59 protein-coding genes and 1 tRNA gene (1 of these 60 only partly in view) are annotated in these 55,503 nt (G+C 67.0%); 29 read left to right on the top strand and 31 right to left on the bottom strand.

All coding sequences use genetic code 11. The annotated features are described in order from the left end of the window. Window positions 1–40, bottom strand: partial view of a 30S ribosomal protein S6 gene (gene rpsF / locus BLS85_RS08035; protein WP_092784957.1) — the 5' portion only. It extends 416 nt beyond the left edge of the window; 40 of the gene's 456 nt are visible here — the first part of the coding sequence; the start codon lies at window positions 38–40; its stop codon lies off the left edge, out of view. A 375-nt stretch (window positions 41–415) separates the two neighbouring features. Here rpsF and fabD point away from each other — a divergent pair, with 375 nt between their 5' ends. The 7 genes from fabD to BLS85_RS08000 all read left to right on the top strand — a co-directional run bounded on the left by fabD (window position 416) and on the right by BLS85_RS08000 (window position 6,956). After that, window positions 416–1,393, top strand: a complete 978-nt coding sequence (fabD, locus tag BLS85_RS08030; RefSeq protein WP_092784954.1) for an ACP S-malonyltransferase — start codon at window positions 416–418, stop codon at window positions 1,391–1,393. A 23-nt stretch (window positions 1,394–1,416) separates the two neighbouring features. Further along, window positions 1,417–2,157 carry a 3-oxoacyl-[acyl-carrier-protein] reductase gene (gene fabG / locus BLS85_RS08025; RefSeq protein WP_092784951.1) on the top strand — a complete coding sequence of 247 codons (741 nt, stop codon included), beginning with the start codon at window positions 1,417–1,419 and terminating at the stop codon, window positions 2,155–2,157. A 277-nt stretch (window positions 2,158–2,434) separates the two neighbouring features. Further along, window positions 2,435–2,671 (top strand): acyl carrier protein, encoded by a 237-nt coding sequence (locus tag BLS85_RS08020; protein WP_092784948.1) that lies wholly within the window; start codon window positions 2,435–2,437, stop codon window positions 2,669–2,671. 137 nt (window positions 2,672–2,808) lie between these two features. Next, complete coding sequence (gene fabF / locus BLS85_RS08015; protein ID WP_092784945.1) at window positions 2,809–4,068, top strand: beta-ketoacyl-ACP synthase II; 1,260 nt, start codon at window positions 2,809–2,811, stop codon at window positions 4,066–4,068. A gap of 8 nt (window positions 4,069–4,076) precedes the next feature. After that, window positions 4,077–5,150 carry an endolytic transglycosylase MltG gene (gene mltG, locus BLS85_RS08010; protein ID WP_092784943.1) on the top strand — a complete coding sequence of 358 codons (1,074 nt, stop codon included), beginning with the start codon at window positions 4,077–4,079 and terminating at the stop codon, window positions 5,148–5,150. Window positions 5,151–5,224: 74 nt separating this feature from the next. Continuing rightward, window positions 5,225–6,370 carry a glycosyltransferase family 4 protein gene (locus tag BLS85_RS08005; RefSeq protein ID WP_092784940.1) on the top strand — a complete coding sequence of 382 codons (1,146 nt, stop codon included), beginning with the start codon at window positions 5,225–5,227 and terminating at the stop codon, window positions 6,368–6,370. Between the two features lie 229 nt (window positions 6,371–6,599). After that, a complete protein-coding gene (locus BLS85_RS08000; protein ID WP_245699141.1) occupies window positions 6,600–6,956 on the top strand; it encodes a TraR/DksA family transcriptional regulator in 357 nt (118 codons plus the stop codon). A 23-nt stretch (window positions 6,957–6,979) separates the two neighbouring features. Here BLS85_RS08000 and BLS85_RS07995 read toward each other — a convergent pair whose 3' ends face one another. The 5 genes from BLS85_RS07995 to BLS85_RS07975 are packed head-to-tail and all read right to left on the bottom strand — an operon-like array spanning window position 6,980 to window position 11,334. Further along, on the bottom strand, window positions 6,980–8,365 hold the full coding sequence (locus BLS85_RS07995) for a TRAP transporter large permease (protein ID WP_092785410.1): 1,386 nt from the start codon (window positions 8,363–8,365) through the stop codon (window positions 6,980–6,982). Next, complete coding sequence (locus BLS85_RS07990) at window positions 8,358–8,963, bottom strand: TRAP transporter small permease subunit (RefSeq protein WP_218128346.1); 606 nt, start codon at window positions 8,961–8,963, stop codon at window positions 8,358–8,360. Before BLS85_RS07990 ends, BLS85_RS07995 begins: the two co-directional genes overlap by 8 nt. Window positions 8,964–9,019: 56 nt before the next feature. Beyond that, on the bottom strand, window positions 9,020–9,802 hold the full coding sequence (locus tag BLS85_RS07985) for a potassium channel family protein (protein ID WP_092784934.1): 783 nt from the start codon (window positions 9,800–9,802) through the stop codon (window positions 9,020–9,022). Continuing rightward, window positions 9,799–10,590: an ion transporter gene (locus BLS85_RS07980; protein WP_092784931.1), complete on the bottom strand. Its 792-nt coding sequence runs from the start codon at window positions 10,588–10,590 to the stop codon at window positions 9,799–9,801. The genes BLS85_RS07985 and BLS85_RS07980 overlap by 4 nt, the downstream gene beginning before the upstream one ends. Window positions 10,591–10,638: 48 nt before the next feature. Then, complete coding sequence (locus BLS85_RS07975) at window positions 10,639–11,334, bottom strand: ATP-binding protein (RefSeq protein WP_176793507.1); 696 nt, start codon at window positions 11,332–11,334, stop codon at window positions 10,639–10,641. Between the two features lie 347 nt (window positions 11,335–11,681). On the opposite strand from BLS85_RS07975, the gene BLS85_RS07970 reads away from it, so the two are divergent. From BLS85_RS07970 to nhaA, 5 genes are all read left to right on the top strand, one after another. Next, entirely contained in the window at window positions 11,682–12,899 is a 1,218-nt protein-coding gene (locus tag BLS85_RS07970) for a putative manganese transporter (protein ID WP_176793505.1), read from the top strand. A 193-nt stretch (window positions 12,900–13,092) separates the two neighbouring features. Next, complete coding sequence (locus BLS85_RS07965; RefSeq protein ID WP_092784922.1) at window positions 13,093–13,518, top strand: tellurite resistance TerB family protein; 426 nt, start codon at window positions 13,093–13,095, stop codon at window positions 13,516–13,518. 5 nt (window positions 13,519–13,523) lie between these two features. Then, the gene (locus BLS85_RS07960; RefSeq protein WP_281242512.1) at window positions 13,524–14,459 is read left to right on the top strand and encodes an NAD(P)-dependent oxidoreductase; all 936 of its coding nucleotides are present in this window, start codon (window positions 13,524–13,526) and stop codon (window positions 14,457–14,459) included. Window positions 14,460–14,891: 432 nt separating this feature from the next. Next, complete coding sequence (locus BLS85_RS07955; protein WP_092784919.1) at window positions 14,892–17,393, top strand: sensor domain-containing protein; 2,502 nt, start codon at window positions 14,892–14,894, stop codon at window positions 17,391–17,393. Window positions 17,394–17,784: 391 nt separating this feature from the next. Beyond that, window positions 17,785–19,047 carry a Na+/H+ antiporter NhaA gene (gene nhaA / locus BLS85_RS07950; RefSeq protein WP_092785404.1) on the top strand — a complete coding sequence of 421 codons (1,263 nt, stop codon included), beginning with the start codon at window positions 17,785–17,787 and terminating at the stop codon, window positions 19,045–19,047. Window positions 19,048–19,235: 188 nt separating this feature from the next. Here the strand turns inward: nhaA and BLS85_RS07945 are convergent, their stop codons facing one another. Next, window positions 19,236–20,840 (bottom strand): ATP-binding protein, encoded by a 1,605-nt coding sequence (locus tag BLS85_RS07945; protein ID WP_176793503.1) that lies wholly within the window; start codon window positions 20,838–20,840, stop codon window positions 19,236–19,238. Window positions 20,841–20,960: 120 nt separating this feature from the next. Here BLS85_RS07945 and BLS85_RS07940 point away from each other — a divergent pair, with 120 nt between their 5' ends. Further along, window positions 20,961–21,572: a hypothetical protein gene (locus BLS85_RS07940; RefSeq protein WP_176793501.1), complete on the top strand. Its 612-nt coding sequence runs from the start codon at window positions 20,961–20,963 to the stop codon at window positions 21,570–21,572. Between the two features lie 20 nt (window positions 21,573–21,592). On the opposite strand, the gene gcvA is transcribed toward BLS85_RS07940, so the two are convergent. Next, window positions 21,593–22,579 (bottom strand): transcriptional regulator GcvA, encoded by a 987-nt coding sequence (gcvA, locus tag BLS85_RS07935; protein WP_092784911.1) that lies wholly within the window; start codon window positions 22,577–22,579, stop codon window positions 21,593–21,595. Window positions 22,580–22,743: 164 nt separating this feature from the next. Between gcvA and grxC the strand changes: the two genes are divergently transcribed. After that, on the top strand, window positions 22,744–23,010 hold the full coding sequence (gene grxC, locus BLS85_RS07930) for a glutaredoxin 3 (RefSeq protein ID WP_092784908.1): 267 nt from the start codon (window positions 22,744–22,746) through the stop codon (window positions 23,008–23,010). After that, window positions 23,007–23,846, top strand: a complete 840-nt coding sequence (locus BLS85_RS07925; RefSeq protein WP_092784905.1) for a carbon-nitrogen hydrolase family protein — start codon at window positions 23,007–23,009, stop codon at window positions 23,844–23,846. Before grxC ends, BLS85_RS07925 begins: the two co-directional genes overlap by 4 nt. Window positions 23,847–23,917: 71 nt before the next feature. On the opposite strand, the gene BLS85_RS07920 is transcribed toward BLS85_RS07925, so the two are convergent. The 5 genes from BLS85_RS07920 to BLS85_RS07900 form a co-directional block, all read right to left on the bottom strand. Beyond that, window positions 23,918–24,322, bottom strand: a complete 405-nt coding sequence (locus BLS85_RS07920; protein WP_092784902.1) for a F0F1 ATP synthase subunit epsilon — start codon at window positions 24,320–24,322, stop codon at window positions 23,918–23,920. 157 nt (window positions 24,323–24,479) lie between these two features. Beyond that, the gene (atpD, locus tag BLS85_RS07915; protein WP_092784899.1) at window positions 24,480–25,913 is read right to left on the bottom strand and encodes a F0F1 ATP synthase subunit beta; all 1,434 of its coding nucleotides are present in this window, start codon (window positions 25,911–25,913) and stop codon (window positions 24,480–24,482) included. 81 nt (window positions 25,914–25,994) lie between these two features. Next, on the bottom strand, window positions 25,995–26,894 hold the full coding sequence (locus BLS85_RS07910; RefSeq protein ID WP_092784896.1) for a F0F1 ATP synthase subunit gamma: 900 nt from the start codon (window positions 26,892–26,894) through the stop codon (window positions 25,995–25,997). Between the two features lie 39 nt (window positions 26,895–26,933). Then, entirely contained in the window at window positions 26,934–28,466 is a 1,533-nt protein-coding gene (gene atpA / locus BLS85_RS07905; RefSeq protein ID WP_092785402.1) for a F0F1 ATP synthase subunit alpha, read from the bottom strand. Beyond that, window positions 28,466–29,026, bottom strand: coding sequence for a F0F1 ATP synthase subunit delta (locus BLS85_RS07900; RefSeq protein WP_176793499.1), 561 nt, complete (start codon window positions 29,024–29,026; stop codon window positions 28,466–28,468). The genes atpA and BLS85_RS07900 overlap by 1 nt, the downstream gene beginning before the upstream one ends. Before the next feature lie 514 nt (window positions 29,027–29,540). On the opposite strand from BLS85_RS07900, the gene BLS85_RS19075 reads away from it, so the two are divergent. The 3 genes from BLS85_RS19075 to BLS85_RS07885 all read left to right on the top strand — a co-directional run bounded on the left by BLS85_RS19075 (window position 29,541) and on the right by BLS85_RS07885 (window position 31,229). Further along, entirely contained in the window at window positions 29,541–29,963 is a 423-nt protein-coding gene (locus tag BLS85_RS19075; RefSeq protein WP_176793496.1) for a c-type cytochrome, read from the top strand. Window positions 29,964–30,119: 156 nt separating this feature from the next. Beyond that, complete coding sequence (locus BLS85_RS07890) at window positions 30,120–30,467, top strand: carboxymuconolactone decarboxylase family protein (protein ID WP_092784890.1); 348 nt, start codon at window positions 30,120–30,122, stop codon at window positions 30,465–30,467. A 45-nt stretch (window positions 30,468–30,512) separates the two neighbouring features. Next, entirely contained in the window at window positions 30,513–31,229 is a 717-nt protein-coding gene (locus BLS85_RS07885; protein WP_092784887.1) for a ZIP family metal transporter, read from the top strand. Window positions 31,230–31,254: 25 nt separating this feature from the next. Here BLS85_RS07885 and BLS85_RS07880 read toward each other — a convergent pair whose 3' ends face one another. From BLS85_RS07880 to BLS85_RS07860, 5 genes are all read right to left on the bottom strand, one after another. Further along, window positions 31,255–31,839 (bottom strand): hypothetical protein, encoded by a 585-nt coding sequence (locus tag BLS85_RS07880; protein WP_092784884.1) that lies wholly within the window; start codon window positions 31,837–31,839, stop codon window positions 31,255–31,257. Continuing rightward, complete coding sequence (gene dapE, locus BLS85_RS07875) at window positions 31,827–33,062, bottom strand: succinyl-diaminopimelate desuccinylase (RefSeq protein ID WP_245699139.1); 1,236 nt, start codon at window positions 33,060–33,062, stop codon at window positions 31,827–31,829. Before dapE ends, BLS85_RS07880 begins: the two co-directional genes overlap by 13 nt. Then, window positions 33,055–33,897: a 2,3,4,5-tetrahydropyridine-2,6-dicarboxylate N-succinyltransferase gene (gene dapD, locus BLS85_RS07870; RefSeq protein WP_092784878.1), complete on the bottom strand. Its 843-nt coding sequence runs from the start codon at window positions 33,895–33,897 to the stop codon at window positions 33,055–33,057. Before dapD ends, dapE begins: the two co-directional genes overlap by 8 nt. Before the next feature lie 66 nt (window positions 33,898–33,963). Beyond that, on the bottom strand, window positions 33,964–34,773 hold the full coding sequence (locus BLS85_RS07865) for an FAD binding domain-containing protein (protein WP_092784875.1): 810 nt from the start codon (window positions 34,771–34,773) through the stop codon (window positions 33,964–33,966). Between the two features lie 12 nt (window positions 34,774–34,785). Further along, window positions 34,786–35,259: a (2Fe-2S)-binding protein gene (locus tag BLS85_RS07860; protein WP_092785398.1), complete on the bottom strand. Its 474-nt coding sequence runs from the start codon at window positions 35,257–35,259 to the stop codon at window positions 34,786–34,788. Window positions 35,260–35,352: 93 nt separating this feature from the next. Between BLS85_RS07860 and BLS85_RS07855 the strand changes: the two genes are divergently transcribed. Beyond that, complete coding sequence (locus BLS85_RS07855; RefSeq protein ID WP_176793494.1) at window positions 35,353–36,339, top strand: XdhC family protein; 987 nt, start codon at window positions 35,353–35,355, stop codon at window positions 36,337–36,339. Window positions 36,340–36,363: 24 nt separating this feature from the next. Here BLS85_RS07855 and BLS85_RS07850 read toward each other — a convergent pair whose 3' ends face one another. Next, entirely contained in the window at window positions 36,364–36,717 is a 354-nt protein-coding gene (locus BLS85_RS07850) for a hypothetical protein (RefSeq protein ID WP_092784869.1), read from the bottom strand. 236 nt (window positions 36,718–36,953) lie between these two features. Between BLS85_RS07850 and BLS85_RS07845 the strand changes: the two genes are divergently transcribed. Together BLS85_RS07845 and glnA are read left to right on the top strand one after the other, a co-directional pair. After that, the gene (locus BLS85_RS07845; protein WP_092784866.1) at window positions 36,954–37,292 is read left to right on the top strand and encodes a P-II family nitrogen regulator; all 339 of its coding nucleotides are present in this window, start codon (window positions 36,954–36,956) and stop codon (window positions 37,290–37,292) included. 97 nt (window positions 37,293–37,389) lie between these two features. Continuing rightward, window positions 37,390–38,799 (top strand): type I glutamate--ammonia ligase, encoded by a 1,410-nt coding sequence (glnA, locus tag BLS85_RS07840; RefSeq protein ID WP_092784864.1) that lies wholly within the window; start codon window positions 37,390–37,392, stop codon window positions 38,797–38,799. Here glnA and BLS85_RS07835 read toward each other — a convergent pair. Beyond that, window positions 38,796–39,206 (bottom strand): hypothetical protein, encoded by a 411-nt coding sequence (locus BLS85_RS07835; RefSeq protein WP_092784861.1) that lies wholly within the window; start codon window positions 39,204–39,206, stop codon window positions 38,796–38,798. The two genes, glnA and BLS85_RS07835, sit on opposite strands and share 4 nt — an antisense overlap. A gap of 572 nt (window positions 39,207–39,778) precedes the next feature. Further along, window positions 39,779–40,687 (bottom strand): LysR family transcriptional regulator, encoded by a 909-nt coding sequence (locus BLS85_RS07830; RefSeq protein WP_092784858.1) that lies wholly within the window; start codon window positions 40,685–40,687, stop codon window positions 39,779–39,781. A 390-nt stretch (window positions 40,688–41,077) separates the two neighbouring features. On the opposite strand from BLS85_RS07830, the gene BLS85_RS07825 reads away from it, so the two are divergent. The 5 genes from BLS85_RS07825 to BLS85_RS07805 all read left to right on the top strand — a co-directional run bounded on the left by BLS85_RS07825 (window position 41,078) and on the right by BLS85_RS07805 (window position 46,684). Beyond that, window positions 41,078–42,499: a form I ribulose bisphosphate carboxylase large subunit gene (locus BLS85_RS07825; protein WP_092784855.1), complete on the top strand. Its 1,422-nt coding sequence runs from the start codon at window positions 41,078–41,080 to the stop codon at window positions 42,497–42,499. A 51-nt stretch (window positions 42,500–42,550) separates the two neighbouring features. Beyond that, a complete protein-coding gene (locus BLS85_RS07820; protein ID WP_092784852.1) occupies window positions 42,551–42,904 on the top strand; it encodes a ribulose bisphosphate carboxylase small subunit in 354 nt (117 codons plus the stop codon). A gap of 198 nt (window positions 42,905–43,102) precedes the next feature. Then, complete coding sequence (locus BLS85_RS07815; RefSeq protein ID WP_092784849.1) at window positions 43,103–43,915, top strand: CbbQ/NirQ/NorQ/GpvN family protein; 813 nt, start codon at window positions 43,103–43,105, stop codon at window positions 43,913–43,915. A gap of 185 nt (window positions 43,916–44,100) precedes the next feature. After that, window positions 44,101–46,506 carry a nitric oxide reductase activation protein NorD gene (locus tag BLS85_RS07810; protein WP_092784846.1) on the top strand — a complete coding sequence of 802 codons (2,406 nt, stop codon included), beginning with the start codon at window positions 44,101–44,103 and terminating at the stop codon, window positions 46,504–46,506. A gap of 104 nt (window positions 46,507–46,610) precedes the next feature. Further along, window positions 46,611–46,684: transfer RNA gene (locus BLS85_RS07805), tRNA-Gln, on the top strand. A gap of 9 nt (window positions 46,685–46,693) precedes the next feature. Here the strand turns inward: BLS85_RS07805 and BLS85_RS19285 are convergent. The 10 genes from BLS85_RS19285 to BLS85_RS07765 form a co-directional block, all read right to left on the bottom strand. After that, on the bottom strand, window positions 46,694–47,176 hold the full coding sequence (locus BLS85_RS19285; protein WP_218128354.1) for a tyrosine-type recombinase/integrase: 483 nt from the start codon (window positions 47,174–47,176) through the stop codon (window positions 46,694–46,696). Further along, window positions 47,128–47,781, bottom strand: coding sequence for a hypothetical protein (locus BLS85_RS19280; RefSeq protein WP_218128345.1), 654 nt, complete (start codon window positions 47,779–47,781; stop codon window positions 47,128–47,130). Before BLS85_RS19280 ends, BLS85_RS19285 begins: the two co-directional genes overlap by 49 nt. Before the next feature lie 335 nt (window positions 47,782–48,116). Further along, complete coding sequence (locus BLS85_RS07795) at window positions 48,117–48,467, bottom strand: DUF2190 family protein (RefSeq protein WP_092784843.1); 351 nt, start codon at window positions 48,465–48,467, stop codon at window positions 48,117–48,119. Between the two features lie 2 nt (window positions 48,468–48,469). Then, complete coding sequence (locus BLS85_RS07790; RefSeq protein ID WP_092784840.1) at window positions 48,470–48,685, bottom strand: phage head-tail joining protein; 216 nt, start codon at window positions 48,683–48,685, stop codon at window positions 48,470–48,472. Between the two features lie 2 nt (window positions 48,686–48,687). After that, window positions 48,688–50,535, bottom strand: coding sequence for a prohead protease/major capsid protein fusion protein (locus BLS85_RS07785; RefSeq protein ID WP_092784837.1), 1,848 nt, complete (start codon window positions 50,533–50,535; stop codon window positions 48,688–48,690). Further along, window positions 50,525–50,680, bottom strand: a complete 156-nt coding sequence (locus BLS85_RS19070; RefSeq protein WP_176793492.1) for a hypothetical protein — start codon at window positions 50,678–50,680, stop codon at window positions 50,525–50,527. Before BLS85_RS19070 ends, BLS85_RS07785 begins: the two co-directional genes overlap by 11 nt. Then, window positions 50,670–52,130 carry a phage portal protein gene (locus BLS85_RS07780; protein ID WP_092784834.1) on the bottom strand — a complete coding sequence of 487 codons (1,461 nt, stop codon included), beginning with the start codon at window positions 52,128–52,130 and terminating at the stop codon, window positions 50,670–50,672. Before BLS85_RS07780 ends, BLS85_RS19070 begins: the two co-directional genes overlap by 11 nt. A gap of 2 nt (window positions 52,131–52,132) precedes the next feature. Continuing rightward, complete coding sequence (locus BLS85_RS07775; protein ID WP_092784831.1) at window positions 52,133–52,600, bottom strand: MerR family transcriptional regulator; 468 nt, start codon at window positions 52,598–52,600, stop codon at window positions 52,133–52,135. A gap of 128 nt (window positions 52,601–52,728) precedes the next feature. Continuing rightward, window positions 52,729–53,130 (bottom strand): hypothetical protein, encoded by a 402-nt coding sequence (locus BLS85_RS18665; protein ID WP_143027129.1) that lies wholly within the window; start codon window positions 53,128–53,130, stop codon window positions 52,729–52,731. Further along, complete coding sequence (locus BLS85_RS07765; RefSeq protein WP_092784825.1) at window positions 53,123–53,524, bottom strand: hypothetical protein; 402 nt, start codon at window positions 53,522–53,524, stop codon at window positions 53,123–53,125. The genes BLS85_RS18665 and BLS85_RS07765 overlap by 8 nt, the downstream gene beginning before the upstream one ends. Before the next feature lie 151 nt (window positions 53,525–53,675). On the opposite strand from BLS85_RS07765, the gene BLS85_RS07760 reads away from it, so the two are divergent. The 3 genes from BLS85_RS07760 (at window position 53,676) to BLS85_RS07755 (ending at window position 55,172) form a co-directional block, all read left to right on the top strand. Beyond that, window positions 53,676–53,921, top strand: coding sequence for a helix-turn-helix domain-containing protein (locus tag BLS85_RS07760; protein ID WP_245699138.1), 246 nt, complete (start codon window positions 53,676–53,678; stop codon window positions 53,919–53,921). Then, a complete protein-coding gene (locus tag BLS85_RS18660) occupies window positions 53,914–54,417 on the top strand; it encodes a hypothetical protein (RefSeq protein WP_143027128.1) in 504 nt (167 codons plus the stop codon). Before BLS85_RS07760 ends, BLS85_RS18660 begins: the two co-directional genes overlap by 8 nt. Window positions 54,418–54,899: 482 nt before the next feature. Beyond that, window positions 54,900–55,172: a hypothetical protein gene (locus BLS85_RS07755; protein WP_092784819.1), complete on the top strand. Its 273-nt coding sequence runs from the start codon at window positions 54,900–54,902 to the stop codon at window positions 55,170–55,172. The last annotated feature ends 331 nt before the right edge of the window (window positions 55,173–55,503 follow it).

Genomic DNA, 55,503 nt, shown 5'->3' with positions numbered 1-55,503 from the left:
GATCCTGACGGGCGATCACCACGGTCTCGTACAGTCCCATGGTGTTTGACGTCCCTTCTGGATTATCTCAGCCCGCCAGAGGCACACGCGGCACGGCCACGGCAACTGACAGGCATAGCCGGTCGATGCCGGCAAGGGTTATGGGTCAGCCTGGGCCAACCCAATAGAAACCCGCCCGCCGACAGGGCCGGCGGGTCGGAAAGAGGCTGCACTATACACATCGCAATCGCCGGCGCAAGGGACGCTTGACAAGTGTTACAGGGTTTAACACTGTGCCGCCCACACCATGTGGACAGGCCCGCCCGTCAACGGCCAGATATCTGATTTCGCGGGCTTTTTCGGGCCGATGCGCGGCCGTCGAAACGGTTCGTCCGGCCAGCGGATCGCGCCGTGTTGCAAGGGAGCAGGACAGGCAATGACGCAGGCGAGCCAGACACGGGCTTTCGTCTTCCCGGGACAGGGGTCCCAGGCGGTCGGCATGGGGCAGGCTCTGGCCGAGTCGTTCGCGGTCGCGCGCGAGGTCTATGAAGAGGTCGATGACGCCCTGTCGCAGTCGCTGTGGCGGCTGATGCGCGAGGGGCCGGCGGAGACCCTCACCCTGACAGAGAACGCACAGCCGGCCCTGATGGCGGTCTCGATGGCCGTGGCCCGGGTTCTGGAGCGCGAGGGGGGCCTGTCGCTCGCCGACGAGGCCCGCTTCGTGGCCGGTCATTCGCTCGGCGAATATTCCGCGCTGGCCGCCGCCGGCACCTTTTCGCTCGCCGATACCGCCCGCCTTCTGAAGGCGCGCGGGCAGGCCATGCAGCGCGCCGTGCCCGTCGGACAGGGGGCCATGGCCGCCCTGCTCGGGCTGGATGTCGATGCCGCGCGGGCCATCGCCGCCGAGGTCGCCGGTGATCGGGTCTGCACCGCCGCCAACGACAACGCGCCGGGGCAGGTCGTGGTCTCGGGCCACACCGAGGCGGTGAAGCTTGCGGTCGAGGTCGCCGCCGGACGCGGCGCCAAGCGGGCCGTCATGCTGCCGGTCAGCGCGCCGTTCCATTGCGCCCTGATGGCCCCGGCGGCCGAGGCCATGCGCGAGGCCCTGGCCGACGTGGCGATGGCCCCACCAGCGCCGCCTCTGGTCGCCAACGTGCTGGCCAGCGACGTCACCGATCCGGAGGAAATCCGCGTCCGGCTGATCGAACAGGTCACCGGGGCCGTGCGCTGGCGAGAAAGCGTCCTTTTCATGCGCGATCAGGGCGTCGAGACCCTCGTTGAACTGGGGTCCGGCAAGGTGCTGTCGGGTCTGGCCAAGCGGATCGACCGAAGCCTGAACGGCGTCGCCGTCGAAACCCCGGCCGGTGTCGAGGCTTTTCTCAAGACCGTCCAGGCGCCCCATCGGGAACTGTAAGATAGATAAGGAAGACCGTCTCCATGTTCGATCTGACCGGCAAGACCGCGCTGGTGACCGGCGCGTCCGGCGGCATTGGCGGGGCGGTTGCCCGCGCCCTGCACGCCCGGGGCGCAGCGGTCGTGTTGTCCGGCACCCGGCGTGACGCGCTGGACGCTTTGGCCGCCGACCTGGGCTCGCGGGCCTGGGCCGTGCCGTGCAACCTGTCCGACGCCGACGCCGTCAACGCCCTGGTGGGCGAGGCGGAATCGGCCGCCGGCACCGGCCTCGACATCCTCGTCAACAACGCCGGCCTGACCCGCGACGGTCTGGCCATGCGCATGAAGGACGAGGAATGGTCGGCCGTCCTGGACGTCAACCTGACCGCTGCCTTTCGGCTGTCGCGCGCGGCAATGAAGGGCATGATGAAACGCCGTTGGGGGCGCATCATCTCGATTACCTCCATCGTCGGCGTCACCGGCAACCCGGGGCAGGCCAACTACGCCGCCTCCAAGGCCGGACTGATCGGCATGTCCAAGTCGCTGGCTGGCGAGGTTGCGCCACGCGGCATCACCGTCAACTGCGTGGCGCCAGGCTTCATCACCTCGGCCATGACCGACGCGCTTTCCGATGACCAGAAGAGCCGCCTGTTGGGCGCGATCCCGGCCGGTGCCATGGGAACCGGCGATGACATCGCCGCCGCCGTGGTCTATCTGGCCAGCATGGAGGCCGGCTACGTCACCGGTCAGACGCTCCACGTCAACGGCGGTATGGCCATGATCTGATGGTGTTTAAGGCGCCTCGGCGGCCCGGCCGGAGAGCAGGATTCCGGTCCCGGCGGTGCTGGCCAAGCCGGTGTGAATGTGCTAGGAACCGCGTCTCGGCTGGCCGGCGCGCACAATCGCGACGTCGGTTTCCCTTTGGGTCCGCGTCGACTGCGGTCGGGCCTTCGGGGCGCCCTTCTTGCCGGATGGCCGGCCTCACGCCGAGAACCGCATTTCGCAAACGGACTCCGGTACGGATCCAAAGTCTCCCCAAGGAATCATTCAAGGACGAATCAAGATGAGCGATGTCGCCGAGCGCGTGAAGAAAATCGTGGTCGAGCACCTGGGCGTCGACGAGGCCAAGGTCACCGAGAACGCCAGTTTCATCGATGACCTGGGCGCCGACAGCCTGGATACCGTCGAACTGGTCATGGCCTTCGAGGAAGAGTTCCAGTGCGAGATCCCCGATGACGCGGCCGAGAAGATCCTGACGGTCAAGGACGCCATCGAGTTCATCAACGCAAACGCGAAATAAGGCGCCGGCGCGCCGGGCCACGCGTCGCGGCGCGGGCGTTGGCCGGGCGCCGGACCGACGGGAGCCGGAGTCCCGCGACTCTGTTTGCATGGGCCTGCGGTACCCGAGGGACAGACCGATCAGACATGGCAGGGGCAATGAGGCGAGTCGTCGTTACCGGACTGGGCATGGTAACTCCGTTGGGCGTGGGTGTGGCGCACAACTGGGAGCGGATCACAAACGGACAGTCGGGCATTCGGGCTATCGAGCACATCGACGTCTCTGACCTGCCGTCACGCGTGGCTGGCATAGTTCCGAGCGGCGACGAGCCCGGCGCGTTCGACCCCGACACGGTCGCCGACGCCAAGATGCGTCGGCGCATGACCGAGTTCATCATCTTCGGCCTCAGGGCGGCCGACGACGCGGTGGCTGATTCCGGCTGGGTGCCAGAGACCGACGAGGATCGCGAGCGCACGGGCGTCATGATCGGCTCGGGAATCGGCGGCCTGAAGGGCATCGCCGAAACCGCCGTGACGTTGGAAAAACATGGCCCTCGCAAGATCAGCCCGTTCTTTGTCCCGGCCAACCTGATCAACCTGGTCTCCGGTCATGCCTCCATTCGGCACGGCTTCAAGGGGCCGAACCACGCCGTAGTGACCGCTTGCTCGACCGGCGCCCACGCCATTGGCGACGCCAGCCGCATGATCATGTTCGGCGACGCCGATGTAATGGTCGCCGGCGGCGCCGAAGCGACCATCTGCCGGATCGGACTGGGCGGGTTCTGCTCCGCCAAGGCCCTGTCCACCAAATTCAACGACCGCCCCACGGAAGCCTCGCGCCCCTGGGACCGCGACCGCGACGGTTTCGTCATGGGCGAGGGCGCGGGCATCGTCGTGCTGGAGGAGTACGAGCACGCCAAGAAGCGCGGCGCGCGCATCTACGCCGAGATCAAGGGCTACGGCATGAGCGGCGATGCCTATCACATCACCGCCCCGGTCGAGGACGGCAACGGCGGCTTCCGCGCCATGCGGGCCGCCCTGCGCAATGCCGGCCTCAATCCCGAGGACATCGACTACATCAACGCGCACGGCACCTCGACCGAACTGGGCGACAAGATCGAACACGACGCCGTCAAGCGCCTGTTCGGACACCACGCCTACAACCTGTCCATGTCGTCGACCAAATCGTCGACCGGTCACCTGCTGGGCGCGGCCGGCAGCGTGGAGGCAATCTATTCCATCCTCTCCGTGATCAACGGCACGGTGCCGCCGACGCTGAACCTCGACAACCCATCCGAGGGTTGTGATCTCGACCTCGTGCCCAAGGTGGCCAAGGAACGCCCGGTGCGCCACGCCATGTCGAACAGCTTCGGCTTCGGCGGCACCAACGCCTGCCTGATCGTCGGGCCGGCGCCCTGAGCACGCCGATGAACACCGACAACACCCAGCCCGGACAGGACGAAAAAAGCCTGTCCAAGCGGGACCCGCGCGCTGGAGAGTGGATTCGGACGGTGGCGTTCAGCGTCTCCCTTCTGGCGGGCGTTGTGGTCGTCGCCCTGTATGTGGGGTATCGGTACATTGAGGACCTGTTCACGACGCCCGGTCCCTTGACCGAGCCCGTGACGGTGGTGGTCCCGCAGGGAACGGGGCTGGCCGGCATCGCCGACCGACTGGCCAAGGCCGGGGTCGTCCGCGACCCCTGGGTGTTCGAGGTGGGCGCCCGGCTGGCCCGTCGGACCCGGGACCTGAAGGCCGGCGAATACCGCTTCGACATCGCGATTTCACCGCGCGATGCCCTGGACATTCTCACACGCGGCGATGTGGTCGCCCGCCGGGTCACGGTCGCCGAGGGGCTGACGGTTCCGCGCGTGCTGGAACTCGTCCGCGAGGCAGACGGGCTTGAGGGCGCGATCACCCTGCAACCGGACGAAGGGTCCCTGTTACCCGAGACCTATCACTTCACGCTTGGCAACAGCCGCGACGACATCGTTCAACGCATGATGACGGCGATGGAGGAGACGGTGGCCGAACTCTGGCCGAACCGGGCCGAGGGGCTTCCCATCGCGACGCCCGAGGAGGCCGTGATCCTGGCCTCAATTGTGGAGCGGGAAACCAACATCTCCGCCGAGCGGCCTCATGTGGCCGGCGTCTTCATCAATCGACTGAACCGGGGAATGCGGCTGCAATCGGACCCCACGGTGATCTTCGGGCTCGATTCGACTGGCGTTCTCGGCCGTCCCCTGACCCGCAGAGACCTGGAAACCCCGTCACCCTTCAATACATATGTGATCGACGGACTGCCGCCCGGCCCGATCTGCAATCCCGGGCGGGAGTCCATCGCGGCTGTGCTGAACCCCAAGGAAACGAAGGATCTGTTCTTCGTGGCCGACGGCACCGGGGGCCACGCCTTCGCCCGCACGCTGGCGGAGCACAACCGGAATGTCAGGGCCTGGCGACAGTTTCTGCGGGAACAGCGGCGGGCGGGCTCCGAGGATAACTAGGCGCGGCGCCCGGGCCGCCACGCCGCGCCGTTGCGTCCCGGTCCTGGGGGAGGCGGCAGAAGGGGTAAGAGACCGTGCGGATCTGTATCGTCACAGATGCTTGGCGGCCCCAGATCAACGGGGTGGTGCGGGTGGTCGAGGCGGTGCGCCGGGCCCTGGAGGCCGACGGGCATACCGTCGCCGTGATCGAGCCGGGAGCGTTCCGGACGGTTCCCATGCCGACCTACCCGGAAATCCGTCTGGCCGTACGGCCGCGCCGAAAGGTCCGCCGCATGCTGGCCGCGTTCAGGCCCGACGCCGTCCACATCGCCACGGAAGGACCGCTGGGTCTGGCCGCTCGATCCGCCTGTCTGGCCTGGGGCTGGCCGTTCACGACCGCCTACCACACCCGTTTTCCCGAGTACATGCACACCCGGTTCCGCACGCCGCTTTCGCTGACCTACGCCTGGATGCGGCGGATCCACCGGCCGGCGACACGGGTCCTGGTGCCGGCGGCCTCGACCCGGGCCGAGTTGGACCGGCGCGGCCTGCGGCGCCTGCGGGTGTGGTCCCACGGCGTGGATACCGCCGTGTTCCGCCCCGTGGACCCCGGCGCGGCCCCGTTCGCGGACCTGCCCCGCCCGATCTTCCTGTTCCTGGGACGCATCGCCATTGAGAAGAACCTGCCAGCGTTCCTGGACCTGGACCTGCCGGGATCCAAGGTGGTGGCCGGTGTCGGCCCGGCGCTCGACGGGCTGCGGCGCCGCTATCCCGACGTCTTTTTCACCCAGCCGCCGGACGACGAGGCCATTGCCCGGTGCTATTCAGCGGCGGACGTCCTGGTCTTTCCAAGCCTGACCGACACCTTCGGGCTGGTGATGCTGGAGGCACTGGCCTGCGGTTTGCCCGTGGCAGCATTCCCGGTGGCCGGGCCGCGCGACGTGCTGGCCGACGACAATCCGGACAACCCGGTCGGCGTACTGGACGACGACCTGCGCCGCGCCGCCTTGGCGGCGCTGGACCTCGACCGGAACGCCTGCCGCGCCCACGCGCTGCGTCACGGATGGCCGGCGGTGGCGGCGCAGTTCCTCGAGGCGCTGGCCCCCATTCCCGAGACGGCCCACACCCTGAACGAAACCGCGTCTGTCATGGCCGACCGCGAGCTGGCCTTCGACCTCCACCTTGACCTGGATTTCGAGCCCGACCCGTTGCGCGCCGCCGGGCCCGGATCGCGGCGATAGGAGGTCCGGCGGTCTGGTTCCTTCGACGCGGGGGGGCCAAATTCATTGGCCTTCGCGTCAGGGCGATGTCATGCTTCTGTCATTGTACGTGTCACGAGATGCTGCCCGTTTCGCTGGGGAACGGTGCGGTGGGGTTTGGCATGCCCTAGAGCAAATCCGGAGCGATCCGAAACGGATCGCGACGGCGATTAGCTTAAAATACAAATGGCAAGGGCGAAGGAGAGCGATCTTGACCGAGCGGACCGACCTGGACGTGGAAGCGCTACGCGCCCGCCTGCTGGCGCACCGCGAGGAAGTGTTGGCCGACGAGGCCAGTACTGAAGGCGACCGCGCGACGGTGGATGCCGGCGACACCGCCATGGGGCGGCTGTCGCGCATGGACGCCCTTCAGCAACAGGCGATGGCCAAGGAGACGGAGCGCCGCCGTCAGGTCGAGATCAAGCGCATCGACGCGGCCCTGGAGCGCATGGAGGCCGGGGACTACGGCCAGTGCGTCCATTGCGGCGAAGACATTGCCCCGCGTCGTCTGGACTTCGACCCAGCGGTGCCGCTGTGCATCAACTGCGCCAGCGAGACCAAGCAATAGCGCCCTTTCTAATCGGGTCGACCTCACAGCACCCGCGGTAGCCACAGCGCCAGTCCCGGCAGCGCCAGAATCAGCGCCACCCGGCCCAACTCGACGGTGAAGAACGGCAGCACGCCCCGGAAGATCGTGCCCATCGGCACGGCCGGGGCCACACTGCGGATGACGAAGACGTTCAGGCCCACGGGAGGCGTGATCAGGCCCAACTCGACCACGATCAGGGCCAGGACACCGAACCAGATCTTCAGGTCCTCGCTGGCCATGCCGTAGCCGGCCTCGGCGGCCGTCACCCAGTCGCCGCCGTTCAGTTCCACCAGCACCGGGAACAGGAACGGCACCACCACCAGGATCATGGACAGCGAATCCATGAAGCACCCCAGCAGGATCAGCACCAGCAGCACGGCGGCCAGGATCAGCCAGGGGTCGGCTGTGCCCGTGGCCGCCATTTCGGCCAGAGCGGCCGGCAGTCCGCTGCGGGCCAGAAACCCCTTCAACACTTCGGCGCCGAACAGGACGAAATAGATCATCCCGCCGGTGACCGCCGTGTCGCGGACAGCGCGGCCAATTTCGCGCCGGCCCAGGCCCTCGCCAGTACGCGCCTTGAGGACGACGCCGTAGGCCAGCACGGCGAACACGCCGACGGCCGCCGCCGGCGTCGGCGTAAACAGCCCCAGTCCCAGCCCGAGCACAATGGCACCGAAGATCGCCAGCACGGGCAACAGCCGGCGCACCGCCACCCGCCGCGCGGCGGCCTCCAGCGGCGGGGTCTCCCGCGCCAGCCCCGGGTCCAGCCACACCCGGACGGCGATGACCGCCACGAACAGCACAACGGCCAACAGCCCCGGCACGACGGCGGCCTGAAACATCTCCACCACCGACGCCTCGACCACGATGGCGTAGATCACCAGAGCCACCGACGGCGGAATCAGGATTCCCAGCGTGCCGCCAGCGGCCAGGGTGCCGGTCGCCAGACCGTCGTCGTAGCGTAGCCGCTTCAGCTCGGGCAGCGCCACGCGGCCCATGGTGCTGGCCGTGGCCAGCGACGACCCACACACCGCGCCGAACCCCGCGCAGGCCATGACCGCTGCCATGGCCACACCGCCGCGCAGCCGGCCCACAAGGGCGTTCAGGCCCTGGAACAGATCGCGGCTGAGGTTGGCATGCGCGGCCAGATAGCCCATTAGGATGAACAGCGGCACAACAGACAGGGTGTAACTGCTCATCACGCTCCAAGTCAGCGACTTGAACTGAGCCAGATAGGGCTCGAACCGCAGGAACGGCGCGGCGATGGACAGCGCCCAGTTGCCGCCCACGCCGACGATCACCATGGCCAGGGCCACCGGCAACCGCAGGGCGATCAGCGCGAACAGCACCGCGAACCCGGCCAGTCCGATCAGTTCCCGCTCACCCATCGGCATTGCCCGGGGTGCCGGCGTGGGGGTAGTGGCTGCCGGCGGCCTCCGGTCCCGGCGGGGCGGCGGCCATGACGGCGGCGGTGGCGCTCCAGGCCAGAAGGGCGACGATGCCCGGCAGCCAGAACGGCCATTCGGGCCACGCCCGCACGCTGGAGATCACGCCGTCCGCCCGCGCCTCGGCCATGCCGACGATCATCGAGCCGCCCAGGAACAGCGCCAGCAGCGCCGTCAGGGCCAGCGACAGCCGGTCCAGGGCGGCGTTGAAGGCGCGCGGAGCGCGCAGGGTGAAGAGGTCCACCGCGACATGGCCGTAGCGCAACTGGCAGTACGGCAGGAAGGCCAGGGCGCCGCCGCCGATCAGCAGCGCCACCACCTCCTCGTACCCCGCCAGACCGGGGACGGACCCGCCGAGCGGACGGACCAGGGCATCCAGCGCGACCCCGGTTACATTGACCATGGTCAGCGCGGTCACGACCAGCAGAACAAGGCCGCCGTAAAGGGCCAGGGCGATGGCCAGTGGTCGCAGCAGGCGCTCGCGCGCCGCCGTCAGAACACCGCCGGGGCGGGGATGGCGTGGAGTTGGCATGTCGGTCATGGCGCCCCGTCATGCGCGACCAGCGCGGAGGCGTCAAGCCGCGAGACGCGCCGGGATCAACTCTCGCCCTCGGTCTCGATATGCAGGGTCTCACCGCAGTGCTTGCAGTGGACCGCGTCCGGATCATGGCGCCGCAGGCCGCAGGTCTGGCAGGTGTGGCGGATCTTCGGCGGCCGGAACACGGTCTGCACCAACCGCAGGAACAGCGACACCCCGCCCACCATGACGACCACCGCCAGCAGGCGGCCCCACGTCCCACTCAGGGTGATGTCGCCAAAGCCGGTGGTGGTCAGGGTGGTGACCGTGAAGTACAGCGCGTCGATGTAGCTGTTGATGCCCGGGTTGTCCTCGTGCTGGAGCACGAACACCAGCGCCGTGACCACGAAGATGAACGTGATCAGGTTGATCGAGCTGATGATGACGTCTTCGTTGCGGCGGAAGAACGCGGCCTCGCGTCGCAGGTCCCGCAGCACCTGATAGGAATGCAGCAGCCTCACCAACCTGAGGATTCTCAGAAAGGCCAGATTGCCCGCCAGCAACGGCGCCAGCAGCAACGAGAACACCACGACGATGTCGGCCAGCGTGGTGGGACGCAGCAGATGCCGCCTCAGGTTGGGGGCGATCCACATCCGCGCCAGAAGGTCGGCCAACACCACGACGCCAATGGCGATGTCCACACCGATGATGGCCGCCGTGGACGACATCGGGAGCGTGGTCACGATAAAGGCGATGGTACACAGATCGAACACGATCAGGCCGTAGCGGAACCGCGTCGCACCCGGCCCGAAGCCGGTATAAAGGGTCGTCAGGCGGTCTTTCAGGGGCATGGCGTCCGTCATGACTCGGCGCGCTCCGACGTTTCAGTGCCCGGGTCCTGCCGTTCGGCGGCGGCGCGCTGCGCCTGGAAGGCATCGCTGAAGGCGCTCGCCAGAATGCCGGTCGGCATGGCGATCAGGCCGATGCCGGTGATTGCGGTCAGGGCGGCGAACACCCGGCCCAACGCGGTGACCGGGAAGACATCGCCGTACCCAACCGTGGTCAGGGTCGCCACCGACCACCACATGGCACGCGGGATCGAGCCGAAGGACTCCGGCTGCACCGCCCCCTCGACCAGATACAGCATCGCCGACGACACCAGCAGCAGCAGGCCGGCAAACGCCACGCTCAACCCCAGTTCCGTGGAGCGCGAGGCCACCGCCGCCGCCACGGCGTCGAACGCTTTGGAAAACCGACCCAGACGGGCGATGCGCAGGACCCGCAACAGCATGGCCAGACGCAGCAGAAACCCTTCCGTTCCAAAGGCCGTGGCAAGCACCACAAGAATGGTCAGAAGGTCGAACACGGCCGCCGGAGAGCGCACATAAGCCAGCCGACCGTCATAGGCGGGGTTTTCGACGCTCACCCAGACCCGCACCGCGTACTCCAGAGCCAGCAGCCCGGTCAGACCGATTTCGACCGCCAGGAACAGGGTTTCGCGTCCGGTGCGCAACGCCGGCTCGGTCTCCAGCACGGCCACCAGCATGGCGGCCACGATCAGGCCGCAAACGGCCCAGTTCGCCGGCGACAGTCCCGGCGCCTCGCGCAGGGCCGGATCCAGTTGCCGTGCAAGCATGGAGCGAACCGACATGCGTCCTCCTACCGCGTCTTCATGATCCGCACACGGGCCTTGAGGGTATCAGCCCTCCCGCTCCGGCGGATAGGGCATGGTCAATTCGACGCGGCGACCGCCATCAAGCCAGACAACGCGGTCGCAGGCGGCGCGCATCATCGCCAGCCCGCGCCCCCGTGTCGGCACATGCAGCGCTGCGGGGATGACCGCATCGCTCGTTGGGTCTCGCGGCGCGGCGAAGCCCGGTCCCTGATCAACAACCTGAGCCACCCATCCGTCAGATCCAGCAACCAGGGTGACCAGCACCGGGCGACTGCCCCGCTCCGGATCGGCCAGCGCCGCCTCGATTTCCTGACTGTGCTTCAGCCAACCTTCCGGCGTGTCCCGCAGATGCGGCGGCACCCGCAAGCACCCGTGCAACAAAGCATTGACCACAGCTTCGTGCAGGGCGAGCCGCAGCCTGTCCCGGCGTTCCAACAGGTCTGGCCATCGCCGAACGGCCGCCTCAATCAGCGTGTTGGCAAGGTCCAGCCGCCACGCGCTGGCCGCCGTCAACAACACCACATAGCCACCCTGCTCGGTGGCCCGGCGAGCGGTCTCCATCAATTCCGGCGCGGACTCCGTGGCCTCAATTGTCATCACGCCGAAGTTCGGCGGCGCCAACACTCGCTGCAGCAGACCGTCGCCCCCGTTGCGAACCTCGAACCGTGTCAAGATTTCCGGAGCATTCCGGTCGGTCGGACGATGAGTCGACTCGATCATCATTACATCCAGCAAGGACGGCCGGAAGCGCGGCCAGACACTCCGACGTCATTCGAACGAACGCTAGTGGTCGCACGATCAGCGCCACATTCCCAGATTTTTCCGCCAAGCTCGGGGATCGATTTGGGCGGCGCATCGTATTCCCTGGCAGCGACTCATCGCGTTTGCCCGTTGAGAAACAGGTTCCAGACAGGACGTGCGGATACCGCCCGCTTTTGATCGGCGTATCCGATCAAAGTGCAGGAAACAAATGCTTGGACAAAGCGGCACGTGTCCCGTATAAACGCTCCATGAATTGCGAGTCATTCGCATTCGCATGGCATGCCACCGCTGGAGGACACCACGCCATGACCACCTTGATTGCCGCCATCCGTCGGCCGGTCGCCGGCCTGCCCTTCCCCGGTCGGGGACGGATCGACCTCACCGGGCCGGGCCGGCGCGCCCTGGCGTTGGCCGTTCTGGCGGGAATAACCCTGTCGGTGCCGAACGGCACGATGGTTCTGCTGGACGTTCTCAGCGAAGCCTATCTGGCCGTCGCCGTGTTCGTGGCCGGCACCCTGGTTCTGTTGGGGGTGGCCGAGCGGGCCCTCGGCACCGACCTGGGCAGCGTGCTGCGCCGCCACGCCCGCTGGCAGGTGCCCATCGCGGCGGCGCTTGGGGCCTTTCCCGGATGCGGCGGCGCCATTGTGGCCATCACGCAATACACGCGCGGACACCTCAGCATGGGCGGCGTTGTGGCCACGCTGACGGCGACGATGGGTGACGCCATGTTCCTGCTGCTGGCCCAGGCGCCGGACATTGCTGCACTGGTGCTGGCCGTGAGCGTGGTCGTGGGCGTGCTGTCCGGATGGATCGTGGATGCCATCCATGGGCCGGGCTTCATGCGGCCCCGGGAGGCGGCCTCCGACGCAGCCCCGGCGTGCCGGACGGACGAGTCGGAAGGGGGAGGCACCCCGGTCGCCATCGCCCTTGAGCGGGCCTGGCTGCTTCTGCTTGGCCCGGGGCTTGCGCTGGGCGTGCTGCTCGCCTTCCAGGTGGACGTCGATGCCTGGCTGGCCTCGGTTCTGGGGGTCGCGCCCGGCTACTGGCTGGGCGTCGTCGGGGCTGCGGGCGCGTTGGCCCTGTGGGTATTGCAGGGCCGGGGCATGGAGGCCGGCGGCTGTTCCGACGTCGCGCCGCGGAAGGGACTGGACCTCAAGCCGGTGGTGGCCACGACCTCTTTCGTGACGGCCTGGGTGGTGTTCGCCTTCGCCGGATACCAGTTGATTGTCGCCGGGCTGGGGCTTGATCTCTCGGTCGTGTTCCAGACCGCCGCGCCCCTGGTGCCGGCCATCGCCGTCCTGGTCGGGTTGATCCCCGGCTGCGGGCCGCAGATCCTGGTGACGACGCTGTACCTGTCCGGCGTGGCACCCCTGTCGGCGCAGATGGGCAACGCCCTCGCCAACGACGGCGATGCCCTGTTCCCCGCCATCGCGGTGGCGCCGCGCGCGGCCCTCGTGGCCACCGCCTACAGCGCCGTGCCGGCGGTGCTGGTCGGCTACGGCACCTACGCCCTGGTCGGATAAGCCGGTCTGTTCAAGCGAGCCATGCGGCGAATGGGACAATCCCGTTCGCCGCAGGCCGCGTTTTCCTTTTCGGCGGTGTTCCACAAAAAAGGGATTGCCCCGCGCCCCATGCCGGAGGCTCAATGCGAGACGTGATGGCCCCGCGTCCTTCGGCCACACGCCACAGACACAACCAAGAACGAGACGACACCTCATGGACACCGCCCAGCTCACCCTGTCCGCCCAGGACGCCCTCATTTACATCATGGTCCTGGCCTCGGCCGTAGATACCGACATGAAGGAGGTCGAATGGCAGACGATGGGCGATATCGTGCGCGGCCTGCCCGCCTTCGACGGGTTTGATCCCCAGGAACTGCCGCGCCGGGTCGAGGCGTGCATGCAACTGGTCTCCTCCGGCGAGCATGACCTGGAAGACGCGGTGGCCGTCATCCGCGACAGCCTACCGCCGTACCTGCGCGAGACCGCCTATGCCCTGGCGCTGGACGTGGTGGCCGCCGACCGCAAGGCGGAACAGTCGGAACTGCGCCTGCTGGAAATCCTGCGCCACCGCCTGAACATCGACCGCCTGGTGGCCGCCGGAATCGAGCGGGGTGCGCGCGCCCGCTGGACCGGGATCTGAGCGCCGTGACGGACGGCGGCGGAGGCCGACCGTCTCTCAACGGCCTATGCGTGGGCGTCATCGGCCTAGGCCTGATGGGGCGCCCCATGGCCCGCAACCTCAAGGCCGCCGGCGCCACGGTGATCGTCCACAATCGCAGCCCGGGGCCGATGGCCGAACTGGGCGCGGAGGGCTTCGAGACCGCCGCCTCTCCGGCCGCCGTGGCGCGGGACGCCGACAGTCTCATCCTCATGGTGTCGGATACCCCGGCGGTCGAGGCTGTGATCACCGGATCGTCCGGCGTGTTGACCGCCGCGCGCCCCGCCACCCTGATCGTTGACATGGGCACCACGGCCGTGACCGCCACCCGAACACTGGCGTCCCGTGTGGCGCGAACCGGAGCGGCCTGGATCGACGCCCCGGTCTCGGGAGGACAGATCGGCGCCGAACAAGCAACTCTGACCATCATGGCCGGCGGCGTGGAGGCGGATATCGACCGCGCACGGCCATTGTTCGAGGTTCTGGGCCGTCGGTTCACCCACGTCGGCGATGTCGGCGCGGGACAGGTGGCCAAGGCAGCCAATCAGGTCATCGTCGGACTGACCATCGGCGCAGTGGCCGAGGGTCTCGCCCTGGCGCGGCGCGCTGGCGTCGATCCCGCCCGGGTGCGCGAGGCGCTCATGGGCGGGTTCGCCGGGTCGCGCATCCTGGAGCTGCACGGTCAGCGCATGGTCGAGGGGCGGTTCACCCCCGGCGGCCGGGTCACAACTCAACGCAAGGATCTGGCCCAGGCCCTTGATCTGGCCGAGACGCTGGGTCTGGACCTGCCCGCGACGGCTCTCACCATGGCACTGTACGACCGACTGATCGCCGCCGGAGACGGCAACCTTGATCACGCCGCGCTGGTGCGCGCGCTCGACGACTGGCCATCGCACACCGACCTGCCGACCCCGTCGTCCTGATTCCCACCCGACCACAAGGGGTCAAAGCGTGGGGACCGCCGAACCCCTCTGTTTTAGTTGTCATCCCCGGCATTGCCATACCTATTACGCGCACAGTCAAACGAACCGAAGCCCCCTGCATAAACCACTAGGGTCGCAGCTTCCCTGACAATCGCCTTAAGGGAAATCAACAATTGTCATAATTTTCAGTTAGTTATAGGCTACTCTCGCATACTTCTTGATATGAACCCGCCTAGCACGGTGAAATTCATTGTTTTTTAGTCTGTGATCCCGGATTCTTCGATGGAAACGGTTTCAACCGGATCGACTCCCCCCCCAGAACGGGGCCGATCCGAGACGAAGAAGAAGTAGGCCCGTGGTCACGGTATTCGCCATCCTCCAGGTCCAGGACACCCGACTCTTCGCGCCCCGGTCCAGCCGGAGGACATCGCGATGACGCCCGGGCTACCGTCGGACATTTCGAATCGCGTGATCCTGGACCATGCGGACGTCGGATTGGCCTTGGTCCGGGATCGCAGGCTTGTTTACGCAAATGCGGGTCTCGCCCGCATGACCGGGGGCCCGCGAGAGGCCCTGCCCCGTCAAAGCTTGGCGGACCTGTTCGCGGAAGAGGACCGGTGCGCCATCCAGGCCTGCCTGGATGACCCGGAGACCCACCTGGCTCAGACCGATGGCGGGGACAGCGGGCCGGCGACGTTTCGTCTGTGCCGTTGCGACCACGCCGCGCCGATGCATGTGTGGCTGCGGATGGTGCCCATGGCCAATGAAGCCGACGGCGCCGCGCCGGTCCCGCGCGACACATCCCGGGCCAGTGATATCCTGCTGGTAACCCTCATTGAGGCCACTCAGGCCGTCGAAATGAAGCGCGCGTTGCGGGATAGCGAGGCCAGATACCGGGGCCTGTTCGAGAACGCGCTGGAAGGCATCTACCAGACCACGCCGGAGGGCCACTACGTCACCGCCAACCCGGCGCTGGCCCGGATCTACGGATTCGACAGCCCGGAGGAGTTGATCGCCGCGCGCACGGATATCGCCCGCCAGACCTATGCGGACCCCAAGGCCCGTCAGCGGTTCATTGCGTTGATGGAAAGCGCGGGCGTGGTCGAGAACTTCGAGGCCCAGATCCACCGCAAGGACGGCTCGGTGATCTGGATCACGGAAAACGCCCGATGTGTGCGCGACCAGGACGGCACGGTCCAGTTCTTCGAAGGCACGGTCCAGGACATCACCGAGCGCCGTCAGGCCAACGCCGATCTGCGGCTGATGGCCAAGGTCCTCAACAGCGTTCACGAAGGCATCGTGATCATCGACCGTGACGGTCTCGTGTGGGGCGCCAACGAGGCCTATCAACGCATGACGGGCCATGACGCCGCCGACCTCCTGGCGCGGCCGGCCCGGTTGACCACGCCGGAACTGCACGAACCCAATTTCGAGGAAACCGTTCTGGCGCATGTGGATCAGCATGGCCTTTGGATCGGCGAGGCCTGGGCACCGCGACGCAAAGCGGCGCCATTCCCCATGGAAATGTCGGTCACCGCCGTGCGTGACCGGACCGGCGCCCTGACGCACTACGTCGCGGCCTGCACCGACATCACCAAGCGCAAGCGCGACGAGGAGCATATCCGCTTCCAGGCCAATTACGACATGCTGACCCACCTGCCGAACCGGTACCTCATCATGGACCGGCTGGAGCAGGCCATCCTGAAGGCCCAGCGCGACGGCACCCGTGTCTGCGTGCTGTTCCTTGATCTGGACCGATTCAAGAACATCAACGATTCGTACGGCCACGCCGCCGGCGACGAGGTGTTGAAACTGGTGGCGCGGCGCCTGCGTCAGGTGGTGCGCATGTCGGACACCGTCGGTCGGCTTGCCGGCGACGAGTTCATCATCGTGCTGACCGAGGTCTCCGACGGCGATGTCGGCGGGCAGGTCGCCGAGAAGATCACCGAGGTCCTCTCAGAGGCCTTCCAGGTCCTGGACGCGGAGTTGTTCTGCCTGCCCTCCATCGGCATCACCTACTACCCGGATCAGGCAGAGACCGTCGAAACGCTGCTGCGCAACGCAGACATTGCCATGTACCATGCCAAGCATTCGGGCAATGATCGCTACCTGACCTTCTCGTCCGACATGGCACAACGCTCCGTCGAGTTGATGAACCTGGAAACCGACCTGCGTCACGCCGTCAACCGCGAGGAACTGGAACTGCACTATCAGCCCAAGGTCGGCGGGGATGGGCGCACCGTGGTCGGGTGCGAGGCCTTGATCCGCTGGCGCCACCCACGTTTGGGCTTGGTCTCACCTGGGGATTTCATTCCCCTGGCCGAGGAGTCCGGCCTCATCATCCCCATCGGACGCTGGACCCTCGCGGAAGCCTGTCGACAGTTCATGGAATGGCGCAGACATGGCATCTCGCCCCCCAGCATATCGGTCAACGTCTCGGTGCGGCAGTTCAACGACTCCCAGTTCCTGGACAATGTGCGCGATGTCCTGGACGGGACAGGCATGCCCGCCGGCTGTCTCGACCTGGAGATCACCGAAAGCGTCATGATGGGCGATGTCGAACGGGCCGTCAGCGCCCTGAACACGCTCAAGGCCATGGGGGTAACGCTGTCCATCGATGATTTCGGCACCGGGTATTCGTCGCTGAACTACCTGAAGACGTTTCCCATCGACACGCTGAAGATCGACCAGACCTTCGTGCGCGATGTCGAGCACGACACCAAGGACGCCGCCATCATCGCCACCATCGTCTCGCTGGCCAAGAACCTGGGCTTCCAGGTGGTGGCGGAGGGGGTGGAATCGCGCGAACAGATGGACTTCCTGCGCAGCAACGACTGCTCCCTATTCCAAGGATTCTGGGTCAGTCGGCCGCTGCCCGCCACCGATTTCAGCATCTTTCTCAAGAACAGCGCCGCGCCTGCGCCCAAAAGCTGACGAAACAGCCAACGCAAGACCTGCGGTCAGGGCGGCATAGACGCCGCGCGCCTTTTGACGGCGCGAAGGCCGCAACGAACAGAGCCACGAACGAGCCTCACCAACAATCCTGATTGGCATAGTATTGTTATAGCCCGCCTAAGGCGTCACCTCTTGCCGCGCGCCTCGGCGTGGAACAAGACGAGTATCCGTATAAACCGCATCAATGCTTGATTGCGCCCATAGGCCGCCGCCTTGGAGCCGGGAAGCCCCCTGCCTCAGTGGCGGGATCGCCGAAGACATGCACGATCCGGGAAAATCGAACACCGGGCGAGGATTCGGTCTGGTTTTTTTGCGCCTTCTTCCCAATCTGTCACCCGACGCCATCCTGACCAGCAAGGAGACGCCGCGCATGGAATCCACCCTGTCCAACCCCCTCTCCGCGATCCGCAACTTCCTGCGCCTGGAGGCCGCCGGCGGCATTCTGCTGATGCTGGCCGCCGCCCTGGCCATGGGCGTGGCGAATTCGCCGATCGCCGCCACCTACACCACGTTTTTCGAGACCCACCTCATCATTGGATTCGGCGACTACACGCTCGACAAGGCGCTGTTGCACTGGATCAACGACGGGCTGATGGCGATCTTCTTCCTGCTGGTCGGGCTGGAGATCAAACGCGAGGTGTTGAGAGGCGAGTTGTCCTCGCCGTCCAAGGCGGCGCTGCCGGTGATCGCGGCCGTCGGCGGCATGGCCGCGCCGGCGCTGGTTTACGTGCTGTTCACCCTGGGCGACCCGATCGCCCTGCGGGGCTGGGCCATTCCGGCGGCTACCGACATCGCCTTCGCGCTGGGCATTCTCATGCTGCTGGGCGCGCGCGCGCCCCTCTCGCTGAAGATCTTCCTGACCGCGCTGGCGATTATCGACGACCTGGGCGCCATCGTGATCATCGCCCTGTTCTATACCGAGGATCTGTCGATGATGGCGCTTTACGCAGGTCTGGCCTGCGTTGCGGCCCTCGTGATCCTGAACGTGGCCGGGGTACGCAAAACGGCGCCGTATGTGGTGGTCGGCACCATTCTTTGGGTGTGCGTGCTCAAAAGCGGCGTTCACGCGACCCTGGCCGGCGTGGCGTTGGCCCTGGCGATTCCTCTGGGTGGGCGCGGCAAGGACGAGCGCGACCTGGCCGGCCACCTGGAGCACGAACTGCACCCCTGGGTCGCGTTCGCCATCTTGCCCCTGTTCGCGTTCGCAAATGCCGGAGTCTCCCTGACGGGGCTGACATTCGGTGACCTGCTGGCGCCGGTGCCGCTGGGCATCGCGCTGGGCCTTTTCGTGGGCAAGCAGATCGGGGTCATGGGCTCTTTGTACCTGGGCCACAAGGCCAAGCTGTGCCGCCTGCCGGAGGACGTCACCTGGACCCACATCTACGGCGTCGCATTGCTGACCGGTATCGGCTTCACCATGAGCCTGTTCATCGGCATGCTGGCGTTCGAGCATCACCCGCAGTTCGCCGACGACGTGCGTCTGGGCGTGCTGGGCGGCTCCATCCTGTCGGGCATCGCGGGGTATGTCGTGTTGCGCTTCGTGGCGCCACCGGCCCTCGCCGTGGGCGCCACCCCGGCGGCCACGCCCGAACCGAAGGACAAGGAAAAGGCCGCCGCCCAGGTGCAAGCGTAACAGCCGGCCGCCGTCAGAAGGGCCGTCGAATGAACTGACTTCATTCGACGGCCAGCCGGCGCGCCGGCGCCGCGAAGCGGCGGAGCCGCGCGCCCCGAAGGGGCGCTGCGGCGAAAAGAAACAAAGACTCAACACCGCCGACTGGGCGTCGTGAAGGCCGGACGAGTCAATTCTATCGTCGGCCGGCCCTAGAGGGGCCCGGTCGGAATCTCCAGCCGGGCCTCCAGCCCACCCGTCGGCCGGTTGCGCAGCAGCAGCCGGCCGCCGTGGGCATCGGCCACCGCCTGGACAATGGACAGGCCCAGCCCGATGCCCCCGGTATGGCGCGCCCGCGAGGACTCGACACGGTGAAACGGGTCGGTCACCCGGGGCAAATGCTCCTCCGGAATGCCTGGCCCCTCATCCCGCACGATGATGGCGTGACCGGGACCGTTCAGGACGCTCGCGGGCTCGAGCGCCACCTCGGCACCGCCACCGTACAGGCAGGCATTGCGGGCCAGATTGACCACCGCCCGGCGCAGCGCCACGGGTCGGCCGCGTGCCACGACACCCTGCCCTTCGTCCACGTCCTCGTCGAACCGCACCGGCTCGCCCGTCTCCGCCAGATCAACGCACACAGCGGAGACCAGGGCGGTCAGGTCGACGGCCCGAACGGCCTCGGCGGTGGCGTCCTCGCGGGCGAAGTCCAGCGTGGCCCGCACCATGGCCTCCATCTCCTCCAGGGTGGCCAGCATGCGGGTGCGCTCCTCCGCGTTCTCGATGAACTCGGCACGCAAACGCAGCGAGGTGATCGGCGTCCGAAGATCATGCGAGATCGCCGCCAGCAACCGCGTACGGTTGTCGATCAGGCGGGCCAGCCGGGCCTGCATCTCGTTGAAGGCCCGGGCCACCTCGCGCAATTCGCGGCTGCCGGCCTCCGGCAACGGGTCGTGGCGCGGGTCCACGCCCATGCGCCGCGCCGCGTCGGCCACCGCCCGCAGCGGCCGCGTCATGCGCCGCACCGCCCACACTGACAGCGCCAGCGTCACCGCCGCCATAAGACCGATGGAGGCCAGCGCGCCCGGCGTCCAGAAGCCCCGCGGGCGGGGCACGAAAGCCACCGCGTTGAGCCATCGTCCGTCCTCAAGAGCCACCGCGAGCCCCATGGCCTCCTCGTCCGGATCACCGACCACCCAGCGATGCAGATAATGCCGGAACGGACCATCCGCATCGCGGGGTTCGCCGTCCCCAGCGCCGGACCGCCAGGGCGGGAAACCGCGCCGTTCGAAATCCAGCCACGGCCGTGGCGGCCGACCGGCCTGCCCCGGGGCCACGGCAGGCGCCTCCGGCGGCGACAATCCGTCCGGTGGCACCACACCGATCCGCACCGCGCGCGGACCCGCGTCACCCTCCGCGAAGGCCCCTGCAAGCGCCCGTTCCAACACATGCGCGCGGAACGCCATCCGCCCCTCCGGCGCCGGCGCGTTCGCCGGGATCAACGGGCTCTCCATGACCCGAAGCCGCAGCCGACCGTCCCGAAACACCCTCTCCAGGCGCCGCTCCGCGCGGGGCGATCCGGCGGCCTCGATCAACCGTGTGGCCTCCACAACCCGGGTGACCAGCGCACGCCCGCCCAGCATCTCCAGCAAGCGGGCGCGGTCGAACGAATACAGGCCCAATGACATCAGATGGGAGACGGTCAGACCGATCAGCAGCACCACCACCGTCTGCCCGGCCAGACTCGACGGCCCCCACCGCCACGGTGGCCAGCGACGCTTTTCTGATTTGCTCTGACTGGGGCGGTTGTCGTTCATAAGGCCTCTTGATGCACGCGTGTCCCCGGTGACATGGCTCGCGGCACATTGTCGACTCATCATCATGACACCATGATCATGGCATCTTACCGTCCGACTTCGCATGAAAGGAGACGCGGCATGCGCGCCCACGCCACCGTTTTCGTTTTGGGTCTTGCCCTGGCATTGACCGCGCCGGCCATGGCCGACGAGGACCCGGCCACTGACGCTCCGGGAGCCGCCTACTGCAAAGCCATCGCCCATCAGTGCGGGCGGGCCTGCGACGACACCACGGAGCCGGGCAGCGTCTCCGCCGCCGCGTGCGAGGCCCGGTGCGCCGTAGACCGGGCCGCCTGCGAGGCCCGTGACGGCCTGTCGGGAGTCGAACCCTGGCTGGCCGACAAGACCGACAAGCTGGACCGCTTCATGCAGGGCTTCGACGAGGGGTTCGATCCAGACGACGCCCCCGACTCGGTGGCCTCCTGCGGCGCGCGTCAGGAGACCTGCGAAACCCAGTGCGAGCAGCGTCACCCCCACGACGACTACGCCCGATCTGGCTGTGACAGCGTCTGTGCCCTGGACCGGGCCACCTGCGAGGCCAATGCCGGCGTGGAGGCCGCCCGTCCGTTCATCGAACGCGAGGCCCGCCGCCTGGAGGAGTTCTTCGACGGCCTGCTTGGCGACGGCGAGCCGGCCCCGCCCGAGCCGCCGACGTGGGGCGAGCCCAACCCCGACGGCACGGTGGATCTCTGAGGCCAGAGATGCCAGGTGATTTACGTCCACGCGGCGCCGGGGCGGCCCATGTGGGTGTCGTAGATAACACCGGGGGCCTCGTCGCTCGGAATCACGCGCGAAACCGGCCGGGCAACGGCGGCGGCGGCCGTCTGGCGCAGAATCCAGCCGCGAAAGGCGGCGACGCGCGGCGTGTTCAGCAGGTCCGGCAGGCACACGAACCAGTAGGCGAAGTTGCTTTCGATGGCGAGATCGAACGGAGCCACCAGAAGCCCCTGGACCAGTTCGTCGGCGATCAGGCCGGTGCGCCCCAGCAGGACGCCATGGCCGGCGACGGCGGCCTGAATGCTCATGGTCGAATCGACAAACCCCGGTCCCCTGTCGGCGTCGATGTCGGCCGTCGCCCCGGCCGCGCGCAGCCACACACTCCAGTCCAGGCCGCCATCCTGCAACAGCACATGATGGGCCAGATCGTCGGGAGTCCGCAGGGCATGCTCGCCCGTCAGCAGCGCCGGCGCGCACACCGGAAACACCTCGTCCCGCAGCAGAAGCTCGGCATGCAGGCCCGGATACGGGCCCGGTCCCAATCGCAGGGCCACGTCCGCCACCCCGGCCTCCAGGTCCACCGGCGCGAACCCGGTCTCCAGCCGCAGCTCGATCTCCGGATAGGCCGACAGGAAATCCCCAAGGCGCGGAATCAGCCACTTGGCGGCGAAGCTGGTCATGGAGGCGACGGTCAGCCGGCCCGCCTCCTCCTGGGCCAGCAGCGAGTCGGTGGCGGTGTGCAAGATCTGGAACGCCTCGCGCACCTGACGGGCATAACGCTGGCCAGCCTCCGTCAGGTGAATCGCCCGCGTGCCGCGCCGGAACAGGGCCACGCCCAGATGCTCTTCAAGGGCCTTGACCTGATGGCTCACCGCCGCCTGGGTGACGTGCAGATCCTCCGCCGCGCGCGTGAACGACAGGTGGCGCGCGGCGGCGGCGAAGGCGCGCAGGGCATTGAGCGGCGGTAGACGGCTGGACGACATGGCGACGGGCTCGACCGAAGGGGGACCCACGCCAGTCTATGCGTTTTGGCGCCCGACGCACCCGGATTCCACGCGAGCGGGACGCTTCGTTCATCCGACCGCTGGCACCGGGCCCCGAAAAGCCTTACCTGTGCGGCAGACGATCAACTTGCGGAGACTGACCCATGCCCAGGGTGGAAATGTACACCACGCCGATCTGTCCGTTCTGCGTCCGCGCCAAGCAGTTGCTGGCACAGAAAGGGGTCGCGTTCGAGGAACACAATGTCATGCTCGACCCCGCGATGCGGGGCCAAATGATGGAGCGCGCCGGCGGCGCCCGCACCGTGCCGCAGATCTTCATCAACGGTCAGCATGTCGGCGGCTGCGATGAGTTGTACGCCCTTGATGCCAAGAGCGGGCTCGATCCCCTGCTCGCCGGAGAACCGGCATGACGGGCGAAGAGGCTCGGCCCTTCCGGGTGGCCTGTATCCAGGTCAACGCCGGCAACGACATGGACCACAACATCTGGCGGGCGCTGGACGCCGTGCGGCGCGCCCGGGCCGGCGGCGCGGAACTGGTCTTGCTGCCCGAAAACGTGGTCATGATGGAATTCGGCCGCGAGCGGGTTCTAGCCCAGGCCCGCCGGGAGGAGGAGCACCCTGCCCTGACCGCCTTCCGTGACGTGGCACGCGAGACCGGTGCCTGGATTCAGGCGGGCACCCTGGCCATCCTGGGAGACGACGGCCGGGCTTCGAATCGGGCCTATCTGATCGCGCCTGACGGCGCGGTGGCGGCTTGGTACGACAAGATCCACATGTTCGACGTCAACCTGTCGGCCGAGGAGAGCTACCGCGAATCCGACACCATGCGGCCCGGCGACCGCGCCGTGGTCGCCGACCTGCCGTGGACGCGGCTGGGTCTGTCGGTCTGCTATGATGTCCGCTTCGCCTCTCTCTACCGCGCTCTGGCGCAGGCCGGAGCTGGCGTGCTGAGCGTGCCGGCGGCCTTCACGGTGCCGACCGGACAGGCCCACTGGCATGTTCTGCTGCGCGCGCGGGCCATCGAAACGGGAAGCTACGTGTTGGCGGCGGCGCAAAGCGGGCTGCACCCGCGCGAACGGCGCACCTTCGGGCACAGCCTGATCATCGATCCCTGGGGCACGGTGCTGGCGGACGCCGGCGAAGCGGATTTCGAGATCATCCATGCCACCGTGGACCCGGCCCAGGTGGCCGAAGCACGCCGACGCATCCCCGCCTTGACCCACGACCGGCCGTTCACGGGTCCGTGACGGCCGGTCGGAGCCGGGATGGTCGAGGTCCTGGCAATGGGATGGATAGAGGAGCCGCGGATGCCGCGCAGTCAGCGGCTCACGGCGGCGACCAGGGCCTCAGCCACGCTGACGGCCTTTTCCGCCCGGGCCTTGGCGAAGGCGTCCCCGGCTTCCGCCACATCGTCGCGGGCCGACCGCAGGCGTTCATTGGCCGCGTCTGGCGCGACGTCGTCGAGTGTAAACGCCTCCTCGGCCAGCACGGTGCAGCGGTCCTCGGTCACCTCGGCAAAGCCACCGGCGACGAACAGCCGGGTTTTGACCTGACCGCCCTCGTGGATGTCGATGACCCCGGGGCGCACGGTCGAGAGCATCGGCGCATGGCGGGGCAGAACGCCGAAGTCGCCCTCCAGACCCGGCACCACCACCATTTCCACCGCTTCCGAAACCAGCAGCCGATCCGGCGAGACCAGTTCGAATTCCGTCGTTTCCGCCATGCTTCAGATCACTCCGGAGACGCAGGTCGTCTCAATCAGATGATTTGGCCGTAGGTTGGGGTGAGCGAAGCGAACCCCAACCCTGCCCACAACACTGCCAAGCCTTGTTGGGGTTCGCCTTTCCAAGGCTCACCCCAACCTACAATTCAGGCGCCCCTTACGCCGCCTCGGCGGCCATGCGCTTGGCGTTCTCGATGGCCTCGTCCATGGTGCCGCACATGTAGAACGACTGTTCCGGCATGTGGTCGTACTCACCCTCGACCAGACCCTTGAAGCCCTTGATGGTGTCCTCAAGCTTAACGTATTTGCCCGGCGAGCCGGTGAACACCTCAGCAACGTGGAACGGCTGCGACAGGAAGCGCTGGATCTTGCGGGCGCGGGCCACCACCAGCTTGTCCTCTTCCGACAGTTCGTCCATGCCCAGAATGGCGATGATGTCCTGCAGCGACTTGTAGGTCTGAAGGATGCGCTGCACCTCACGGGCCACGGTGTAGTGTTCGTGTCCGACCACGTTCGGGTCGAGCGCGCGCGACGTGGAGTCCAGCGGGTCCACGGCCGGATAGATGCCAAGCTCGGCGATGGCGCGATTGAGCACCGTGGTGGAGTCCAGGTGGGCAAAGGACGTGGCCGGGGCCGGGTCGGTCAGGTCGTCGGCGGGCACGTAGATGGCCTGCACCGAGGTAATCGAGCCCTTCTTGGTCGACGTGATGCGTTCCTGAAGGTTGCCCATGTCGGTGGCCAGCGTCGGCTGATAGCCCACCGCCGACGGGATGCGGCCCAGCAGCGCCGACACCTCAGAACCCGCCTGCGTGAAGCGGAAGATGTTGTCGACGAAGAACAGCACGTCCTGGCCTTCCTCGTCGCGGAAGTACTCGGCCAGCGTCAGACCCGACAGGCCGACGCGCGCGCGGGCACCGGGCGGCTCGTTCATCTGGCCGTAGACCAGGGCCACTTTGGAGTTGCCGCCCTCCAGGTCGATCACCCCGGAGTCCATCATTTCGTAATAAAGGTCGTTGCCTTCGCGGGTCCGCTCTCCGACACCGGCAAACACCGACACACCACCATGACCCTTGGCAATGTTGTTGATGAGTTCCTGAATCAACACCGTCTTGCCCACGCCGGCACCGCCGAACAGGCCGACCTTGCCGCCCTTGGTGTACGGGGCCAGCAGGTCCACAACCTTGATCCCGGTCTCCAGAATCTCGGTCTCGGTGGACTGGTCCACGAAACTCGGCGCCGGCTTGTGAATCGGGCTGAGCATCTTGGCGTTGACGGGGCCACGCTCGTCGATCGGCTCGCCGATGACGTTCAGGATGCGCCCCAGCGTCTCCGGACCGACCGGCATCCGGATCGGCTCACCGGTCGCCCGCACCTCCTGACCGCGCACCAGACCGTCGGTGCTGTCCATGCCGATGGTGCGCACCGTGGACTGGCCGAGATGCTGTGCCACTTCCAGCACCAGCCGGTTGCCGTGGTTGTCCACCTCCAGCGACGACAGGATGGGCGGCAACTCGCCCTCGAACTGGACGTCGACGACGGCGCCCAGGACCTGGGTGATCGTGCCGACGGTATTCGTGCTCGCGGTCGCCATGGCTACGTCTGCTCCTGATTGGCTGGTCCGTTTTGAAAGGTTCGTGTCGCGGCGCGGGCGCGGGGCCTCAACGTCAGGCCCCTAGAGCGCCTCCGCGCCGGAGATGATCTCGATCAGTTCCTTGGTGATCATGGCCTGACGGGTCCGGTTGTACTGAAGCGTCAGGTCCCCGAGCATGTCGCCCGCGTTGCGGGTGGCGTTGTCCATGGCCGTCATCCGCGCGCCCTGCTCGGACGCATAGTTCTCGGTCATGGCGCGGAACACCTGGGTCTTCACGTTGAGCGGCAACAGGTCGGCGAGAATGCCTTCCTCGGACGGCTCGAACTCGTAGATGGCCGCAGGCTCGCCACCGGCGGTGTCCGCCTCGTTGTCGTTGGCGCCGCTCGGCACCGGGAAGGGAATCAACTGCTGGCGCGTCGGGATCTGACTGATCGCCGATCGGAAGCGGTTGTAGATCAGGGTGCAGACGTCGAACTGGTCGTCGTCGAACATGTCCAGCACACGCTGCGCCACCTGTTCGGCCTCGCCGTAGCTGACCGTGCGCCGGCCCCAGTCCTCGAAGGTGTCGATGATCAGCTTCTGATGATCACGCTTCAGAAGGTCGCGGGCCTTACGGCCGACGCACAAGATCTGCACGTCCTTGCCGTCGGCCTGCAACTCGCGGATCAGCACCCGGGCGTTGCGCGCGATGTTGGAGTTCAGGCCGCCGCACAGGCCGCGATTGGAGGAGACCACGACCAAGAGGTGGCGCTGGGTCTCGCCGGTCCCGGCGAGCAGGCGGGGCGCGCCGGGCAGGCCCACCACGCTGCCGGCCAGGGTGCCCAGCATGCGGTCCATGCGCTCGGCGAACGGGCGGCTGGATTCGGCCGCCTCCTGCGCCTTTCGCAAGCGCGAGGCGGCGACCATCTTCATGGCCGAGGTGATCTTCCTGGTCGATTTGACCGAAGAGATCCGGCTGCGGAGATCCTTAAGGCTGGGCATGAGACGCGGTGCCTTTCCTCCTGTGGGGAGCGCTCACGCTCAGGCGAACGTCTTGGCGAAGCGGTCCAGGAACGCGACCAGCTTGGCCTCGGTATCCTGGGACAGCACCTTCTCCGTGCGGATGGCGTCCAGGATGTCCGGCGCCGACGCCCGCATTTCGCTCAGCATGTCGTGTTCGAAACGGCCCACGTTGTCCGTCTTGACGGCGTCAAGGTAGCCTTTGGTGCCGGCATAGATGGACACCACCTGCTCCTCCACCGGGAACGGCGTGTACTGGTTCTGCTTCAGCAACTCCGTTAGGCGTGCGCCCCGGTTCAGCAGCTTCTGCGTCGCCGGATCAAGGTCAGAGGCGAACTGCGCGAAGGCCGCCATCTCGCGGTACTGGGCCAGTTCCAACTTGATGGAGCCGGCGACCTTTTTCATCGCCTTGACCTGCGCGGCCGAACCGACACGCGAGACCGAAAGGCCGACGTTCACCGCCGGGCGGATGCCCTTGAAGAACAGGTCCGTCTCCAAGAAGATCTGGCCGTCGGTGATGGAGATGACGTTGGTCGGAATGTAGGCCGAAACGTCGTTGGCCTGCGTCTCGATCACCGGCAGCGCGGTCAGTGACCCGGCGCCGTGCTTGTCGCTCAGCTTGGCGGCACGCTCCAGCAGGCGCGAGTGCAGATAGAACACGTCGCCCGGGAACGCCTCGCGGCCCGGCGGGCGGCGCAGCAGCAGCGACATCTGGCGATAGGCGACAGCCTGCTTGGACAGGTCATCATAGAAGATGACGCAGTGCTTGCCATTGTCGCGGAACCATTCGCCCATGGTGCAGCCCGAATAGGGCGCCAAGTATTGCAGCGGCGCCGGCTCCGACGCGGTGGCGGCGACCACGATGGTGTAGTCCAGCGCACCCCGGTCGGCCAGGGTCTTCACCACCTGGGCCACAGTGGAGCGCTTCTGGCCGACGGCGACATAGATGCAGTAGAGCTTCTCGCTGTCGTCCTTGGCCTTGGCGTTCACGTCCTTCTGGTTGAGGATCGTATCCAGGATGATGGCCGTCTTGCCGGTCTGGCGGTCACCGATGATCAGCTCGCGCTGACCGCGCCCGATGGGGATCAGGGAGTCGATGGCCTTGATGCCCGTCTGCACCGGCTCGTGCACCGACTTCCGCGGGATGATGCCGGGGGCCTTCACGTCGGCGCGCTTGCGCTCGACATCGGTGATCGGGCCCAGGCCGTCGATCGGATTGCCCAGCGCGTCCACCACGCGGCCCAGCAGGCCGGCGCCCACGGGCACGTCGACGATTTCCTGGGTCCGCTTGACGGTGTCGCCTTCGCCGATCCCGGTATCGTTCCCGAAGATCACGGCACCGACGTTGTCATCCTCCAGGTTCAGGGCCATGCCCATGACGCCCCCGGGGAACTCGACCATCTCACCGGCCTGGATGTTGTCGAGGCCATGGATGCGGGCGATCCCGTCGCCGACCGACAGCACGGTACCGATCTCGGCGGCGTCCGCCTCGGCGCCGAAGTTGGCGATCTGTTCCTTCAGGATCGCGGAGATTTCCGCGGCGCGGATTTCCATCATCCAACCCCTTTCATGGAGAGACTCAAGCGTTGCAGACGGGAGCGCAGGGAGTTGTCGACCATGCGCGAGCCGAGACGGACCACCATGCCGCCGAGCAGGCCGGGATCGACCTGTGATTCAATGGCGACCTCGTTGCCGACGACCTGCTTCAGGCGGGCGGCGAGGCTCGCGCTCTGGGTGTCAGTCAACGGCCGGGCGGTAATCACCCGGGCGGTCATTTCGCCCCGCCGACGTGCCAGATGGCGCTGGAAGGCGAGGATCATGCCGGGCAGGGCCGACAGGCGGCCCTTGCGCGCCACAAGGCCCAGGAAGTTCCGGGTCACCGGCGCGGCGTCGATGCGCTCGGCCAACGCCAGGATGCCTTTCCCATGGTCTCCGCGCGACATCACCGGACTGGCGATGAAGCGGCGCAGATCCTCGCTGTCCGCCAGCATGTCCTGAAGGGCCTTGAGGTCGGCGGCCACCGCGTCAACGGCTTTCGATTCCTCGGCCAGATCGTGGAGCGCCGTCGCGTAGCGAACGGCCAGCCCGGATACCCGTGTCGTTTCCGATGCCACTGTCGCGCTGTCCCGATGGTTGTGCTGCTCAACACCGCCGACCGAGTGATTTCGGCAGGGCATTGAAATTAAACATGAAAACTGGCTCTCGGCGGGGCTCCCGCCGAAGACGGTGGTTCCTTACCACACTCCTTTCGCGGTTTGCAAGTGGCCGCCGACCCCGCGCTTACGGTTGTTGGCCGCGCGCCGATGCCCCGGCAACACCCCCCAGGGGTCACAAACCGGCCACAAACCCGGATCATCGTATTGTCGGATGGACAGAGGACCACTCGCGCAAGGACACACGCGGGACCTGGGGGAACGGGAACGGGATCAACCCGTATTGAGCCGAAGATCCGGATCCCTTATAAAGCCTTCTTCTGTCCGTCTGTCCGGACAGGACAGTCCGGCCCGGCGCCGCGGCCCACATGGTGGCCCGCGTGGTGACGGACGGGCTCAACAACATTGGTTTTTGCGTGGTTCGTTGAACCCTAAGGAACCGGTTTCGCGGAAGAACACTGAAGGAGACACTCCAATGCTGAGGACCTTGATCGCCACCACCGGGATCGCCCTGACCCTGGGCATGAGCGCCACCACCGCATCCGCTGCCGACGTGGAAAACGGCGAGAAATGGGCCAACCGCGTCTGCAAGGCCTGCCATACCTTCGACGAGGGCGGCAAGGACATGGTCGGCCCGAACCTGTACGGCATCGTGGGCGCCACCCCCGGCACGCGCGAAGGGTACGACTACGAAGCCCGCAACCCGAACGGCAGTGCCGCGATCCATTTCGCCGAGAACGGCCTTGAAAAGTGGACCGAGGAAGCCATCGCCGAGTACATTTCCAACGTGACCGCGTTCCAGGACAAGTACGGCGACGGCAACCGCAGCGCCATGGTCGTCAGCCTGCCGCCGAACGCGGCGCCGGATGTGGCCGCCTATCTGGCTACCCTGAACTAAGAGGGTCGGCCCGCCACATCGGCGGGCACACCCAACGAAGCCGCCGCCCCCACCCTGGGGCGGCGGTTTTGTATGACGGCCCGCGCCGGTCACGAATCGGGCGGGCCCCGTGAAACCTCTACAAGACCGCAAGCACCAGTAACGGAGAGACCGAGAATGACCGATTTCGTGCAGGTCGGAAAAGACCTCGCTGCCGGCATGGGCACTCTGGCCAAGGCAGAGCCCGAGACCATGGCCGCCTTCAAGGGCCTGATGGGTGCGACCGCCGGCAAGGAAGGCGAGCTGTCCGTCAAGATGAAGGAACTGATTGCCCTGGCCATCGCCATCACGGTGCGCTGCGACGGCTGCATCGCCCACCACGTCAAGCTGTGCATCGAGGCCGGCGCGACGCGCGGCGAGGTTATCGAGACCATTGGGGTGGCGCAGTTGATGGGCGGCGGCCCGGCCACCGTCTATGGGGTCGAGGCCCTGAAGGCCTACGATCAGTTCATGGACGCGGCGTAAAGGGCCCGCCGCGCCTTCCCACTTGACCGCGAAGGGCGCCCCTCGATGGACGGACTCACCCACGCCCTTCTCGCCGCGGCCATGGCCGGAGCGGCGATTGTCCTGGGGGGCGTCCTCGCCCGGGTCGAAGCGCTGCTGCCGGGCTGGCTCGACATGGAGGTGCGGCACACCGTCAATGCCGTGGTCGGCGGGGTCCTGTTCGCGGCCGTCGCCCTGGTCCTGGCCCCGCACGGCGCCGAGGTGCTGAACGCACCCGTCGCCGCCGCCTGCCTGGGTGGAGGCGGCATCCTGTTCCTCTGGGTGGACAAGGTTCTGAAGGACAGCGGCGCCAAGATGGCCCAGGTGCTGGCCATGCTGCTGGACTTCGTGCCAGAGGCGCTGGCGCTGGGGGCCATGCTGGCCACCGGGGCGCCGGCCGCCCTTCTGCTGGCGATGCTGATCGGGCTCCAGAATCTGCCCGAAGGGTTCAACGCCTATCGCGACCTGACGGCGGGTCGGCACGCCCTGCGCACGGCCACGGCGTTGGCCGTGCTAGGCGGATGCGCCTTGTTGGGGCCGCTGGCCGCCGCCGCCGGATATGGTCTCCTGGTCGACCGGCCGGAAAGCCTTGGCGTCATCATGCTGGTCGCGTCTGGCGGCATTCTCTACCTGACCTTCCAGGACATCGCACCGGAGGTACGCCTGGAAAACGCCTGGGCACCACCCCTTGGCGCGGTGGCCGGCTTCACCATCGGCCTTGTCGGCCACATGCTGACCACGTAACCCCGCGTCCGGCGCATTCCGGGCTTCACCCCGTCGTCATGACAAAGGCGATGGCGTTGACGAACAGGCTGAGAGTGAACCCCAGAACGGTGACGCCGACGGCCGGTCCCCAGCCGACCTGAAGCCCGAACCGGGCCAACAGGGTGGTGACCAGCAATGAGGCGCCAATCACCAACAGCCCGATGGAATTCCCGGTCTCGGCGGACAGCAGTTCGAGTCGCGCCAGCAGCCCCAGCGGCAGCACAATGACGCCGATGGGCAACTGCACCCAATTGAAGGGCACCAGGAACCGGAACACCATCGGCGCCAGCCCCAGGGCCGGCGCCATCATCAGCAACAGCAGCGGAAACGCCGCCCAATCGATGACATAGGCGATCAGTTCGACGGAGACATAACGCGCGGGATGCACCACCTGCCCGATGCCCAGCACCGTCAGGTCCATCACGATATGGAGTCCGTAAAGAGGCAGCAACGCCACCGCTACCCAGAACGATTTCAGCAGGCCTTCAGGGCTGGCGTCGAAGTACTCGAACCCCTCCCGGTCCAGCCGCATCAGGCGGGACAGACCGTGAAGCGCGGCCGCGAGTTCCGTCACGGTCAGGGGCGGCATGGCGTTTCCTCCCGGAACGCGCCATAGCTGGCGAGAACCCGCCGATAAATGTCCGTCAGGGTCTCCAGGTCGCTCAGGGTCGAACATTCATCCGCCCGATGGATGGTGCGCCCGACCAGACCAAACTCCGCGACGTTGGCCATGTCCTTGATGAAGCGGGCATCGGACGTGCCACCCGACGTGGACAACGCGGGCCGCTGTCCGGTCACCGCCTCGGCGGCGTCCTGGATCAGGCCTGACAGGCGCCCTGGCGGAGTCAGGAAGCTCTCGCCAGACATCGTGACCTCAAGCTCGAATCGACCCGGCTGTCCCGCCTGGACCGCCTCGCACACCTCGCGCAGATGCCGTTCCAGCGACTCGCCGCTGTGGTGGTCGTTAAAGCGGATGTTGAACATCGCCCGGGCCGACGCGGGAATGACATTGGTGGCCGGATTGCCGACGTCGATGCTGGTCAGGGCCAGAGTCGAGGGCTGGAAGTGCGCCGATCCCTCGTCCAACGGCCGCGCGGTCACTGCCCCGAGCATCTCCAGCAGGCGGGGAATCGGGTTGTCGGCCCGCTCCGGATAGGCGGAATGGCCCTGGGTTCCGTGGACGGTCAGCACGGCATTGAGGCTGCCGCGCCGGCCGACCTTGACCATCTCGCCCATGTGCTCGGGATTGACGGGCTCGCCCACAAGGCAGTCGTCGATGGTTTCGCCCTCGGCCATCAGGGTTTCGACCATGCGCACCGTACCGTTGAGCGCCGGACCTTCCTCGTCGCCCGTGATCATCAGGCTGATGGAGCCCGGGCCAGGGCCGCCCTCCGCGACATGGCGGGCGCAGGCGGCGACGAAGGCGGCGATGCCCCCCTTCATGTCGGCGACCCCGCGCCCGTACAGCACGCCGTCCTCGACGGTCGCCGCGAAGGGATCGCGAGTCCAGCCGCCGCCCGGCGGCACCACGTCGGTATGCCCGGCGAAGCACAGATGCGGGCCGGCCTCACCCCGGCGAGCATACAGGTTGTCCACGTCCGGCGTGCCGAGCCGCGAGAACGGCATCCGGCGGCAGCGGAAGCCCAACGCCACCAACGCGCCCTGAAGGACATCCAGCGCGCCGTCGTCGGCGGGCGTGACGCTGCGGCACCGAATCAGGGCGCGGGCCAGCGGCAACGGATCGGCCAGGGCCTCGACGGTCCAGTCTCCGGCGGGAGCGTCCGCGCGATCAGGGGGGGCGGGGTCAGTCACGCAACAGATCGTTGATCGAAACCTTGGCGCGCGTCTGTTCGTCCACGCGCTTGACGATGACGGCGCAGGACAGCGACGGCCCCGGCGATCCGTCCGGCAGCGGCTTGCCGGGCAAGGCCCCGGGCACCACGACGGCATAGGAGGGCACACGGCCCCGGAAGACCTCTCCCGTCTCGCGATCAATGATCCTGGTCGAGGCGCCGATGAACACGCCCATCGACAGCACCGCGCCTTCCTCGACGATCACGCCCTCGACTACCTCGGAGCGGGCGCCGACGAACACGTTATCCTCGATGATGACCGGGTTGGCCTGGAGCGGCTCCAGCACCCCTCCGATGCCGACGCCGCCGGATAGATGCACGTTCCTGCCGATCTGGGCGCACGACCCGACGGTGGCCCAGGTATCCACCATGGAGCCGGTCTCGACCCGCGCCCCCAGGTTGACGTAGCTGGGCATCAGCACCACACCCGGCGCGATGTAGGCCGAGCGGCGCACCGCGCACGGCGGCACGGCGCGGAAGCCGGCGGCCTTGAAGCGCTCGGCGTCCCAGCCCTCGAACTTCGACGGCACCTTGTCCCACCACGACGCGCCGCCGACACCGCCGGCAATGGGCGTCATGTCGTTGAGCCGGAAGCTCAGCAGCACGGCCTTCTTGAGCCACTGGTTGACGCGCCAGTCGCCGCCGATCTTCTCGGCCACCCGATAGACGCCGGCGTCAAGACCATCCAGCACCGCCTCGACCGCGTCGCGCACGGGGCCGGTGGTGGTCGCCGTGATGCCGTCCCGGGCCTCCCAGGCGTCCTCAATGGTGCGTTCCAGGGCTTCCAGCGTCATGGCGGGGGCATCCGTTGGCGAAGGGTGGCGAAACCTGGGCAGACCATACCCGCCGCGCCGGGCAAGTCAACCGGACGCAACGGTCCCGCAGCACGCCGCCACCGCGCGCGCCGCCAACACCGGAATCAGCGCCGCCCGGTAGGCCGGGGAAGCGTGCAGGTCCTCGTTGAGGCCCTCCTCGGGCCAGGAGACCGCGCGCGCGGCCTCCGGCGTGAACGAGTCCGCCAGCGCCTGCTCCAGGGCGGTGGCGCGGAAGGCGCTCGGCCCCGCGCCGGTCACGGCCACGCGCACCCCCTGCCCGACCCGGGCCACGAACACGCCCGCCACGGCATACCCGGAGGCCGGATTGCGCACCGACCGATAGGCCGCCACCTCGGCCACGGCAAACGACACGGCGGTGACAAGCTCGCCGCCCTCAAGCGCGGTCGTAAACAGACCGAGGAAATAGTCGTCGGCGGAAATGGCGCGCCGGTCGGTGTGGACCGTCGCCCCCAGCCCCAGCACCGCCGCCGGATAGTCGGCGGACGGATCGGCGTTGGCCACCGAGCCGCCCAGCGTCCCCCGATTGCGCACCTGCGGATCGCCGATCAGTCCGGCCAGGTCGGCCAGGGCCGGCAGCGCCTCCCGCACCAGGGGCGAGGCGGCCACGTCGGCATGCGTCGTGCCGGCGCCGATGATGACGGCATCGCCCTCCCGCCGGATCCCCTTCAGGGACTCGATCCGGCCCAGGTCCACGAGGGCCTCAGGCATCGCCAGCCGCTGCTTGAGAACCGGGATCAGGGTCTGGCCGCCGGCCAGGGCCTTGGCTTCCGGATCGGCCAGCAGGGCCACGGCCTCTTCGATCGACGAGGGGCGATGATACGCGAACGGGTACATGGCGCCACCTCCCTAGGACTGTTCCATCGCCTCGGCGCCGGCCCGCACCGCGTTCACGATGCCGCGATAGCCGGTGCAGCGACAGATATTCCCATACAAGCCGGTGGCGATGGCCGCCTCCGTCGGGCGCGGGTTCCGATGCACCAGATCGACGGCGCTCATGACCATGCCCGGCGTGCAGAACCCGCACTGAAGCCCGTGGTGCTCCCGGAAGGCGGCTTGCATGGGGTGCAGAACCTCGCCGTCGGCCAGCCCCTCGATGGTGGTGACGGCCGACCCGTCGCACTGCACCGCCAGAACGGCGCAGGACTTGACCGACCGGCCGTCGAGCCAGACCACGCAGGCCCCACACTGGCTTGTATCGCAACCCACATGCGTGCCGGTCAGCCCCAGTTGCTCCCGCAGCACCTCCACCAGAAGGATACGCGGTTCCACCGTGACCTCGACCGCGCGGCCATTGACGGTGAGGCGGATGGGAATGGACATGGCATTGCATCTCCTCCAGGGTCTCGGCGGATGGTACGCTACGGACGCGCCGTCTTCGCTGTCAATCGAGACCTCGCAGGGCAATCCCCGATCATGACAGAGAATTTCACTGAAAACGTCCTTCCCGATCTGCTGGCGTGGCGCCACGCCGAAGGCGCCGGAGCGCTGGTCACCCTGGTGCGTAAGAGCGCGTCCGGGCCGAGACCGCTCGGCAGCCAGCTCGCCGTCGCGACGGACGGACAGGTGGCGGGCCTCATCTCCGGCGGCTGCGTCGAGGCGGGCATCGCCGCCGAGGCCCGGGCCGCCATGGCCAAGGGCCGCAACCGCATGGTCCGGTTCGGCGAGGGCTCGCGATATGTCGATCTGCGCCTGCCCTGTGGCGGCGCCGTTGACGTATACGTCGACGTCACCGTCACCAATAAAGCGCTGGCCCAGGTGGCCGGGGCCATGGACGCCCGGTGCCCGGTGGTGCTTGTCACCGACACGGAGGGAGGCGGCAGCCACCTTGAGGAACCCGGCCGTGGCGACGACGCGATCTTCGCGACGACCGAACTGGCGTGGTGGGACACAACGACGTTCCGCCGACTGTACCGACCGACGCCCCGCTTGGTGCTGGCCGGTCGCGGTCCCATCGTGGCACCGTGCGCGCACATGGCGACGTTGAACGGATACGAAGTGGTGGTCCTGACGGACGATCCACCCTCCAGCATCGGCCGGGGCGCGGAGATGCTTCGCCTCACCCGCGCCACGGTCGCGTCGGTGGAGATCGATCCGTCCACAGCCGTCGTCTCCCTGTTTCACGACCACGAGGCTGAGCGGCCGATGCTGCATCGTGCCCTCGCCTCCCCCGCGTTCTTCATCGGTGCGCTGGGCAGCCGCACCGCCCACACCGCCCGGCTCGCGGACCTGCGCGAGGACGGCCTGGACGAGGCCGCGCTGGCCCGAATCGAGGGTCCGGCGGGGGTGCCGATCCACGCCGCCACCCCGGCGGAGATCGCCACCTCGATCCTTGCCGGGGTGATCCGCGCCTATCGCGCACGCCGGCCGTCGGTTGAGGCCCACGCCGAGTCCATGTGGTAAAAGCTGGGGGGTGAACGGCTGGCGTCAGGCCGACCGCACGCCCCGGGTGTCCGCGCCCGACCGGCCGCCCAGCAGCAGGTCCATGTAAAGATCAACGATCTGGCGGGCCAGATCCTCCATGTCCTGGCTCGACATCCCGTCGAGGCGCGAGACCCGCGTCGCAATAGCCCCGGCCGCACCGTCCGGATCGTGCTCGGCCAAACGGTCCCGCACGGCGCGGATCTGATCGCGCAGGGTCGCCGGCTCGATGGTGTCAATGTCCAGCGAGCGCAGACAGCGGCGGTAGACCACGCTCAGGCGGTGGCTGAGATCCGCGTCCATCGCGGCGAGGATTTCCAGGGCGGCATACAGGGCCGCGAAGGCGTGGGTCAGCGACATAAGCGGCTCCGGCGGTGATGATGACGTCTTGGCGCGGGACGCGCGTCCGTTTGTGCCTATGATTTAGGCGCTCTGCAAGGCCGTTGGGCAGGCGGCACGCCGTACCGGGCCTCAAAGGGACCGCGCGCCCCCGCAAAACCCGCGTTTTTGCCGGGGCTTCCCGGTTGGCACGCGGCGTGATAGGAGACCCGCGTGTTCACACTGCGGACAATCTGGGGCGGAGAGGGTCGGACTCCATGAAAAAGATCGAGGCCATCATCAAACCCTTCAAGCTGGACGAGGTGAAGGAAGCCCTTCACGACATCGGCCTGCAGGGCATCACCGTAACCGAGGCCAAGGGCTTCGGCCGCCAGAAGGGGCATACGGAGCTGTATCGGGGCGCCGAGTACGTCGTCGACTTCCTGCCCAAGGTGAAGATCGAGGTGGTCCTGGACGATCCGCAGGTCGAACCGGCAGTCGAGGCCATCCAGCAGGCCGCGCAGACGGGCCGCATCGGCGACGGCAAAATTTTCATTTCGGCGGTCGAGGAGGCCATCCGCATCCGCACCGGCGAACGTGGCGGCGACGCCATCTAAACGCGCCCAGCGCGCGTGGGCCGGCGCCTCGCCGGCTTGGACACAGGCTCACCACCAGGCACTGTAAGTACAGCCAAGGACAAGGGAACGAACGGTCATGTCGGACGTCAGCACCATTCTGGAAATGATTAAGGAAAACGACGTCAAGTTCGTCGATTTCCGCTTCACTGACCCCAAGGGCAAGTGGCAGCACACCGCCCAGCATGTGTCCACCATCGACGAGGACACGCTGACCGAGGGCATCATGTTCGACGGCTCCTCGATCGCGGGCTGGAAGACCATCAACGAGTCCGACATGATCCTGAAGCCGGATCTGTCCACGGCCGTGATGGACCCATTCGCCGCCCAGCCCCTGCTGGTGCTGTTCTGCGACGTGCTGGAGCCCTCAACCGGCCAGCCCTATGATCGTGATCCGCGCTCGGTGGCCAAAAAGGCGCTGGCCTACATGCAGTCGGCCGGCATCGGCGATACCGCGTTCTTCGGACCCGAAGCCGAGTTCTTCGTGTTCGACGATGTCAAGTATCAGGTCGACATGAACAAGATCGGCTTCGAGATCGACTCGGAGGAAGGCCCCTACGTGACCGGCAAGGACCTGCCGGAGGGCAACTTCGGTCACCGTCCGTCGGTCAAGGGCGGCTACTTCCCGGTGCCGCCGGTGGACAGCGCCCAGGACCTGCGCGCCGAGATGGTCACCGTGATGTGCGAAATGGGCCTGGAGATGGAAAAGCACCACCACGAGGTGGCGCCGTCCCAGCACGAGTTGGGCCTGAAGTTCGGCACCCTGATCCAGGCCGCCGACGCGATGCAGATCTACAAGTACGTGGTCCATCAGGTCGCCGCCGCCTACGGCCAAACCGCGACCTTCATGCCGAAGCCGGTCATGGGCGACAACGGCTCGGGCATGCACACGCACCAGTCGATCTGGAAGGACGGCAAGCCGCTGTTCGCCGGTTCGGGCTATGCCGACCTGTCGGACACCGCGCTGTACTACATCGGCGGCATCATCAAGCACGCCCGCGCCATCAACGCCTTTACCAACCCCAGCACCAACAGCTACAAGCGCCTGATCCCGGGCTTCGAGGCCCCGGTGCTGCTGGCCTACTCGGCCCGCAACCGCTCCGCTTCCTGCCGTATCCCGTACGTCTCCAGCCCGAAGGGCAAGCGCGTCGAGGTCCGCTTCCCGGATCCGTCCGCCAACCCCTATCTGGCCTTCACCGCCATGATGATGGCCGGTCTGGACGGCATCGAGAACAAGATCCATCCGGGCGACCCGATGGACAAGAACCTGTACGACCTGCCGCCGGAAGAACTGGCCGGCGTGCCGACGGTCTGCGGCAGCCTGCGCGAGGCCCTGGAGTCGCTGGACGCCGACCGCGACTTCCTCAAGAAGGGCGACGTGATGACCGACGACATGATCGACGGCTATCTGGAACTGAAGTGGGAAGAGGTGTACGCCTTCGAGCACACCCCGCACCCGGTCGAATACCAGATGTACTACTCGGTCTAAGGCCTCCTGGGGACGGGGCGGGCCGCCCCGGCTCGTCCGTCCGTTCCAAAAGCCCCCGGCGTTTGCGCGCCGGGGGCTTTTGTTTGCTCTTCTTGGCGGTTCGCCTGCGGGCTCAGGCGGGCCGTGGTAACGATCACCCTGACCCACATCCAGAACAGAGGGACGAAGAGGGCCGTGAACAGCCAGACCCCCCCATGGGTATAGTGATGGCGCCCGTATTTGTTGAGCCTCTCCGGCCAGATGGGCAGATGCCGCACCGTCACCGCCGAGCCGACGCCGGGCACCATCATCAACGCGCCGAGAATGAAGACCAGCGCCCCCCCGGACCCGATGGTCGGGTTGGCGCTCTTGCGGCCATCCGACCACGGCCGGCCGAACAGCTTGATGCAGAGGTCGTTGAACGTCATGCCCTGGTTCCCCTTCCGGGCACAGCCCTGAAAAAACAGGCTCACCACGGGGGCGAAATGATGCAAGACGACGGTCCACGGCAGGCGCGCCCTGGTTGATTGGCGCGGAAGTGCGGCGCGTCTTCCGATACCCTTCCTACCAAGGAAGGAGCGGCGGACTCGCAACACTCCGCGGGGCAGTGGGGCCTTGCCGCAAGGGAAACGGACGGATCGGCCCGACTCTATCCACGAACCCTGTGGATAAGGCTGTGAAAAGAGCGTGGTCCGAAGAGCACGAATCGTGGGGAACCAAGCGTTTTGTTCAAACTGCCGGTTTTTTGGGCAGACCCGGGGATGCGCGGAAAACTCAGAAAACTTCGCCCGACAAAGGAAACAAACATGGCGCAACGGGGGGTTATGTCCCGCCACGCCACCGTTTCACCGCGCTGTGCGCAACGTGGATGAACAGCCCCAGGCGATCCTGCAACCTTATATCGCACCTCGAGAAATGAAACGGAATAGTCCGCTTTCCACCCCTTGAAAGGCTGGCTTCTTTCGGGTCCGGGTGCGCCGATGCAACAGGTACGGTGGACTTAGCGCAACATCGCGGCCTGCACGGTGGCCTCATCCTTCATGAAGGCCAGAAACGCCTCGGCGGCCCGCGACAGGGGCCTGTTCGCCCGCTGGACGGCGTACCACTGGCGGGTCAAGGGAAAGCCCTCCACGTCCAGCGCCACCAAGCGTCCGGTCTGCAACTCCGGCCCCAGGCAGTAGGACGACAGGAAGCCGATGCCCAAACCGGCCTGCACCGCCTGCTTGATGGCCTCGTCGGAGCCCAGTTCCATGAACGGCGCCACCGTCAGCCCGGCCTCTTCAAACGCCTGCTCCACGGCACTGCGCGTGCCGGAGCCGAGTTCGCGCTTCAGGATGCGCTGCTCGGCGAGATCGGTCAGCGGGATGGGGCCGCGTCCGGCCAGGGGATGGTCCGGCGCGGCGATGGGCAGGATGACGTTGTCCAGGAACGGCACCGCCTTGACCGGCAGCCCCCCGGGGATGCGCCCGGTGATGAACAGGTCGTCCTGATGGCCGGCGAGACGTTCCAGCAGATTGGCGCGGTTGATGACGCTGAGCACCGGCCGCACCTTGGGATGGCGGCGTACGAACGCTCCCATCAGGTGCGGCATGAAGTACTTGGCCGTGGTCACCGCCGCCACCCGCAGGGGGCCCGCCATGTCGCCGCGCAGGTCGTCCAGGGCGACGTCCAGCGCCTCCAGCCGGCCCAGGATGTCCCGGCTGGCGGCCAGCAGTTCCTCGCCGGCCGGGGTCGGCACCAGGGTACGGCCGATGCTGTCGAACAGTGGCATGCCGACCTGTTCCTCCAGACGCTTGACCTGGATGGACACCGCCGGCTGGCTCAGGTTCACCTCCTGGGCGGCGCGGGTGAAGCTGCCGTGGCGGGCGACGGCCTCGTACAGGCGCATCTGCTGAAGGGTCGTGTGCATTTCACCGCGTTTCCATGATGATGTCCCGAGGCCATTCCGGCCATGCCACGTCATTGCGAGGAGCGAAGCGACGAAGCAATCCAGGGCGAAGATCGGTGTTGTCCGCTCTGGATTGCTTCGCCCGCATTGAATGATACGGGCTCGCAATGACGCAGTATGAAGCCGCCCACGGCCCAGGTTCCAGCAATGGCACCACCCGGCGCGCCGGTCAGATGAATCGCATGGCCGCTCGCCTCTTCCATAAACATATGTATATGGAACGCATAAGGAGAATAAACTTAATTATTATGATCGGGGCCGCTATGGTGCCGTCCATCGGATCGATCGCCTCCCGGGCAGGCGACGGCGGGGCGGTCCGCACAGACACACTTCCGAGGGAGGACCAGGCGGATGGCTGGCAAGACGTACAAGGCGGGCGTGAAGGAATACCGGGAGACATATTGGGATCCCAACTACACGCCTCGCGAAAGTGATTTTCTGGCGGTCTTCAAGGTCGTGCCGCAGGAAGGCGTGCCCCGCGAGGAAGCGGCGGCGGCCGTGTGCGCGGAATCGTCCACCGCCACCTGGACCACGGTGTGGACCGACCTGCTGACCGACCTGGACTACTACAAGGGCCGCGCCTACGCCATCGAGGACGTACCCGGCGACGACGAGGCCTTCTATGCCTTCATCGCCTATCCGATGGGCCTGTTCGAGGAAGGCTCGGTCGTCAACGTGTTCACCTCGCTGGTGGGCAACGTGTTCGGCTTCAAGGCGGTGCGCTTCCTGCGCCTGGAGGACGTGCGCTTCCCGCTGTGGTTCGTCACCACCTGCGACGGCCCGCCGCACGGCATCCAGGTCGAGCGCGACAAGATGGACAAGTACGGTCGCGCGCTGCTGGGCTGCACCATCAAGCCGAAGCTGGGCCTGTCGGCCAAGAACTACGGCCGTGCCGTTTACGAGTGCCTGCGCGGCGGCCTGGACTTCACCAAGGACGACGAGAACGTCAACAGCCAGCCGTTCATGCGCTGGCGCGACCGCTTCGAGTTCTGCCAAGAGGCCATCGAGAAGGCCGAGGCCGAGACCGGCGAGCGCAAGGGCCACTACCTGAACGTGACCGCGCCCAACGTCGAGGAGATGTACAAGCGCGCCGAGTTCGCCAAGGAGATCGGCACGCCGATCATCATGAGCGACTACCTGACCCTGGGCTGGGCGGCGCATTCCAGCCTGTCGCGCTGGTGCCGCGACAACGGCATGCTGCTGCACGTCCACCGCGCCATGCACGGCGTGATCGACCGCAACCCCAAGCACGGCATCAACTTCCGTGTTCTGGCCAAGATGCTGCGCCTGCTGGGCGGCGACCACCTGCACTCCGGCACCGTCGTCGGCAAGCTGGAGGGCGACCGCGCCGCGACCCTGGGCTGGATCGACCTGATGCGCGAGCGTTACGTCAAGGAAGACCGGTCGCGCGGCATCTTCTTCGATCAGGACTGGGGCCAGATGCCCAGCGTCTTCCCGGTGGCGTCCGGCGGCATCCACGTCTGGCACATGCCAGCGCTGGTCTCGATCTTTGGCGATGAGTCGGTCCTGCAGTTCGGCGGCGGCACCATCGGCCACCCCTGGGGCAACGCCGCTGGCGCCTGCGCCAACCGCGTGGCGCTAGAGGCCTGCACCCAGGCCCGCAACGAGGGCCGCGTGCTGGAGAAGGAAGGCAAGGACATCCTCACCGAGGCCGCCAAGTCCAGCCCGGAACTGAAGATCGCCATGGAGACCTGGAAGGAGATCAAGTTCGAGTTCGACACCGTCGACAAACTCGACACGGCGCACCGCTAAGGCGCGCCCCCTCCTTTCCCAGACCCATTGCCGGATCAAAGGATCACGACCATGACCATGCAGGACTATCCCTCGCGCCTGTCGAACCCGAACAGCCGCAAGCTGGGCACCTTCTCGTATCTGCCGCAGATGACCCCGGAGCAGATCCGCAAGCAGATCGAATACATCGTCTCCAAGGGCTGGAACCCGGCCATCGAGCACACCGAGCCGGACTTCGCCAGCAGCAACTACTGGTACATGTGGAAGCTGCCCATGTTCGGCGAAAGCGATGTGGACGCCATCCTGGCCGAGATCGAGGAGTGCAAGTCCGCCAACCCCGGCCACCACGTGCGCCTGGTCGGCTACGACAACATCAAGCAGACCCAGGGTGCCAACATGCTGGTGCACCGGGCCGAGGCCAGCTGAGGCTGTTCGACGGTTCGACCCGTCAATCACGACCCCGTCATTGCGAGGAGCGTAGCGACGAAGCAATCCAGGGCGAAGCTCGGCGTTCCCCGCCCTGGATTGCTTCGCCCCGCCCATTTCGCCATGCGAAAACGGCGGGGCTCGCAATGACGGTGTTTTCCGAGCGACAGCCACGCGATTCAGCGGGAGCAGACCGTTATGTCCGAAGACATCGCCGCCCAATACCGCATCGAGGCCGAGCCGTACTACCGGGCCGTCGGCTCCGAGGTGGAACTGTTCCGTGCCGCCCATGCCCGGCGCATGCCGGTCATGCTCAAGGGGCCGACCGGCTGCGGCAAAACCCGCTTCGTGGAGCACATGGCCTACACGCTGGGCCGGCCGCTGATCACCGTGGCCTGTAACGAGGACATGACCGCCTCCGACCTTGTCGGCCGCTATCTGCTCGACCGCGAGGGCACCAAGTGGCACGACGGCCCCCTGACCGTGGCCGCGCGCATCGGCGCCATCTGCTACCTGGACGAGGTGGTGGAGGCCCGCCAGGACACGGTCGTCGTCATCCACCCGCTGACCGACCACCGCCGCGTCCTGCCGCTGGACAAGAAGGGCGAGCTGCTGCACGCCCACGATGACTTCCAGCTCGTGATTTCCTACAACCCGGGCTATCAGAGCCTGATGAAGGACCTCAAGCAGTCCACCAAGCAACGCTTCGGCGCCCTGTCTTTCGACTACCCCGACGCCGGCGTCGAGGCCGAGATCATCGCCCGGGAAACCGGCTGCGACCTGAAGGTGGCCGAAAAGCTGGTCCAGATCGCCCACCGCGCGCGCAATCTGCGCGGCCACGGCCTGGACGAGGGCATCTCGACCCGCCTGCTGGTGTACGCCGGGCAGATGATCGCCGAGGGCATCGATCCCGCCCACGCCTGTCAGATGACGCTGGTCACGCCGCTGACCGACGATCCGGACATGCGCGAGACCCTTGAAGCCGCCGTGGCGACGTTCTTCACAAGTTAGGGTATCGGTCACACGCCGCGTCATTGCGAGGAGCGCAGCGACGAAGCAATCCAGGGCCAGGCCCACCTTATTCCGCCCTGGATTGCTTCGCCCCCGTCAAGAGACGGGGGCTCGCAATGACGGCTCAAGTGGGACTGCCCGACCGGCGCGACCGAGCCGGGCCGATCCGGAAAAGGGGCCAACACATGACCGTCGATCTGGAACAACACCTGGGCGAATTGCTGGACCGCCACCCCGACCTGCGCGACACGCTGGGTCCCGCGTGGCAGGAGGCGACCCGGGTCATGTCGCCGGCCGGGTTGCAGGCGTACGCGGACGGCGCCCAGGCCCTGGGCAACCTGGGACGCGGGCTGGACCCGCTGCGCGCCTATCTGGAGGAAATGCCCCAGGTGGTGCGCGAGTGCGGCGAGGACGTCATCGACGACTGCGTCTCGGCCGCGCTGCAACTCTCGTCCATGACCTCCGGCGCGGTCATCGCCCTGCTGCTGGCCAGCCTGCCCACGGCCGCCCGCCGGCTCGGCGACCCGGAGCTTCTGCGCGGCTACCTGACGCTGATTCACCAGATGTCGGCGCGGGCGGCGCGCGGCCTGCGCCCCATGTTGCAGAACATCGACGAGTTGCTGTCCAAACTCACGTTGTCCGGGCTGCGTCGCTGGGCCGACTTCGGCATCGAGGCGTACCGGCGCGACCACGACAACTTGGTCCGCTACTTCGGCCTGAAGAGCCAGGACGCTCAGGCCATGCTGCAACAGCAACGGCGCGGCACCCTGTTCGTGGACAGCCAGCGGCGGCTGAACTTTTACCTCCGGGCACTTTGGGGGCGGGACTTCTTCCTGCGGCCCACCGGCGCCGACGATGATGGCTTCCGCCCCTATGTGGACCGCAACGTGGTCCATGTGCCGGACGCCGTGGACGGCGTCGGCGCGGGCGAGGCGGCGGTGTCCGGCTTCGACCTTTACAAGGCCATGACCGCGCACATGGCGGCGCACCTGACCGGCATGACGGCGGCCATGCCGGCCGGCGACATGGCGCCGGCGGAAAAGTTCCTGGTCGGGTTGCTGGAGGACGCCCGCGTCGAATACAGGGCCGTCACGGCCTTTCCCGGCCTGCGAGACCTGTGGCGCCGCCTGCTGTCGCTGCCGCACGATCCGGCGGCGGTGGAGCATCCCACCGTGGTGCTGCTGGAGCGTCTGGCGCTGGCGCTGCTCGACCCGGATGTGCGCACCGACGACGCGGACCTGGACGCCGTCGCCGCCGCGTTCCATGCCGACGTGGCCGAGAACCAGGGCAATCCCCTGTTCGCCCGCGATTTGGGCCGCGACCTGTTCGCCCGCCTGACCGCACGCAAGGCCATGCCCAGCCTGCGGGTGCTGGAATCCATCCGCCTGCCGCACCGCGACGACAACCGCATCCTCTGGTCCTTCGAGCCGGTGCTGGCCGAGGACGCGTTGGACTACGTCCCCGCCAGCCAGCGGCAGGTGCGCCGCACGGTCAGCGTCATGGAGATGGTCAACGAACTGGACTGCGAGCTGGCTGGCGACGACGCCCAGGAGATCTGGCGCCTGGAAACGCCGTTCTGGCTCGACCAGGAGGCCTGCACCATCAACGAACTGGAGGGCAAGGAGCCGATCTCCGTCCCCTTCCATTACCATGAGTGGGACCATCAGGTGCAGTTGTACCGGCCGGACTGGACCACGGTGTACGAACGGCGCCAGCCGCGCGGGCGGGCCAGCGACATCGACGGCATCCTGGAGGCCCACCGCCCCATCACCCACACCATCCGCCGCATCATCGACACCCTGCAGCCGCAGGGGGTGCAGCGCCTGCGCAACCTGGAGGACGGCGACGAGGTCGACATCAACGCCGCCGTGGACGCCATGGTGGACATCCGCGCCGGCCGCCAGCCCGACCCGCGCATCACCCTGCGCAACGTCATCAACCGCCGTGATCTGGCGGTGGTGCTGCTGCTCGACCTGTCGGAATCCACCAACGACCTGCTGCCGGAGGTGGAGGAGCGCGCGGCCAACGATGACGAGGCCGAGGCGGCGCCGGAGGGCATCGTCCCCGGCAGGCCGCGCACGGTGCTGGACCTGACGCGCGAGGCCACCGCCCTGGTGGCCACGGCCATCCAGGGCATCGGCGACCCGTTCGCCATCCACGGCTTTTCGTCCGACAGTCGGCACGACGTGCAATACGTCCGCTTCAAGGACTTCAGCCAGGGTTTCGACGATCCGGCAAAGGCCCGGCTGGCCGGCATGCGGGGCGGCCTGTCCACCCGCATGGGCGCCGCCATGCGCCACGCCGCCGCTCACCTGCTGAAGCGCCCGGAGCGGCGAAAGCTGCTGCTGCTGGTCACCGACGGCGCGCCGGCCGATGTGGACGAGCGCGACCCGGCGCACCTGCGCCAGGACACCCGCAAGGCGGTGGAGGAACTGCACACCCAGGGCATCCTGACCTACTGCCTGACCCTGGACCCCCACGCCGACGCCTACGTCAAGCGCATCTTCGGCGAACACCGCTACACGGTGGTGGACCACGTCCGCCGCCTGCCGGAGAAGCTACCGACCCTGTTCGCCAGCCTGACGGGGTGAGCCTCGCCCAGTCCCCCGCCCGGTGAACGATCAGGGCATCACCCCCTTCCCATGCCGGGGCACCTGTGGTACACACCCGGTCCCGCCGAACGACGGGTCCCTGCTGGGGGATAGTTTAACGGTAGAACAGCGGACTCTGACTCCGTCAGTCCTGGTTCGAATCCAGGTCCCCCAGCCATTGATTTTGTTAGGCTTTTTCCTCCTGGGTCGGGGACACTCCGGCCCGGTTTGAGGGCCGGTTTGAAAGATCCGTTCCCGGTGTGTCCCCCAGACGGGCTATGGCCTCGTCCGCCAATAGGGCATTCCGGGAAACATAGTGGTGATCGAGAACCCGCCCGACGTCGCCCATCTTGTGCCCGGTGATGGCACTGATTTCGGCATGGTCACACCCGGCCCGGGCAAGGCGCGTCACGGCGGTTCCCCTCAGGTCATTGAACGTCAGCCCCTCGATTCCCGCCCGCGCGCACAGTTTGCGCCACGATGCCGAGAAGCCGGCGGCGGTCCAGGGCACCCCCTTCGTGTTCGTCAGGATCAGCGGAGAGCGGCGCGGGGCCGTGTCCAGGGCTATCTTCAATGTGTCTGTCGCGGGAATGGACACGCGCGCGCCCGTCTTGTTCTGCTTCAAGCGGATGCGGGCGCCGTCGTAGGCGCTCCAGGGAAGCCGTAACAGGTCGCCTTGACGTTGGCCGGTGTGAGAAGGGCCATCAGGAACGCAAGGCGCATCTCCGGCCCCGCTATGGCCAGCAGGCGCGCCACGTCATCGTCGGTCCAGATGTTGTCGGCCCGGCTCCCACGGTAGATTCGCCCCGCCTTCTCCAACGGGTTCGCCGGGACCAGGGCCCGATGGTGCGCCCACGAGATGACGCGCGCCAGAACGGTGAACGTGTAGTCAGCCTGGCGGCGGGACTTGCTCGCCAGCTCATCGCGCCATTGCAGGAAGACGGCGCGTGACCGGCGGTCCGCCAGGGCCGCGAGCGGGAACGTGCCGAATTTCGCTTCGATGGTCCGGATATGCTTGACGTAGTCGGCGCGGGTTCGGTCAGCCAATCCAGCGAAATCGGCCGAGTCCTGGTAGGCACGAAGAATGGAGTGGATCGTTCCGGGCGGCGGCTGAACGCGCTCCCGGACGGCCTTCTCATAGGCGGCCATGAATTCGGGCGTCCCCGGCGTTCCCTCTAGGCGAGGCCCGCCGCGCCAAGCGTAGTAGTATCGCCGCTTGGTCCCGTCGGCCAACCGCTTGTCGGTGTAATGCAGATTCTTCAACATAACGCGCATTGCCCTGCTCCTGCATCCACTGGTCCAGCACGTTCGCCGGTTCAGGCGTCGCGACCGGCGTGGCCAAAACGATCCGACCATCCGGCATGACCTCGACCCGGGCCACCTCCAGACCGGCCGCCATGGCGCCCTTGATGGCGCGGGCAACATCGGCCTGGGTGAACGCTGGGGACTGTCGCGGCATCGTCGAAACTCCGGACCTCAGGAGGATTGGCGCCGACCACGCGGGCTGGAGTCCACCCCCGCCGCCGGCTGTCGGTGTTGTTGCGGTCACCGCCGACTGGACCGGGCGCCGCGACCCGTCGTCCGGCGCCAAAGCCTGTGGGCAATCACGATCACGCGGCGGCGGCCGTCGCCACGCCGTCCAGGCGCACCGCGACGGTGGCCGCGCCGTTGCCGGCGGCCTGAACCGCCGTGCCGATGGGGTAGTGACCGGAGTCCGGCAACACCACCTGCCCCGGGTCGATATCCCACGACACGGCGGCACCCTGCCCGATGACGGCCGTGGACAGCTTCGGCAGGGTCCAGACACCCGTCGTCTGAAGCACTACGTCGGCCGTGGCCTCGGCATCGGTCAGGACCACGCCCGCGATGGCACCGACAATGACCAGGTCGCCGGAGGATACACCCCCGGCCGGGGCCGCGACGGTGACCCGGTCACCATCCTGCAGGAAGGTCTTCGCCATGATCAGAGTCCTTTCGTGGTCGAAATGCGCACGGTGTAAACACGGGCCGTCCCCGAAGCCGACGCGATGGCCCGGTTGAGACGGGAGAGCGCGGCCTCCATTTCAGCCATGTTGCGATAGGTGACCCGCTTCCCATCGTGCTCGACGGTCAGAACGCCCGCCGCCATCTGCCCTTCGAGGGCATCACGGCGGGCGATCAGGGTGGCCAGGTCCGCCATGATCAGGCGGACCCTTCGTTCAGGTACAGGCCCCGGTAGTCGATGGCCCCGCAGCCAAAATCCAGGCCCGCGCGCACGCGCACGCCGCGCGTGTCGAAGTCGATTTCGGTGTGAATCTGGGGGCCTTCGGCGCCCTGGACGTAGCCATAGACGAGGCTCGGCACCTGCATCGGATCGGCCGCCACATGCCACCGATTGCCGGTGATGTTGGCATCAACCACCAACTCCAACTGCCCGGCCCACGGGTTCACATCCCCGGACTTGGTCGGAGTGATGGCGGCCAGGACCTGGCGCGCGGTCAGTTCGGTATCGGGGCCGCACACCAGGAACTTCGGCTGGACGTTCAGCTTCATGCCGTCCAGGCCCGTCATCTTGCGCAGCGCCGCCACGGCCGCGCCAACGGTGGTCACGCTGATCGCCCCGCCCGTGCCGGCCTTGTTGCCGTGGGACCCCGCATGGAACAGCGCGACTCCATCGCTCATGGTCGGGCCGTTGCCGGCCAACAGCGCATAGACCAAGCTGTTTTCGAACGCGGCGGCGCGGACGGCGACAAGGGCGGAAAAGTCCGCGAGGGCGCCAAGGTCATCGTTGATCAGGACCCGCCGACCGATGGTGATCCCGGTCGCGAACTCCTTGGGCGTCACGGTTTCCTGGGTTTCGCTGATCGAACCACGCACATGCGCGCCGCCTTCCGCCACTTCCTGGAAGTCCGGGAAGTCCCCGACGCGAAGGAACTTGTGGGCCTTGAAGTCGTTCATGGGCTTCTTGGCCGCCAACTGGCGATAGGTCGGCGCCGCCGCCTGATACTGCGCCAGCAGCGCCTTGTTGGCCGCGTCCGCCAGCAGCAGCGGGAAGTCCGACGTCGTGTGCGCGCGGGTGAAGATGGTGTTGAACACCGCTTCACGGTCGAAGGCGTTGACGCGCTCGCCACGGACCGCCGCCAATTCCGCCACAAAATCCAGGGCGCGATGTCGCATGAACTGCGCCGCCATGCCCTCCGGCTTCACCAGGGGCGTGAAGTGCGCCGCCAGCGAGTCCGCCATGGCGCGGCGGATCACCGCCGGGTCGGTGTAGTCGGCGCCGCCCGTCACGCTGCCCGGCCGGTTGTTGATGACGGTGGCGCGCGTGCTCACCGTCCCGGGGGCAACGGACCGCGTGGCCGTGTCCGACCGGCTGTCGTTGTCGTTCGTGCCCTTGGTCACGGCCGCCTTGATTTCGTCCAGGGTGGCGGCCATGCCTTCCATATTGGTTTCGAGAGCGCCAACGCGATCCTCGATGCTCGCGGCGCCGTCCGTATTCGGCTCGCCGGTCGGCGTCGGCTGCGCCTGATCCGCCATGGTGATGTGCTCCTTTCGCACGATGGCGCCGGGGTCGCTCCCCAGCGGGGTGAAAGACAGTTCTCGGGGCGTCCACTTCGTGGCGCGGAAGACGGGAAGCCCATCGCGGGCGCCCGCGCGCCTCCACTCCTGGACGCTGTAGCCCAGCGACACGCCGCGCACCGAACCGGCCTGGACCTTGTCCATCAGGCGATCCGCCTCCGGGGAGGCATCGAAGCGCACCGTCGCGATGATCCGGTCACCCTCGACCCGCGCGCCCTCGACGGTGCCAACGACGGCATCCACGGCGTTGCGGTGGTCCATGAGCACCGGGGCGCCCGTGACATAGCCGGCGCCGGCCGCGTCCAGTTCCTCAATCCACGGGCCGCGCACGTCGTGCGCGGGTGCCGGTGCCGGACGGGTGACAGGGGCCAGCCCGGACAGGGCCACGACCTCCACGGTCCGGGCTTCACGATCCAAGGTCGCGGCCCGTTGAGCGGCGCGGGTGCGCAGCGCGGTGGAATCAAGCGGCATCGTCGGGGGCCTTCCGCGCAACCGGTTCATCGTCCATCAGGTCTTCAAGCAGGCGTTCGAATTCGGCTTCACGCTCAGCCAGCCAGGCGGCGAAGTCCCCGCAACTGGCGGCGCGGGCGCGTTCAGAGCAGGGTTCATGCCGCATAGTCGGTCGCCTCCGGTGCTGGGGACTCATCGGTCAAGAGCGTCGGGGTCAGGCCCGCCTTGGTCGTCACGGCCGGGTTCGTGTCCACCGTCAGGCCAAGCCGGGCCTCGCGTGCGCGCTCCGCCGCAAGCTCGGCGTCGATCTTTTCGGCGTCATAGCCGCGTTCGGCGATGGCCTGGGTCCGGGACTTCAGGCCCGCCCGGATGGCGATGATTTCCGCCTCGGCGTCCTTCTTGGGATCGACCCATTCCTGACGCGGGGGCAGCCACTCGACGCGATGGAACGCGGCGGGATCGTCGGCATAGCCCGGCAACAAACCAGCGGCGCCGGCCGTCGAGACAACCCGGTCCCACACCGGTTGGCAGAACCGGGGCACCATGACGTTGTGCTGCCAGTGCTCCAGGCGCTTGCGGAACTCGACCAGACCCGCGCGGATGGACGAATAGTTGACGCCCGCCAGGTCCCCGGTCAGGACCTCGTAAGGGATGCCCAGCCCGGCCGCGACCGCGCGCAGGTGCGCCTTGGTGAAGGCGTCGTAATCTTCGAACGCCTTGGGGTCGAACCAGTCCACACCCGTGCCCGGGGGCAGGTTCAGCAGGCTCCCCGGCTCCATGCCGGCGGTCAGAACACCACCGTCCTGGGTCCCGTCCATGCCGCCCCCGTTGCCCTCGGGGTCAGTGATCGCGCCCATGATCATGGCGCGGGCCTTGGCGCTCACCAGGGTGGCGTCGTCCAACTGGTCCAACTCGTGCAGCTTCAACAGCACTCGCGCGAACCAGGACACGCCGCGCAACTGTCCGGGCTCTTGAGGCAGAAACAGATGGACCATGTCCCGCGCGTCGATCCGAACCGGGGTGAAGGCATTCACGAACGGTGCGGTCGGATCGTCCGGACGGCGGGGAAGGACGTGGTAAGCCTGCACCCGGCCCATGTCGTCCAGTTCCACACCCGCGCGGACGCGGGAAGCGGGGCCGATCATGGGGAACTCATAGGGCACTTGGTCCGCGTGGATCAGGCGAAGGCGCGTCAGTCCCGGTTCGTCGGAGTCTTCGAACAACTGCCCGAAGCACTCCCCGACCTCGACCATCTGACCGCACGCCATGGCCTGGGCACCGTAAAACCCGCCCGGGCCGTCATAGTCCAGATGGTCCAACAGGTCCCCGGCAACCTCGTTGATCCGCTCCCGCGTGGCGGGGTCGGGATGCTGCGAGGACGGCTTGATGCCCGGCCCAACGATGTTGGACACGAGCCCCTGGACACCCGCGCCGGCATGGGCGTTGTTGCGCACGACGTGCGCGGCCCGCGCCTGGATCGTCCGGCCGGCGCCGATAACCTCGTTGGTCAGGGACCGACCCGACACCGGCGCCCCGGACCAGCGCCGGCCCGACCCACCGGCATCCAGCGAGCGGCGGAACAGCCGCCGGACGATGCGGGAAAGCGGCGCGGCCATGGTCAGGCGCCCCGAAGCTTCTCGGCCGTTTCGCGACGGATCGCGGAAACATCCAGGATCACCGCCAGGCGGCGGGCCGCGACCTCCGCCTGAAGTTCAGCCGCGTTGTACATCAGGGCGAAGTCAACGTAGTCCCGACCTTCCGTGTCCCGCGCCTTGATGATGGACACGTAAAACGGTTCTTCAGGAAGGCCCGCCTCTTCGTACTCCTGGTGAACGTCGATCCAGGACCGCAGGTCCTGGCGACTGAAGATTTCAGCCGCAACCCGGATCGAGACGCCACAATTGACCAGTTCAGCAATACAGGCGAGCGAGACGATATCGGCAAAGCTGAACGTCCGGGCGCGGCCTGCGACGGTCTCAGAGGTGCCGGGAATGCACCCACGGTGAATCCAGGAATTGAGGGTGTTGCGGGGAATGCCCGTAACGGCGGAAACCACGATGGCGGGGTATGAGGGTTTTGCGGTCATTGGAGTGCCTCACCTATTGCGCTTGCGCTAGGTTAGGAGCAAAGCTAGTGCGAATGCAATAAGTTTTTTCGTTGGATGGGGAGAACGTTTTCTGAACCCGGCCGCCACGGCGCCCACAACGGCGCCGCTCAGCCTGGGGCCGGGCCGCCCTGGATCACCACCACGCCGATGGCCTCGCACGCCACCATGGCGTCGGTGGGCTCCGTTCGATGCCAGTAGACCCGCCGCTTCATGGGAGCGGCCTGGGGCGGTTGGAAATCGGCCGCGCGGAAGATCGTCAGCGCGCGCGTTGCCTCGGCCGGGACCGGCGTCAGCGCCACAACCTCATCGCCGGGTTCGGGCGCCCGGATCAGGTCCACCAGCAGACGACGACCGCCAATCTGCATGACGGCAAAGCCGCCCAGGTGGTGCCGGGTTGGGTCCGGTTCAGGTGCGCGTATGGGGGAGAGGACGGCAAGGGGCACCGATGCAGCGGCGCCCGCAAGAGCAACCGCCTTGATGACCGTGCGGCGTGGGATGGCGTCAGGCATGGCGCACCCCCTCAACGATCACGCCCACGGCTTCGTACCAGCGATCCGTCCGCCAGACCGTCCGGGACCCATGGGGCAGGGCGTAATCCACAGAGCGGCCTTGCGCCTTGAACACTTGCAGAGACCGGTCCCGAGTTCCCAGCGTGGGCACAAGGGCAACCACGTTGTCACCGGGTGTCGGCGCGCGAAACAGGTCCACCAGGATGTGCCGGCCTTCGATCTGCATGACGGCCAGTCCGTCCATGTCGGGCGGGACCGCGTCCGAGTACGGCGCGGCCAGCGCAACGGCGGGAACAGCGGCGGCGCCGACGGCAAGCGCGCCGGTCTTCAACAGGGCGCGGCGGGAGTGTGTGGCGCCCCTCGGGGGCGGCGTGGTATGTCTCGAATCAGCCATGCCTCGTGTCTCCGTCACGGGGTTTCGGTCAGGCTGGCGACGGGAGCTTCCACCTTCCCCGCCAGCCGCTTTGGTGATTTTGTCACCATAAGCCGATCTTGGGCAGGGCAGGCTTGCGTGTCAAGTCGAAAACGGTGATAAAGTCACCATTATGATTTCAGGCAGACAATCTCGAATGGGGCGGGCGGCCCTCGATTGGACGACACGGGATTTGGCCGCCAAGGCCGGTGTCGGCGTCAACACGGTCACGCGCTTCGAGAGGGGCGACGATACCCGCGCAGCTACCGAAGCCGCCATCCGCACCGCTCTTGAAGCGGCTGGCGTTGTGTTCATCCCTGAGAACGGCGGCGGGCCGGGGGTGCGGCTAAGCCTCAAAGGGGATAATAAGGATGACTGAAAACAAAACCCCGCTCGATGTTCATTTAGAGTGGAATGAAAAAATGGTTGCGCCGCATGAACAGCGAGCGCAAGAGTTCATGGGGCACAGCATTTCGTACGCACAAATTGCAGTTAGATGGGCCTTTATGTTGAATGGCGGCGCTCTAATTGCCTTTCCCGGTTTTGTGACTGCCCTTGGCAACAAAGGCACTGAAATTGACCTAAGCTGGTTTGTTGCTGGATTAGCATCTATCGCGTTATGCGCTTTGATCGCCTACATTAATTTCCAATGCCTCGCTCAAATGCAGTATAACGAGGCAAATAAGATGAGATGGATCATATCGGGTAGCGCGGACGAAGTCATAAAAGAAGAACAGTCTCAGATTGAAAATGAAAACGAACGTTTAAATGGACGCGTTGCCCTAACCTACGGCCTTGGCATATTAACAGGGTGCGCAAGCTACCTTCTATTCTGCACAGGATGCTTCAAGGCGCTATCAGCCTTTGGTGCATAAACTCTGACAGAACCCGTTGACCCGGCAGGGTAAGCAGCGCCCCGAAACTGGCCCGCCGGCGTCGAGTTCATCGCACCTAACGGCGGCGCGGCCGGGCGTTCGGTTGCGCAAGGGGACCCCCACCGTGAACGGCGCGTACCGGTCGGGTTGACGAAACGCATTTGAGCGCGCCCGATTTGGCGAACACAAAGGTGCCCCAAGTGGGGCGCGACCCAATCGTGAGGTGGCAAGGGGGATTGAGCCATGATGGGGCATCGCGACCCGACGAGTCAGGATGAGTACGACGCCTTCAACCGGAAGGGGCGCAGGTTCATCCAGTGGCGCCGTGGGGAAGTGCGGACGATCAAGCGCCGGTTCGCCAGGCGGATGCGGCGTGTCGGACGCGCGGCGACCAGGGCTCAGGTGCGGGACTGAATTGCGGCCGGGCCGACCGCTTCGAAGCCTGTGGCGCCCCACGGCGCGCGATTGCAAAAGGGAACGCCATGAATCCGGATGAAACCGAAGCCTTGCGCCAGGAGTATCTGGCGGACATGGGGAAGGACCTGGACCCCAAGGGAGTCCAGCCCGGAAGCTACGGGTGTCACGAAGCCTTGCACATGGCGTCGTTTCTGATGGAAGCCGTGGACGGGCATCTGATGGAACACCCGGCCGTCACCCTGAACCCCGAGTGGTTCGCGCTTGCGGCCCAGGCGCATGATGCTCTGTTCGCGTTGTATCAGGCCATCGGCGCCGCCCACCTTCATGCCCAGGACTGACGAACCGGAGGGGGTGGCGGACGCCCTTCGCCAGCGGTGTAAGAACGTAAGGCATTGATTAAAAACAATTCCCCCGTTTTGGGGAATTGGTTTTCAATGACTTCCGGCGTGCCCCCCCGCCGCTGCCAGCCCCATCCGCTCGGTCCCCAGAATTGGGGAACGTGTTCTGAATCAAGGGGATAGGGTCATTCCAGAGTGGGAACGGCGTGGTGGGCGACTTTCGCGAACCGTAGAAGGTAACCGGGGCAGAAGTGCGGGCGGTCAGGCTTGGCAGCGCGCTGTGACGAGTTCGGCGAGGTTCGGCACGGGGGAGGCGACAGGGGCGCCGAGG

The organism is Rhodospira trueperi (assembly GCF_900101965.1).
GTDB lineage: Bacteria > Pseudomonadota > Alphaproteobacteria > Rhodospirillales > Rhodospirillaceae > Rhodospira > Rhodospira trueperi.
This window is presented reverse-complemented; position numbering and strand designations above follow the sequence as displayed.

Coding starts and splice junctions, on each gene's coding strand:
- BLS85_RS07890 (WP_092784890.1), top strand. CDS start 30,120: ATGACCGATTTCGTGCAGGTCGGAAAAGACCTCGCTGCCGGCATGGGC.
- BLS85_RS07925 (WP_092784905.1), top strand. CDS start 23,007: ATGACGGGCGAAGAGGCTCGGCCCTTCCGGGTGGCCTGTATCCAGGTC.
- BLS85_RS07885 (WP_092784887.1), top strand. CDS start 30,513: ATGGACGGACTCACCCACGCCCTTCTCGCCGCGGCCATGGCCGGAGCG.
- BLS85_RS07995 (WP_092785410.1), bottom strand. CDS start 8,365: ATGGGTGAGCGGGAACTGATCGGACTGGCCGGGTTCGCGGTGCTGTTC.
- BLS85_RS19280 (WP_218128345.1), bottom strand. CDS start 47,781: ATGCGCGTTATGTTGAAGAATCTGCATTACACCGACAAGCGGTTGGCC.
- mltG (WP_092784943.1), top strand. CDS start 4,077: ATGAACACCGACAACACCCAGCCCGGACAGGACGAAAAAAGCCTGTCC.
- atpD (WP_092784899.1), bottom strand. CDS start 25,913: ATGGCGACCGCGAGCACGAATACCGTCGGCACGATCACCCAGGTCCTG.
- BLS85_RS07835 (WP_092784861.1), bottom strand. CDS start 39,206: ATGACGTTCAACGACCTCTGCATCAAGCTGTTCGGCCGGCCGTGGTCG.
- BLS85_RS07990 (WP_218128346.1), bottom strand. CDS start 8,963: ATGACCGACATGCCAACTCCACGCCATCCCCGCCCCGGCGGTGTTCTG.
- BLS85_RS07775 (WP_092784831.1), bottom strand. CDS start 52,600: ATGACCGCAAAACCCTCATACCCCGCCATCGTGGTTTCCGCCGTTACG.
- glnA (WP_092784864.1), top strand. CDS start 37,390: ATGTCGGACGTCAGCACCATTCTGGAAATGATTAAGGAAAACGACGTC.
- gcvA (WP_092784911.1), bottom strand. CDS start 22,579: ATGTCGTCCAGCCGTCTACCGCCGCTCAATGCCCTGCGCGCCTTCGCC.
- BLS85_RS07920 (WP_092784902.1), bottom strand. CDS start 24,322: ATGGCGGAAACGACGGAATTCGAACTGGTCTCGCCGGATCGGCTGCTG.
- BLS85_RS07975 (WP_176793507.1), bottom strand. CDS start 11,334: ATGATCGAGTCGACTCATCGTCCGACCGACCGGAATGCTCCGGAAATC.
- BLS85_RS07810 (WP_092784846.1), top strand. CDS start 44,101: ATGACCGTCGATCTGGAACAACACCTGGGCGAATTGCTGGACCGCCAC.
- BLS85_RS07940 (WP_176793501.1), top strand. CDS start 20,961: ATGCGCGCCCACGCCACCGTTTTCGTTTTGGGTCTTGCCCTGGCATTG.
- BLS85_RS07955 (WP_092784919.1), top strand. CDS start 14,892: ATGACGCCCGGGCTACCGTCGGACATTTCGAATCGCGTGATCCTGGAC.
- BLS85_RS07910 (WP_092784896.1), bottom strand. CDS start 26,894: ATGCCCAGCCTTAAGGATCTCCGCAGCCGGATCTCTTCGGTCAAATCG.
- BLS85_RS07860 (WP_092785398.1), bottom strand. CDS start 35,259: ATGTCCATTCCCATCCGCCTCACCGTCAATGGCCGCGCGGTCGAGGTC.
- BLS85_RS07980 (WP_092784931.1), bottom strand. CDS start 10,590: ATGTCGGTTCGCTCCATGCTTGCACGGCAACTGGATCCGGCCCTGCGC.
- BLS85_RS07985 (WP_092784934.1), bottom strand. CDS start 9,802: ATGACGGACGCCATGCCCCTGAAAGACCGCCTGACGACCCTTTATACC.
- fabD (WP_092784954.1), top strand. CDS start 416: ATGACGCAGGCGAGCCAGACACGGGCTTTCGTCTTCCCGGGACAGGGG.
- BLS85_RS07945 (WP_176793503.1), bottom strand. CDS start 20,840: ATGAACGACAACCGCCCCAGTCAGAGCAAATCAGAAAAGCGTCGCTGG.
- BLS85_RS18665 (WP_143027129.1), bottom strand. CDS start 53,130: ATGCCTGACGCCATCCCACGCCGCACGGTCATCAAGGCGGTTGCTCTT.
- BLS85_RS07850 (WP_092784869.1), bottom strand. CDS start 36,717: ATGTCGCTGACCCACGCCTTCGCGGCCCTGTATGCCGCCCTGGAAATC.
- grxC (WP_092784908.1), top strand. CDS start 22,744: ATGCCCAGGGTGGAAATGTACACCACGCCGATCTGTCCGTTCTGCGTC.
- fabF (WP_092784945.1), top strand. CDS start 2,809: ATGAGGCGAGTCGTCGTTACCGGACTGGGCATGGTAACTCCGTTGGGC.
- BLS85_RS07820 (WP_092784852.1), top strand. CDS start 42,551: ATGACCATGCAGGACTATCCCTCGCGCCTGTCGAACCCGAACAGCCGC.
- BLS85_RS07855 (WP_176793494.1), top strand. CDS start 35,353: ATGACAGAGAATTTCACTGAAAACGTCCTTCCCGATCTGCTGGCGTGG.
- BLS85_RS07755 (WP_092784819.1), top strand. CDS start 54,900: ATGAATCCGGATGAAACCGAAGCCTTGCGCCAGGAGTATCTGGCGGAC.
- BLS85_RS19075 (WP_176793496.1), top strand. CDS start 29,541: ATGCTGAGGACCTTGATCGCCACCACCGGGATCGCCCTGACCCTGGGC.
- BLS85_RS07760 (WP_245699138.1), top strand. CDS start 53,676: ATGATTTCAGGCAGACAATCTCGAATGGGGCGGGCGGCCCTCGATTGG.
- BLS85_RS08020 (WP_092784948.1), top strand. CDS start 2,435: ATGAGCGATGTCGCCGAGCGCGTGAAGAAAATCGTGGTCGAGCACCTG.
- BLS85_RS07845 (WP_092784866.1), top strand. CDS start 36,954: ATGAAAAAGATCGAGGCCATCATCAAACCCTTCAAGCTGGACGAGGTG.
- BLS85_RS07865 (WP_092784875.1), bottom strand. CDS start 34,773: ATGTACCCGTTCGCGTATCATCGCCCCTCGTCGATCGAAGAGGCCGTG.
- BLS85_RS07880 (WP_092784884.1), bottom strand. CDS start 31,839: ATGCCGCCCCTGACCGTGACGGAACTCGCGGCCGCGCTTCACGGTCTG.
- BLS85_RS07785 (WP_092784837.1), bottom strand. CDS start 50,535: ATGCCGCTTGATTCCACCGCGCTGCGCACCCGCGCCGCTCAACGGGCC.
- BLS85_RS07965 (WP_092784922.1), top strand. CDS start 13,093: ATGGACACCGCCCAGCTCACCCTGTCCGCCCAGGACGCCCTCATTTAC.
- BLS85_RS07970 (WP_176793505.1), top strand. CDS start 11,682: ATGACCACCTTGATTGCCGCCATCCGTCGGCCGGTCGCCGGCCTGCCC.
- BLS85_RS07790 (WP_092784840.1), bottom strand. CDS start 48,685: ATGGCGGACCTGGCCACCCTGATCGCCCGCCGTGATGCCCTCGAAGGG.
- BLS85_RS07815 (WP_092784849.1), top strand. CDS start 43,103: ATGTCCGAAGACATCGCCGCCCAATACCGCATCGAGGCCGAGCCGTAC.
- atpA (WP_092785402.1), bottom strand. CDS start 28,466: ATGGAAATCCGCGCCGCGGAAATCTCCGCGATCCTGAAGGAACAGATC.
- nhaA (WP_092785404.1), top strand. CDS start 17,785: ATGGAATCCACCCTGTCCAACCCCCTCTCCGCGATCCGCAACTTCCTG.
- BLS85_RS07780 (WP_092784834.1), bottom strand. CDS start 52,130: ATGGCCGCGCCGCTTTCCCGCATCGTCCGGCGGCTGTTCCGCCGCTCG.
- BLS85_RS18660 (WP_143027128.1), top strand. CDS start 53,914: ATGACTGAAAACAAAACCCCGCTCGATGTTCATTTAGAGTGGAATGAA.
- BLS85_RS07825 (WP_092784855.1), top strand. CDS start 41,078: ATGGCTGGCAAGACGTACAAGGCGGGCGTGAAGGAATACCGGGAGACA.
- BLS85_RS07795 (WP_092784843.1), bottom strand. CDS start 48,467: ATGGCGAAGACCTTCCTGCAGGATGGTGACCGGGTCACCGTCGCGGCC.
- fabG (WP_092784951.1), top strand. CDS start 1,417: ATGTTCGATCTGACCGGCAAGACCGCGCTGGTGACCGGCGCGTCCGGC.
- BLS85_RS19070 (WP_176793492.1), bottom strand. CDS start 50,680: ATGCGGCATGAACCCTGCTCTGAACGCGCCCGCGCCGCCAGTTGCGGG.
- BLS85_RS07765 (WP_092784825.1), bottom strand. CDS start 53,524: ATGGCTGATTCGAGACATACCACGCCGCCCCCGAGGGGCGCCACACAC.
- BLS85_RS07830 (WP_092784858.1), bottom strand. CDS start 40,687: ATGCACACGACCCTTCAGCAGATGCGCCTGTACGAGGCCGTCGCCCGC.
- dapD (WP_092784878.1), bottom strand. CDS start 33,897: ATGACGCTGGAAGCCCTGGAACGCACCATTGAGGACGCCTGGGAGGCC.